54 protein-coding genes, 1 tRNA gene and 1 pseudogene (1 of these 56 running past the window's edge) are annotated in these 55,795 nt (G+C 75.3%); 26 read left to right on the top strand and 30 right to left on the bottom strand.

Going from position 1 to position 55,795, the window contains the following annotated elements; all coding sequences use genetic code 11:
• From arc to ABD254_RS16290, 3 genes are all read right to left on the bottom strand, one after another.
• A protein-coding gene (gene arc, locus ABD254_RS16300; RefSeq protein WP_344249640.1) for a proteasome ATPase crosses the window boundary here: on the bottom strand, positions 1-1,452 show its 5' portion. 216 nt of this gene lie to the left of the window's left edge; the window shows 1,452 of its 1,668 coding nt (coding positions 1-1,452); the start codon lies at positions 1,450-1,452; its stop codon lies beyond the left edge, outside the window.
• A gap of 160 nt (positions 1,453-1,612) precedes the next feature.
• Complete coding sequence (locus ABD254_RS16295; RefSeq protein ID WP_344249638.1) at positions 1,613-2,716, bottom strand: tRNA (adenine-N1)-methyltransferase; 1,104 nt, start codon at positions 2,714-2,716, stop codon at positions 1,613-1,615.
• Positions 2,717-2,755: 39 nt separating this feature from the next.
• Complete coding sequence (locus ABD254_RS16290) at positions 2,756-3,874, bottom strand: site-2 protease family protein (protein WP_344249636.1); 1,119 nt, start codon at positions 3,872-3,874, stop codon at positions 2,756-2,758.
• Positions 3,875-4,006: 132 nt separating this feature from the next.
• On the opposite strand from ABD254_RS16290, the gene ABD254_RS16285 reads away from it, so the two are divergent.
• A complete protein-coding gene (locus ABD254_RS16285) occupies positions 4,007-4,915 on the top strand; it encodes a RecB family exonuclease (RefSeq protein ID WP_344249635.1) in 909 nt (302 codons plus the stop codon).
• Positions 4,916-4,942: 27 nt separating this feature from the next.
• Here the strand turns inward: ABD254_RS16285 and ABD254_RS16280 are convergent, their stop codons facing one another.
• On the bottom strand, positions 4,943-5,659 hold the full coding sequence (locus tag ABD254_RS16280) for an HAD family hydrolase (protein WP_344250071.1): 717 nt from the start codon (positions 5,657-5,659) through the stop codon (positions 4,943-4,945).
• 121 nt (positions 5,660-5,780) lie between these two features.
• Here ABD254_RS16280 and ABD254_RS16275 point away from each other — a divergent pair, with 121 nt between their 5' ends.
• Complete coding sequence (locus ABD254_RS16275) at positions 5,781-6,650, top strand: PAC2 family protein (protein WP_344249634.1); 870 nt, start codon at positions 5,781-5,783, stop codon at positions 6,648-6,650.
• Here ABD254_RS16275 and mshC read toward each other — a convergent pair.
• Positions 6,647-7,927, bottom strand: a complete 1,281-nt coding sequence (gene mshC / locus ABD254_RS16270; protein WP_344249632.1) for a cysteine--1-D-myo-inosityl 2-amino-2-deoxy-alpha-D-glucopyranoside ligase — start codon at positions 7,925-7,927, stop codon at positions 6,647-6,649. The two genes, ABD254_RS16275 and mshC, sit on opposite strands and share 4 nt — an antisense overlap.
• A gap of 68 nt (positions 7,928-7,995) precedes the next feature.
• Positions 7,996-8,868: an undecaprenyl-diphosphate phosphatase gene (locus ABD254_RS16265; RefSeq protein WP_344249630.1), complete on the bottom strand. Its 873-nt coding sequence runs from the start codon at positions 8,866-8,868 to the stop codon at positions 7,996-7,998.
• Positions 8,869-8,939: 71 nt separating this feature from the next.
• Here ABD254_RS16265 and ABD254_RS16260 point away from each other — a divergent pair, with 71 nt between their 5' ends.
• Positions 8,940-9,914, top strand: coding sequence for an aldo/keto reductase (locus tag ABD254_RS16260; protein WP_344249629.1), 975 nt, complete (start codon positions 8,940-8,942; stop codon positions 9,912-9,914).
• 25 nt (positions 9,915-9,939) lie between these two features.
• Here ABD254_RS16260 and ABD254_RS16255 read toward each other — a convergent pair whose 3' ends face one another.
• Positions 9,940-10,275 (bottom strand): primosomal protein, encoded by a 336-nt coding sequence (locus ABD254_RS16255; protein ID WP_344249628.1) that lies wholly within the window; start codon positions 10,273-10,275, stop codon positions 9,940-9,942.
• A 71-nt stretch (positions 10,276-10,346) separates the two neighbouring features.
• Here ABD254_RS16255 and ABD254_RS16250 point away from each other — a divergent pair, with 71 nt between their 5' ends.
• Genes ABD254_RS16250 through ABD254_RS16240 form a run of 3 tightly spaced genes read left to right on the top strand, consistent with a single transcriptional unit; the run spans position 10,347 to position 12,046 of the window.
• Complete coding sequence (locus ABD254_RS16250; RefSeq protein ID WP_344249627.1) at positions 10,347-10,607, top strand: DUF5703 family protein; 261 nt, start codon at positions 10,347-10,349, stop codon at positions 10,605-10,607.
• 15 nt (positions 10,608-10,622) lie between these two features.
• Entirely contained in the window at positions 10,623-11,438 is an 816-nt protein-coding gene (locus ABD254_RS16245) for a fructosamine kinase family protein (RefSeq protein ID WP_425553847.1), read from the top strand.
• Positions 11,439-11,482: 44 nt separating this feature from the next.
• Positions 11,483-12,046, top strand: coding sequence for a dihydrofolate reductase family protein (locus tag ABD254_RS16240; RefSeq protein WP_344249624.1), 564 nt, complete (start codon positions 11,483-11,485; stop codon positions 12,044-12,046).
• A gap of 77 nt (positions 12,047-12,123) precedes the next feature.
• On the opposite strand, the gene ABD254_RS16235 is transcribed toward ABD254_RS16240, so the two are convergent.
• From ABD254_RS16235 to ABD254_RS16215, 5 genes are all read right to left on the bottom strand, one after another.
• Positions 12,124-13,494, bottom strand: coding sequence for a M20/M25/M40 family metallo-hydrolase (locus ABD254_RS16235; RefSeq protein ID WP_344249622.1), 1,371 nt, complete (start codon positions 13,492-13,494; stop codon positions 12,124-12,126).
• Positions 13,491-15,134, bottom strand: coding sequence for an ABC-F family ATP-binding cassette domain-containing protein (locus ABD254_RS16230; protein ID WP_344249620.1), 1,644 nt, complete (start codon positions 15,132-15,134; stop codon positions 13,491-13,493). Before ABD254_RS16230 ends, ABD254_RS16235 begins: the two co-directional genes overlap by 4 nt.
• A 325-nt stretch (positions 15,135-15,459) precedes the next feature.
• Entirely contained in the window at positions 15,460-16,083 is a 624-nt protein-coding gene (locus ABD254_RS16225; RefSeq protein WP_344249618.1) for a GNAT family N-acetyltransferase, read from the bottom strand.
• A gap of 32 nt (positions 16,084-16,115) precedes the next feature.
• The gene (locus ABD254_RS16220; RefSeq protein WP_344249616.1) at positions 16,116-17,273 is read right to left on the bottom strand and encodes an AI-2E family transporter; all 1,158 of its coding nucleotides are present in this window, start codon (positions 17,271-17,273) and stop codon (positions 16,116-16,118) included.
• 220 nt (positions 17,274-17,493) lie between these two features.
• Positions 17,494-17,578 (bottom strand) — tRNA-Leu (locus tag ABD254_RS16215).
• A 195-nt stretch (positions 17,579-17,773) separates the two neighbouring features.
• On the opposite strand from ABD254_RS16215, the gene ABD254_RS16210 reads away from it, so the two are divergent.
• From ABD254_RS16210 to ABD254_RS16200, 3 genes are all read left to right on the top strand, one after another.
• Positions 17,774-19,612 (top strand): glycoside hydrolase family 15 protein, encoded by a 1,839-nt coding sequence (locus ABD254_RS16210; RefSeq protein ID WP_344249614.1) that lies wholly within the window; start codon positions 17,774-17,776, stop codon positions 19,610-19,612.
• The gene (locus ABD254_RS16205) at positions 19,609-20,661 is read left to right on the top strand and encodes a glucose 1-dehydrogenase (protein WP_344249612.1); all 1,053 of its coding nucleotides are present in this window, start codon (positions 19,609-19,611) and stop codon (positions 20,659-20,661) included. Before ABD254_RS16210 ends, ABD254_RS16205 begins: the two co-directional genes overlap by 4 nt.
• A 181-nt stretch (positions 20,662-20,842) precedes the next feature.
• Entirely contained in the window at positions 20,843-21,658 is an 816-nt protein-coding gene (locus ABD254_RS16200) for a metal-dependent hydrolase (protein WP_344249610.1), read from the top strand.
• 19 nt (positions 21,659-21,677) lie between these two features.
• On the opposite strand, the gene ABD254_RS16195 is transcribed toward ABD254_RS16200, so the two are convergent.
• Positions 21,678-22,508 (bottom strand): MBL fold metallo-hydrolase, encoded by an 831-nt coding sequence (locus tag ABD254_RS16195; protein WP_344249608.1) that lies wholly within the window; start codon positions 22,506-22,508, stop codon positions 21,678-21,680.
• A 203-nt stretch (positions 22,509-22,711) separates the two neighbouring features.
• Between ABD254_RS16195 and ABD254_RS16190 the strand changes: the two genes are divergently transcribed.
• From ABD254_RS16190 to ABD254_RS16175, 4 genes are all read left to right on the top strand, one after another.
• The gene (locus tag ABD254_RS16190) at positions 22,712-23,620 is read left to right on the top strand and encodes a serine protein kinase RIO (protein WP_344249606.1); all 909 of its coding nucleotides are present in this window, start codon (positions 22,712-22,714) and stop codon (positions 23,618-23,620) included.
• 70 nt (positions 23,621-23,690) lie between these two features.
• A complete protein-coding gene (locus ABD254_RS16185; RefSeq protein ID WP_344249604.1) occupies positions 23,691-24,113 on the top strand; it encodes a hypothetical protein in 423 nt (140 codons plus the stop codon).
• Between the two features lie 77 nt (positions 24,114-24,190).
• Positions 24,191-24,835: an SRPBCC family protein gene (locus tag ABD254_RS16180; protein WP_344249602.1), complete on the top strand. Its 645-nt coding sequence runs from the start codon at positions 24,191-24,193 to the stop codon at positions 24,833-24,835.
• Entirely contained in the window at positions 24,836-25,297 is a 462-nt protein-coding gene (locus tag ABD254_RS16175) for an ArsR/SmtB family transcription factor (protein ID WP_344249601.1), read from the top strand. It begins immediately after the preceding gene.
• Between the two features lie 106 nt (positions 25,298-25,403).
• Here ABD254_RS16175 and ABD254_RS16170 read toward each other — a convergent pair whose 3' ends face one another.
• Together ABD254_RS16170 and ABD254_RS16165 are read right to left on the bottom strand one after the other, a co-directional pair.
• The gene (locus tag ABD254_RS16170; protein WP_344249600.1) at positions 25,404-26,147 is read right to left on the bottom strand and encodes a cytochrome b/b6 domain-containing protein; all 744 of its coding nucleotides are present in this window, start codon (positions 26,145-26,147) and stop codon (positions 25,404-25,406) included.
• Positions 26,128-26,577 carry a hypothetical protein gene (locus ABD254_RS16165; RefSeq protein ID WP_344249599.1) on the bottom strand — a complete coding sequence of 150 codons (450 nt, stop codon included), beginning with the start codon at positions 26,575-26,577 and terminating at the stop codon, positions 26,128-26,130. Before ABD254_RS16165 ends, ABD254_RS16170 begins: the two co-directional genes overlap by 20 nt.
• Positions 26,578-26,801: 224 nt before the next feature.
• On the opposite strand from ABD254_RS16165, the gene ABD254_RS16160 reads away from it, so the two are divergent.
• Together ABD254_RS16160 and ABD254_RS16155 are read left to right on the top strand one after the other, a co-directional pair.
• Positions 26,802-27,344: an RNA polymerase sigma factor gene (locus tag ABD254_RS16160; RefSeq protein ID WP_344249598.1), complete on the top strand. Its 543-nt coding sequence runs from the start codon at positions 26,802-26,804 to the stop codon at positions 27,342-27,344.
• On the top strand, positions 27,341-28,162 hold the full coding sequence (locus ABD254_RS16155; RefSeq protein WP_344249596.1) for a zf-HC2 domain-containing protein: 822 nt from the start codon (positions 27,341-27,343) through the stop codon (positions 28,160-28,162). The genes ABD254_RS16160 and ABD254_RS16155 overlap by 4 nt, the downstream gene beginning before the upstream one ends.
• A 114-nt stretch (positions 28,163-28,276) precedes the next feature.
• On the opposite strand, the gene ABD254_RS16150 is transcribed toward ABD254_RS16155, so the two are convergent.
• On the bottom strand, positions 28,277-29,407 hold the full coding sequence (locus ABD254_RS16150; protein WP_344249594.1) for a glycerophosphodiester phosphodiesterase family protein: 1,131 nt from the start codon (positions 29,405-29,407) through the stop codon (positions 28,277-28,279).
• 95 nt (positions 29,408-29,502) lie between these two features.
• On the opposite strand from ABD254_RS16150, the gene ABD254_RS16145 reads away from it, so the two are divergent.
• Complete coding sequence (locus ABD254_RS16145) at positions 29,503-30,111, top strand: GNAT family N-acetyltransferase (RefSeq protein WP_344249593.1); 609 nt, start codon at positions 29,503-29,505, stop codon at positions 30,109-30,111.
• A gap of 29 nt (positions 30,112-30,140) precedes the next feature.
• Here ABD254_RS16145 and ABD254_RS16140 read toward each other — a convergent pair whose 3' ends face one another.
• The 3 genes from ABD254_RS16140 to ABD254_RS16130 are packed head-to-tail and all read right to left on the bottom strand — an operon-like array spanning position 30,141 to position 36,432.
• Complete coding sequence (locus ABD254_RS16140) at positions 30,141-33,872, bottom strand: PHP domain-containing protein (protein ID WP_344249591.1); 3,732 nt, start codon at positions 33,870-33,872, stop codon at positions 30,141-30,143.
• A gap of 8 nt (positions 33,873-33,880) precedes the next feature.
• Positions 33,881-35,575, bottom strand: a complete 1,695-nt coding sequence (locus ABD254_RS16135; RefSeq protein ID WP_344249590.1) for a Y-family DNA polymerase — start codon at positions 35,573-35,575, stop codon at positions 33,881-33,883.
• Positions 35,572-36,432, bottom strand: a complete 861-nt coding sequence (locus ABD254_RS16130; RefSeq protein WP_344249589.1) for a hypothetical protein — start codon at positions 36,430-36,432, stop codon at positions 35,572-35,574. Before ABD254_RS16130 ends, ABD254_RS16135 begins: the two co-directional genes overlap by 4 nt.
• Before the next feature lie 421 nt (positions 36,433-36,853).
• On the opposite strand from ABD254_RS16130, the gene fabG reads away from it, so the two are divergent.
• The 3 genes from fabG to ABD254_RS16115 all read left to right on the top strand — a co-directional run bounded on the left by fabG (position 36,854) and on the right by ABD254_RS16115 (position 38,675).
• A complete protein-coding gene (gene fabG, locus ABD254_RS16125; RefSeq protein WP_344249588.1) occupies positions 36,854-37,618 on the top strand; it encodes a 3-oxoacyl-ACP reductase FabG in 765 nt (254 codons plus the stop codon).
• A gap of 26 nt (positions 37,619-37,644) precedes the next feature.
• The gene (locus ABD254_RS16120) at positions 37,645-38,130 is read left to right on the top strand and encodes a MaoC family dehydratase (protein WP_344249587.1); all 486 of its coding nucleotides are present in this window, start codon (positions 37,645-37,647) and stop codon (positions 38,128-38,130) included.
• Positions 38,131-38,192: 62 nt separating this feature from the next.
• A complete protein-coding gene (locus ABD254_RS16115) occupies positions 38,193-38,675 on the top strand; it encodes a pyridoxamine 5'-phosphate oxidase family protein (RefSeq protein ID WP_344249586.1) in 483 nt (160 codons plus the stop codon).
• 37 nt (positions 38,676-38,712) lie between these two features.
• Here ABD254_RS16115 and ABD254_RS16110 read toward each other — a convergent pair whose 3' ends face one another.
• Both ABD254_RS16110 and ABD254_RS16105 read right to left on the bottom strand, forming a co-directional pair.
• On the bottom strand, positions 38,713-39,936 hold the full coding sequence (locus ABD254_RS16110; protein WP_344249585.1) for an acetyl-CoA C-acetyltransferase: 1,224 nt from the start codon (positions 39,934-39,936) through the stop codon (positions 38,713-38,715).
• Between the two features lie 55 nt (positions 39,937-39,991).
• Positions 39,992-41,257, bottom strand: coding sequence for an acyl-CoA dehydrogenase family protein (locus ABD254_RS16105; RefSeq protein ID WP_344249584.1), 1,266 nt, complete (start codon positions 41,255-41,257; stop codon positions 39,992-39,994).
• Positions 41,258-41,356: 99 nt separating this feature from the next.
• Between ABD254_RS16105 and ABD254_RS16100 the strand changes: the two genes are divergently transcribed.
• The 5 genes from ABD254_RS16100 to ABD254_RS16080 all read left to right on the top strand — a co-directional run bounded on the left by ABD254_RS16100 (position 41,357) and on the right by ABD254_RS16080 (position 46,582).
• Positions 41,357-42,028: a QsdR family transcriptional regulator gene (locus ABD254_RS16100; RefSeq protein ID WP_344249583.1), complete on the top strand. Its 672-nt coding sequence runs from the start codon at positions 41,357-41,359 to the stop codon at positions 42,026-42,028.
• A 48-nt stretch (positions 42,029-42,076) separates the two neighbouring features.
• The gene (locus ABD254_RS16095; RefSeq protein ID WP_344249582.1) at positions 42,077-42,544 is read left to right on the top strand and encodes an acyl-CoA thioesterase; all 468 of its coding nucleotides are present in this window, start codon (positions 42,077-42,079) and stop codon (positions 42,542-42,544) included.
• A 115-nt stretch (positions 42,545-42,659) separates the two neighbouring features.
• On the top strand, positions 42,660-43,727 hold the full coding sequence (locus ABD254_RS16090) for a phosphotransferase family protein (protein ID WP_344249581.1): 1,068 nt from the start codon (positions 42,660-42,662) through the stop codon (positions 43,725-43,727).
• Between the two features lies 1 nt (position 43,728).
• On the top strand, positions 43,729-44,931 hold the full coding sequence (locus ABD254_RS16085; protein ID WP_344249580.1) for an acyl-CoA dehydrogenase family protein: 1,203 nt from the start codon (positions 43,729-43,731) through the stop codon (positions 44,929-44,931).
• Between the two features lie 61 nt (positions 44,932-44,992).
• On the top strand, positions 44,993-46,582 hold the full coding sequence (locus ABD254_RS16080; RefSeq protein ID WP_344249579.1) for an AMP-binding protein: 1,590 nt from the start codon (positions 44,993-44,995) through the stop codon (positions 46,580-46,582).
• 64 nt (positions 46,583-46,646) lie between these two features.
• Here the strand turns inward: ABD254_RS16080 and ABD254_RS16075 are convergent, their stop codons facing one another.
• From ABD254_RS16075 to ABD254_RS16035, 9 genes are all read right to left on the bottom strand, one after another.
• Complete coding sequence (locus tag ABD254_RS16075; protein WP_344249577.1) at positions 46,647-47,933, bottom strand: ABC transporter substrate-binding protein; 1,287 nt, start codon at positions 47,931-47,933, stop codon at positions 46,647-46,649.
• Between the two features lie 5 nt (positions 47,934-47,938).
• Positions 47,939-49,045, bottom strand: a complete 1,107-nt coding sequence (locus ABD254_RS16070; RefSeq protein WP_344249575.1) for a branched-chain amino acid ABC transporter permease — start codon at positions 49,043-49,045, stop codon at positions 47,939-47,941.
• The gene (locus ABD254_RS16065) at positions 49,042-49,920 is read right to left on the bottom strand and encodes an ABC transporter permease subunit (RefSeq protein ID WP_344249573.1); all 879 of its coding nucleotides are present in this window, start codon (positions 49,918-49,920) and stop codon (positions 49,042-49,044) included. The genes ABD254_RS16070 and ABD254_RS16065 overlap by 4 nt, the downstream gene beginning before the upstream one ends.
• A 9-nt stretch (positions 49,921-49,929) precedes the next feature.
• On the bottom strand, positions 49,930-50,742 hold the full coding sequence (locus ABD254_RS16060; protein ID WP_344249572.1) for an ABC transporter ATP-binding protein: 813 nt from the start codon (positions 50,740-50,742) through the stop codon (positions 49,930-49,932).
• Positions 50,739-51,542 carry an ABC transporter ATP-binding protein gene (locus ABD254_RS16055; protein WP_344249570.1) on the bottom strand — a complete coding sequence of 268 codons (804 nt, stop codon included), beginning with the start codon at positions 51,540-51,542 and terminating at the stop codon, positions 50,739-50,741. The genes ABD254_RS16060 and ABD254_RS16055 overlap by 4 nt, the downstream gene beginning before the upstream one ends.
• A gap of 170 nt (positions 51,543-51,712) precedes the next feature.
• Positions 51,713-52,450, bottom strand: a complete 738-nt coding sequence (locus ABD254_RS16050) for a glucose 1-dehydrogenase (protein WP_344249569.1) — start codon at positions 52,448-52,450, stop codon at positions 51,713-51,715.
• A complete protein-coding gene (locus ABD254_RS16045; RefSeq protein WP_344249568.1) occupies positions 52,447-53,502 on the bottom strand; it encodes an NADPH:quinone oxidoreductase family protein in 1,056 nt (351 codons plus the stop codon). The genes ABD254_RS16050 and ABD254_RS16045 overlap by 4 nt, the downstream gene beginning before the upstream one ends.
• Before the next feature lie 39 nt (positions 53,503-53,541).
• Positions 53,542-54,135, bottom strand: a complete 594-nt coding sequence (locus tag ABD254_RS16040; protein WP_344249567.1) for a TetR/AcrR family transcriptional regulator — start codon at positions 54,133-54,135, stop codon at positions 53,542-53,544.
• A 12-nt stretch (positions 54,136-54,147) separates the two neighbouring features.
• Complete coding sequence (locus tag ABD254_RS16035) at positions 54,148-54,891, bottom strand: SDR family oxidoreductase (protein ID WP_344249565.1); 744 nt, start codon at positions 54,889-54,891, stop codon at positions 54,148-54,150.
• Between the two features lie 129 nt (positions 54,892-55,020).
• Between ABD254_RS16035 and ABD254_RS16030 the strand changes: the two genes are divergently transcribed.
• Together ABD254_RS16030 and ABD254_RS16025 are read left to right on the top strand one after the other, a co-directional pair.
• A complete protein-coding gene (locus ABD254_RS16030; protein WP_344249564.1) occupies positions 55,021-55,551 on the top strand; it encodes a YbhB/YbcL family Raf kinase inhibitor-like protein in 531 nt (176 codons plus the stop codon).
• A pseudogene (locus tag ABD254_RS16025) lies at positions 55,548-55,795 on the top strand (YbaK/EbsC family protein); the annotation flags it as partial. The gene ABD254_RS16030 and the pseudogene ABD254_RS16025, both read left to right, overlap by 4 nt.

Raw genomic sequence — 55,795 nt, 5'->3', positions numbered from 1 at the left:
CTGCCCGGTGGCCAGGAAGTCCTTGATGGCGGACTTCTTCGCCCGGTCGACGACGTTCTGGATCATCGCGCCGGAGTTGAAGTCCTTGAAGTACAGGGTCTCCTTGTCCCCCGACGCGTACGTGACCTCGAGGAACTGGTTCTCCTCGTCCTCGGCGTACATGCGCTCCACGACGCTGCTGATCATGGCGGCCACGGCCTCGGAGCCGCTGCCGCCGTGCTCGGCGATGTCGTCGGGGTGGATCGGCAGCTCGGGCGTGAGGTACTTACCGAAGATCTCGGTGGCACCCTCGGCGTCGGGCCGCTCGATCTTGATCTTCACGTCCAGTCGTCCCGGCCGCAGGATCGCCGGGTCGATCATGTCCTCGCGGTTCGAGGCACCGATGACGATGACGTTGTCGAGGCGCTCGACGCCGTCGATCTCCGCCAGGAGCTGCGGCACGATCGTGGTCTCGACGTCCGAGGACAGGCCCGTGCCGCGAGTGCGGAACAGCGACTCCATCTCGTCGAAGAAGACGACGACCGGCATACCCTGGGACGCCTTCTCGCGGGCCCGGGCGAAGATCAGCCGGATGTGCCGCTCGGTCTCGCCGACGTACTTGTTGAGCAGCTCGGGGCCCTTGACGTTGAGGAAGAAGCTCTTCGCCCCCGGCTGGTCGCCGCGCGCCGCGGCGACCATGGTGGCCAGGGAGCTCGCCACCGCCTTGGCGATGAGCGTCTTGCCGCAGCCGGGCGGACCGTACAGCAGCACGCCCTTGGGCGGCCGCAGCCCGTGCTCGCGGAACAGGTCAGGATGGGAGAACGGCAGCTCGACGGCGTCGCGGATCTGCTCGATCTGGGGCCCGAGCCCGCCGATGTCCTCGTACGCGATGTCCGGGACCTCCTCGAGGACGAGCTCCTCGACCTCGGACTTGGGCACGACCTCGAAGACGAAGCCGCTGCGCACGTCCACGGTCAGCGCGTCGCCGACCCGCAGCGGCGCGCCGATCACCGAGCCGGCCAGCCGCACGACCCGCTCCTCGTCGGCGCGGCCCACCACGAGCACGCGCTCGTCGTCGAGCACCTCCTTGACGGTGACCAGCTCGCCGGTGCGCTCGAACCCGCCCGCCGACACGACGGTCATCGCCTCGTTGAGCTTGACCTCCTGGCCGGGGCGCAGGCCGACGACGTCGAGGCCCGGGCTGGCCTGCACGTGCATCTTGCGGCCCGCCGACGAGATGTCGACCGTGCCGTCGTCGTGCGCGCCGAGGAACGTCGCGTAGGTGCCCGGCGGCTTCGCGAGGTCGTCGATCTGGCTCTTCAGCTCGACGATCTGGTCCCGCGCGGCGCGCAGGGCCTCCGCGAGCCGCTCGTTCTTCGCGGAGAGGAGGGCGAGCTGCGCGTCGCGGCTCGGTGCGGCGGGCGTGGTGACGGGCTCCGGGCGGAACTCAGGGCGAACGGCGTCGTCGGTCATCGCATCCCCTCTCGTGCGTGCCGGGCGGCGGCCTCCCCTGGGCGGGAAGGTGCCCCCGAGATACAGCACCCTAGACACCAACACCGACATCGGTGCGGTTCATTTCGCGGAGCGGTCGCCTTTCACCACCTCGACACACGACGGTGACCTGCCCGCGACCTCAGAGGGCCGGGTCCGCGCCGTCCCGGCTCCCGTCGCGGACCGGGTCCGGGGCCTGCTCGGGGCCCGCGTCGTCACCCGTGGCGAGGGCGGGCGAGCCCTCGGCCTGGCCCACGTCGCGGCGGGCGCGGCGGATCTTCTTGTCCGAGACGGGCCGCTCGCCGATGTCGGACTCCGTCCACTCGGCCTCGGCGGCAGGGTAGGCGCCCTTGGCCGGGCGCCGGGTCCGCTCCGGCGGCGCGACGCCGTCCGCGAGGCGGCGCGCGGTCACGAGGAACCCGGTGTGCCCGATCATCCGGTGCTGGGGGCGCACGGCGAGGCCCTCGAGGTGCCAGCCCCGCACCATCGACTCCCACGCGGACGGCTCGGCGAACCGCCCGTCGGCGCGCAGGTCCTCCGCCGTGCGGGACAGCTGCGTGGCCGTGGCCACGTAGCAGATCAGGACGCCGCCGGGCGCGAGCGCCCCGGCGACGACGTCGATGTTCTCCCACGGGGCGAGCATGTCGAGCACGACCCGGTCGACGCTGCCGGGCTCGACCGCGTCGGGCAGCACGTCGGCGAGGTCGCCGACCGACAGGCGCCACGCAGGGTGCGGGCCGCCGAAGAACGTCTCGACGTTGCCGCGCGCGATGGCCGCGAAGTCCTCGCGTCGCTCGATGGAGTGCAGCTCGCCGGCGTCCCCGACGGCGCGCAGCAGCGACATGGTCAGGGCGCCGGACCCGACGCCGGCCTCGACGACCCGGGCGCCCGGGAAGATGTCGGCCATCTGCACGATCTGGCCGGCGTCCTTCGGGTAGACGACTGCGGCGCCGCGCGGCATCGACAGCACGTAGTCGCTCAGCAGCGGGCGCAGCGCGAGGTACTCGATGCCGGCGGTGTTGGTCACGACCCAGCCCTCGGGGCGGCCGATGAGGTCCTCGTGGCGGAAGTAGCCCTTGTGCGTGTGGAACGTGCCGCCGGGCTGCAGCGTGATGGTGTGCAGGCGTCCCTTGGGGTCGGTGAGCTGGACCTTGTCGCCCACCCGCAGCGGTCCGCGCCGCAGGTCGGCGCCGGTGGCGGGGGCGGTCTCGGGCGGCGTCGAGGGAGCGGGGTCGGCGGAAGTCACGACGGGCGAGTCTACCGGCGGACGAACGTCGCGGCCGCGCTACCGGCGGACGGCCGCGGCCACGCGGGCGACGTCGAGCACGCCGGTCACCCGCCCGGCCGTGATCACCGGCACGACCCGCGCCCCCGACGACGTGCCCGCGAGCCTGGACAGCAGGTCGGGTCCGCCGAGCCCGGCGTCCACCGCCGAACCCGGCGGGAACGGCACGACGACCGCCTCCACCGGCGTGGTGGCCGCACGGTCCGCGGGGACGCTCGCGGCGGCCGCCGGGTCGACCCAGCCGACCGGCTCCCCCGTCGGGCCGACGACGACCACCACCGCGCCGGGGTGCGCGGCCGCGGCGGCGGGGATGCCCGCGACCGCGGTCGTGGTGGGCACGGGAACGGCCGGCACGGCGAGGGTGCGGACGGTGATCCGGCCCAGCTCCGCGCGCCGGTGCGCACCCTTGATCGCGTCGCCTGCCCCGGACCACAGGAACGCGCCGATGAGCGCCGACCACATGACGGTCACCCACGAGGGCGACAGACCCTCCCGCAGCGGCCACAACAGCGCCCAGGCGACCACGCCGACCGCGACGACCCGGCCCACCCAGCCGGCGGCGACCGTGCCCCGGGTGCGCGACCCGGTGGCCCCCCACACGAGGGACTCGAGGATCTGCCCGCCGTCGAGGGGGAGGCCGGGCAGGAGGTTGAAGATCCCGACGAACGCGTTGGAGAACGCCCCCGCGAACAGCAGCATGGCGGGCACGGTCATCACGGGCTGCAGCTCGAAGGCGACCCACATCGCCCCGGCGAGCACCAGGTTCGTCACGGGCCCGACGACGGCGATCAGCGCGCCGTCGAGCGGGCGCCCGGCCGCGCCGGTGTAGGCCGTATGGCCGCCCCACAACGTCACGGCGAGCTCCGTCACCCGCTGCCCGCGGGCCCGCGCGACGAGGGCGTGCGCGACCTCGTGCAGGAACACCGAAGCGAAGAGCAGCAGCACGAACGCGAACGCCACCACGAGCACGCCCGTCGTGGCCATGCGCGGGGCGAACCGGCTGACGGTCGGTGCGAACACCAGGGTGAGGACGACGGCGCCGAGGAACCACGACGGCGTCACGATCACGGGCGCGCCCGCGACGCGGCCGACCACCCAGCCGGAGGAACGTGAGGTCACCGCCCCAGGCTAGCCGCGCCCGTGGCCGTCCCCGCGCGACCCGGGCGGGCCCTGCCCCCCCGGGGGCGGGCCGCGGTCGGCCCTGTGGATCGTCCCCGGGCGGCGTCGGGGGCCGGCCGTAGGGTGGCGCGCATGACGACGACCGCCGAGCCCGCGACCGACGCCGCCGGCCCTCCGGACGCCTCGGAGCAGCCGCAGCGTGCCCCGGCGCTGTCGCCGTCCCGGGCGAGCGACTTCCTGCGGTGCCCGCTGCTGTTCCGGTTCCGCGCCGTGGACCGCCTGCCCGAGCCGCCGTCGTCCGCGGCCAGCCGCGGCACGCTCGTGCACGCCGTCCTCGAGCGGCTGTACGACGCCCCGCTGGGCGAGCGCACCCCGGCCGCGGCCCTGGAGCTGCTGCCGGCCGAGTGGGAGCGCCTCGTCGAGACCGAGCCGCGGTACGCCGAGCTGTTCGCCCCGGGCGGGGACGCCGCCGCGGTCGGTCTCGACGCCTGGCTCGCGGGCGCCGGGCGCCTGCTCGGCACCTACTTCACGCTCGAGGACCCCAACCGGCTGGAGCCCGAGTCGCGCGAGCTGCGGGTGGAGACCCGGCTCGACGGCGGTCCGCTGCTGCGCGGGATCGTCGACCGTCTGGACGTCGCGCCGGACGGGGCGATCCGGGTCGTCGACTACAAGACCGGCCGGGCGCCGCGGCCGGGCTACGAGGCGTCCGCACTGTTCCAGATGCGCTTCTACGGCCTGGTGATCTGGCGCGAGCGCGGGGAGCTGCCACGGATGCTGCAGCTCGTCTACCTGGGCGACGGCCAGGTGCTGCGCGCCGAGCCGAGCGAGCGCGAGCTCGAGGTGACCGAGGCCAAGGTGCGCGCCCTGTGGGCCGCGATCATGGAGGCGGCGCGCACGGGCGACTGGCAGCCGCGCCCGTCGAAGCTGTGCGGATGGTGCGCGCACCAGGACCGGTGCCCCGCGTTCGGCGGCACACCGCCGACCATCCCCGAAGGCGCGCTGCGCGAACGCCTCGGGGTCGAGGCGACCAGCACCCGCTGAGACCGTCGTAGGGCCGGCGAGCCTCGTTCAGGCGGTGAGGTCGAGCACCTCGCCGGCGGCGATGCGCCCGAGCGTGGCGGGGTCGACGTCCGCGAGCGACGCGGCCCGGCTCAGGCCCTGCTGACGCGGCACCGGGACCACGGCCTCCACACCGAGCGTCGGCACGCCGGCGGCCAGGGCGGACGCGATGCCGGTGGGCGAGTCCTCGATCGCGACGCAGTCGGCGGGGTCGACGCCGAGCCGCTCGGCGGCGACGAGGTAGGGCTCGGGGTGGGGCTTGCCGCGCGACACCTGGTCGCCGGTGACCATGATCCGGAAGGCACCGGCGGGGCCACGGCCCACGACCTCCCGGGCGAGGGTGGCGTAGCTCATGGTCACGAGGGCGCACGGCACCTCGGCCTCGGCGAGGGCGGTGAGGAGCTCGACCGCACCGGGGCGCCACGGCACCCTCTCGCGCACCTGGTCGACGACCCGCCCCAGCAGCCGCTCGACGATGGCGTCGGGGTGCAGGTCGACGCCGCCCTGCTCCCGCAGGATCTGCGCCGAGACGGTCAGCGCGTTGCCCACGAGCTGCAGCGCCTGCTCGTGGCTCCAGGTCCCACCGTGCTCGGCGACCAGCTCGTGCTCGGCCGCGATCCAGTACGGCTCGGTGTCGACGAGCGTGCCGTCCATGTCCCACAGCACGGCGGCGGGCAGCCGGGCGGGCACGCCGGCCGTCGAGGGGTTGGTCGAAAGGTCGGTCATCAGGTCGGCTGGCACCCGTCCATGGTACGGACCGGGTGCCGAGGGCCCGACCGACCGGGCGACGACGCCGCCGCGGTGGCGTCGAGCCGTCGCCGCGCCGAGGCGTGTATAGGCTGGCCGAATGACGATCGAGCCGGAGCCCGGCGGGCGCCATGCCGCACGGCAGACCGTGATGGTGGCCGCGTTCGAGGGATGGAACGACGCCGGGAGCGCGGCCACGTCGGCACTCGAGCACCTGGGCGAGATCTGGGGCGCCACCGAGGTGCGGGAGCTCGACCCGGAGCTGTACCACGACTTCCAGGTGAACCGCCCGGTGATGGAGGTCGGCCCGGACGGCGAGCGCACGATCATCTGGCCGACGACGACCGTGTCCGTGGCCGAGCTGGACGACCGCACGGTCGTGCTCGTGCACGGGATCGAGCCGTCGTTCCGATGGAAGACCTACTGCGCCGAGCTCCTCGACCTCGCGGACGAGCTGGGGGTGCGCACCGTCGTCACGCTCGGCGCGCTGCTCGCCGACGTCCCGCACACCCGGCCCATCCCGATGACCGCGACCACGGAGAGCGTCGGCCTGCAGGCCGTGCTCGACGTCGAGCCCAGCACGTACGAGGGACCCACCGGGATCGTCGGGGTGCTCCAGCACGAGGCCGCCGCCCGCGGCTTCCAGGCGGTCTCGCTGTGGGCTGCCGTCCCGCACTACGTCGCCAACCCGCCGTCCCCCAAGGCGACGCTCGCGATCCTCACCCGGGTCGAGGAGCTGCTGGCCGAGCCCGTCCCGCTGGGCGACCTCCCGGAGGACGCCGAGGCGTGGCAGCACGGCGTCGACGAGCTCGCGAGCGAGGACGCGGAGATCTCGGAGTACGTCCAGCAGCTCGAGGAGGCCAAGGACACGGCCGACCTCCCGGAGGCGTCTGGCGAGGCCATCGCCAGGGAGTTCGAGCGCTACCTGCGCCGGCGCGACGTCGGCGGCGAGAAGGGCGACAAGGGCTAGAGGCGCACGCCCAGCAGGGCGTCGACGGCGCGGGCCAGGACGCCCGGCGCCCCCTCGGTGTCGTCGCTCGTGTCCCGGCCGACCTCGAGGGCCCGCTCGGCCCACGCGTCGACGGCGGCGAGCGCGGCCGGGGCGTCGAGGTCGTCGGCCAGCGCCGCGCGCACGGCCGCCAGCGTCGCGTCGACCGCGGGCCCGCCGTTGCCGGACACGGCGGCCCGCCACCGCCCGAGGCGCGCGACGCCTGCCTCGAGGTCCGCGTCGGTCCACTCCCACTCGGTGCGGTAGTGGTGCGCGAGCAGCGCGACCCGGATCGCCATCGGCTCGACCCCCGCGCGGCGCAATGCGGAGACGAAGACCAGGTTGCCGCGCGACTTGCTCATCTTCTCGCCCTGGTACGCGACCAGCCCGGCGTGCACGTGCACGCGGGCCCCGCCGCCGCCGAGCAGCCGGTCGTGCGACGTCGACATCTCGTGGTGCGGGAACAGCAGGTCCGCTCCCCCGCCCTGCACGTCGAACGGCAGGCCGAGGCCGTCGCGGGCGATCACGGCGCACTCCACGTGCCAGCCCGGGCGCCCGGTGCCGAGCGAGGCGCCGTCCCACGCCGGCTCGCCGCGGCGCTCCCGGCGCCACAGCAGCGGGTCGAGCGGAGCCTTCTTGCCCTCGCGCTGCGGGTCCCCGCCGCGCTCCGCGAAGAGCGCAGCCATGGTCGCCGCGTCGAGGCGCGCGACCTGCCCGAAGGCCGGGTCGGCGGTGAGATCGGCGTACACGTCCCCGAGACAGGGGTCGTCGCCGCCGGCGCCGGGCTCGACGGGCACACGGTAGGCGGCGCCGGTCTCCAGCAGCTGCTCGACGGCCGCGACGACGGCGGGCACGGACTCGACGGCCCCGGTCCACGTGGCGGGCGGGATCACGCCGAGGGCGGCCATGTCCTCGCGGAACAGGGCGGTCTGCTCGGCGGCGAGGTCCTGCCAGTCGACCCCGGTGGCCGTGGCCCGCTCGAGCAGCGGGTCGTCCACGTCCGTGACGTTGGAGACGTACGTGACGTCCTTGCCGGCGTCGCGCCACGCCCGGTGCAGCAGGTCGAACGCCACGTACGTGTTCGCGTGCCCGATGTGGGTGGCGTCGTACGGGGTGATGCCGCACACGTAGTAGCGGGCGCTGTCGCCAGCGGCCGCCTCCACGAGGTTGCCGGTGGTCGAGTCGTGCACCCGGACCGGGGCGGGGTCACCGGCGGGTCGAGGGAGCTCGGGGATCTGCGGGGCGGGCCAGGAACGCACGCGCCCAGGCTACCGGCCCCGAGCACCCACCCGGGTCGTCCCGCGGGGTCACCGGTCGGGGACCCCGGTCAGACGACGATGCCGCCGTTCGCCGTCAGCACCCCCGTGAGCAGCAGCACGACGACCACCGCGGCGAGGCCGAGCCGGTACCAGACGAACGGCATGAACGAGTGCGTGGTGATGAGCTTGAGGAAGCCGATGATCACGATGTACCCGACGACGAACGCCACGAGGGTGGCGATCAGGGTCGCGACCCCGCCGGGCGAGCCTGGGGCAGGGTCCTCGCCCAGGGACTTGCCCAGCTGGTAGAAGCCGGACGCGAGCACGGCGGGCACTGCGAGCAGGAACGAGTAGTCGGCCGCGGCCTTGCGGGTGAAGCCCATGAACAGGCCCGCCGTGATCGTGCCGCCCGAGCGCGACACCCCGGGGATGAGCGCGAGCGCCTGCGCGAGCCCGAAGCCGATCGCGCGCTTCGGGGTGAGCGCGTCGAGCGTCCGCGTGCGCCGCCCGACCTTGTCCGCCCAGCCGAGCAGCAGGCCGAAGACGACGAGCGTCGTCACGGTGATCCACAGGTTGCGCAGGTACGTCTCGATCGCGTCCTGGAACACCAGGCCGAGCACGCCGATCGGGATCGAGCCGAGGGCGATGTACCAGGCCATGCGGGCCTGCGCGTCGTGCGCGCCCATCCGGGCGCGCCAGTCGCGGCCGTGCGCGCCGACGAGCGACCGCCACCACGCCACGCAGATGTCCCGGATGGTGCGCCGGTAGTACAGCAGCACGGCGGCCTCGGTCCCGATCTGCGTGATGGCGGTGAACGCCGCGCCGGGGTCGGTGCCCCCCAGCAGCTCTCCCACGATGCGCAGGTGCGCGCTCGAGGAGATGGGGAGGAACTCGGTCAGGCCCTGCACCAGGCCAAGAAGGATGGCTTCCCACGCACTCACGGGCGGTCACCCTACCCGCCGGCGGCGCGTTCTCCTCCCGACGCACCGCAGCCCCGGTAGCCTGACCCGCCATGGAGCGTCGTGCGGTGGGCCGGTCGGGCCTGCGGGTGTCCGTGCTGGGGCTGGGGACCATGACCTGGGGGCGCGACACGGACGACCTCGACGCCGCCGAACAGCTGCGGGACTTCGTCGACGCCGGCGGCACCCTCGTGGACACCGCCGCGACGTACGGCGACGGGGACGCCGAGCGCGTCATCGGCTCCCTGCTGGGTGGCAAGGTCGGGCGCGACGAGGTGGTGCTGTGCACCAAGGGCGGCGTGCGCGGCGGCGCCGCGGGCGCGCGCGTCGACGCCTCGCGAGGCGGGCTGCTGGCCGACCTCGACGCGTCCCTGGAGCGGCTGGGCACCGACCACGTCGACCTCTTCCTCGTCGCCTGCCCCGACCCGGCGACGCCGCTCGAGGAGACGGTGTCCGCCCTGCGGCTGGCGGTGTCCTCCGGGCGCGCCCGCTACGTCGGCCTCGCCAACCACCCGGCCTGGGCGGCCGCCCGCGCGGCGACGCTGCTGCAGGGCGCCGCCTGCGACGGCGTCGGCCTCACGGGCCTCGAGCTGGAGTACTCGCTGCTGCAGCGCGGGGTGGAGCGCGACGTCGTGCCGGCCGCGTCGGCGCTCGGGCTCGGGCTGCTCGCCTGGTCCCCGCTCGGGCGCGGCGTGCTCACCGGCAAGTACCGCCGCTCTCTGCCCGCGGACTCCCGCGCCGCGTCGCCGCACCTCGCGGCGTTCGTGGACCCCTACCTCGACGACGCGTCGTCCGCGGTCGTGGAGGCGGTCGCGACCGCCGCGGACGGGCTCGGCCGCGCCCCGCTCGAGGTGTCCCTGGCGTGGCTGCTCGCCCGCGAGGCGCTCGCGAGCGCCGTGGTGGGAGCCCGCACCCCGGCGCAGCTGCGCGCGTCGTTGGCCGCCGTCGACCTCGAGCTGCCCGGCGAGGTGCACTCCGCGCTGGACGACGTCTCCGCCCCGGAGGTCGGGTACCCCGAGCGATGGTGATCCCGCGGACGGCGACCGGTCGACCTCAGCGGCTCCGGTCGAGCTCGTCGCGAAGGGCGGCCCGCTCGGCGTCGAGGACGTCGACCTCGAGGTCGTCGTCCGCCTCGTCGTCCTCCCCCTCGTCGGCGTCGTCGTCGCCGTCGTCGTCCCCGTCGTCCTCACCGTCGTCGAGGTAGAACGGCGTCACCTCGGCGTAGACCTTGGCGAGAGCGTCCTCGTAGACCTCGAAGGCATCGGCAAGGACCTCGTAGGCGTCGTCGACCGCGGGGTCGTCCTCGCCGCGGCGGGTCGACACCGCGTGGTAGTGGGCCTCCAACGCGGCGACGAAGCGGTCCAGCGCGGCACGCGGGTCTGCGGTCATGCTCTGACCGTAGCGCCCCCGGGGGCACAATGGGCACACGAAATTGCCTGACGAGGCCGGGAGGACGAGGGATGACGGCACGCTCGACGACGCGGACCGGCTCGGGTTCCGCAGCCGGGTCCGCGACAGGATCGGCATGGCGCAAGCACGGCCAGTACGAGTACCGCGTGGTGACGATCGACCGGGCGACCAGCGTCCCCGACGCCCGCAAGATGCTCACCGACGAGGCGGAGTACGGCCGCTGGGAGCTCGCCCGGACGAGGCTGTACGTCGGGGGCGAGCGCAAGGTGTGGCTGCGCCGCAAGATCATCAAGGTGTCCCCCACGTTCTGAGTCGTGTCCGAGCCGATGCCGGACGTCTTCCGCAAGTCGCGCCGTGATGCGCCCGACGGCTTCTTCGCCGTCGAGGCGGCCGGGCTGCGCTGGCTCGACGTGCCCGGCGGGCCGCGGGTCGCGCGCGTCGTCGACGTCGGTCCCGCTCACCTGGACCTGGAACGGGTCCGGGGGGCGGGGCCGACACTAGCCGCGGCGCGCACGCTCGGCCGCCGCCTCGCCGTCCTGCACGACGCGGGGGCGCCCGCGTTCGGGACCCTGCCGCCGGGAGCCGCCGACCGCCCGGCCGGATTCTTCGGGCCGGTGAGCGACCCGCTGCCGATGCCGGGCGGGTCGTGGGGCGACTGGCCGTCGTTCTACGCCGAGGCGCGGCTGCGCCCCGTCCTCGGGCAGGGCCGCGAGCGCGGCACGCTCACCGCGGACGACGCCGACGCCGTCGAGCGCGTGTGCGCGCTCCTCCCGCGGCTCGCCGGCCCGGCGGCCGACGACGCGCCCGCCCGGGCGCACGGCGACCTGTGGTCGGGCAACGTGCTCTGGTCGCCCCGTTCGGGGGACGACGGCGATGACGAGGAGGGCGCGGAGGCCGTCCTGATCGACCCGGCCGCGCACGGCGGGCACCGCGAGGGCGACCTCGCGATGCTGGCGCTCTTCGGCGCCCCCCACCTCGACGAGATCCTGGCGGGCTACGAGGAGGTGCACCCCCTCGCCGCAGGCCGGCGCGAGCGGACCGGGCTGCACCAGCTCTACCCGCTCGCCGTGCACGCGGTGCTGTTCGGCGGCGGGTACGTCGACGCCACGCGCCGGCTGCTCGCCTCGCTCGCCCGCCGGTGACCCCGACGCCGATGAGTTCCCGGCCGTACGCGGGTCGTCCCTGCATGCGCACCGTCTACGCCTTCCTCATGACCTCTCTCGACGGGTACCACGCCGACGCCGACGGCAGCGTCGACTGGTTCGTCTCCGACCCCGAGTTCGACGCCTACACGCGCGCCCAGGGCGAGCGCATCGACACCATCGTGATGGGACGCCGCACGTTCGAGCTGATGGCGTCGTTCTGGCCCACCTCCGACGGGATCGCCGAGGACCCGGTCGTGGCCGGGTTCATGAACGACCTGCCGAAGGTCGTCGCGTCCCGGAGCCTCACGGAGCACGCGTGGGGGCCCACGACGTTCGTGGCCGACGACCTCGCCGGGCACCTTGCCGGCCTCAAGCAGGACCCCGGCAAGGAGATCGCCGTCTTCGGCAGCTCGACGCTCCTCGCGGACCTGCTGCCCACGGGCGTCGTCGACGAGCTGCGCATCGCCGTCGCCCCGGTGGTCCTGGGCTCCGGCCTGCCGCTGTTCGCCGGCGCCGCCGGCCCCGTCGCGCTGGAACGCACCGACGTCCGCGCCGTCGGCGACCGCGTCACCCTGCTCACCTACCGGCCGACGGCCGCGGGCTGACCGGCCGACGGCCGCGGGCTGACCGGGCGACGGCCGACGTGCCGCCGCCGGTCCCCGCAGGCCAGCAGGTCAATAGGTCAGCAGGTGCTCAGCAGCCGGTCCAGCACCCGGGTGCCGAACCGCAGCGCATCGGTGGGCACGCGCTCGTCGACGCCGTGGAACATGCCCGCGAAGTCGAGGTCGGCGGGCAGCCGCAGCGGGGCGAAGCCGTAGCCGGTGATGCCCAGCTTCGACAGCGACTTGTTGTCCGTGCCGCCGGACAGCGTGTACGGCAGGACGGCGGCGCCCGGGTCCTCCGCGACGAGCGCGGCCACCATCGCGTCCACGAGGTCGCCGGAGAAGGGCACCTCGAGCGCGACGTCCTGATGGATGGGCTCGACCCGCACGCCGGGCCCGGCGAGCTCGTGCAGCGTGGCCAGGCCCTCCGCCTCGTGACCCGGCAGCAGCCGCACGTCGACGGCCGCCTGCGCCCGCCCCGGGATGACGTTCGCCTTGTACCCGGCGTCGAGCTGGGTGGGGTTGGACGTGTGCCGCACGGTGGCGCCGACGAACCGCGCGGCCGGGCCGAGCGCAGCGACGAGCGCGTCCACCTGCTCCCGGTCCACCTCGCCGGGCCGGTCGCCCTCGCCCGGGTCGAGGTCGAGCGGCAGCCCCGTGAGGTCCGCCACGCCCCGCAGCAGGCGCTCGACCGTGGGCGTGAGCGTGTACGGCCAGCGGTGCTGCCCGATGCGCGCCACGGCGGCCGCGAGCTCGGTGACCGCGTTGTCGTGGTTGACCTGCGAGCCGTGCCCGGCGCGCCCGTCGGCGACCAGCCGCAGCCACGCCAGCCCCTTCTCCGCCGTCTGGAGCAGGTAGGCGCGGCGCCCGCCGACCTCCACGGAGAAGCCGCCGACCTCGCTGATCGCCTCGGTGGCGCCCTCGAAGAGCTCGGGCCGGTTCCGCACCGCCCACTGGGCGCCCTTGACGCCGCCCGCCTCCTCGTCGGCGAAGAAGGCCACGATCACGTCGCGCGCGGGGCGTCGACCCTCGCGGACCATCTGCCGCACGACGGACAGGATCATCGCGTCCATGTCCTTCATGTCGACGGCACCCCGGCCCCACAGCAGGCCCTCGGTCTCCTCGCCGGCGAACGGGTCGACGGACCAGTCCTCGGCCGCCGCGGGCACGACGTCCGTGTGCCCGTGCAGCACCAGCGCCGGGCGGGACGGGTCGGCGCCCGCCAGGCGCGTCACGACGGACGTGCGCCGGCCGAAGGGCTCGAAGAGCTCGACGTCGAGCCCCACCTCGGTGAGCAGACCGGCGACGTGCTCGGCGGCCAGCCGCTCCCCCGGCCCGTCGTCCGTGCCGTAGTTCGACGTGTCGATGCGCAGCAGGTCCCGGCAGATGCCGACGACCTCCTCCTCGGCTGCGGGCACGGACGGGGTCGGGGCGATCGGCTGCGACGTCACCCGCCCACCGTACCGACCCGCGCCGCCGTCTCGCGCTCGTGGTGCAGCGTGCCGTCGGCGCGCAGCTCCAGGCGCGCGCCGAGGCCCAACCGGTCGAGGAACGCCGCGTCGTGGCTCACCACGAGCAGGCCGCCGCGGTACGCCGAGAGCGCCTGCACCAGCTGGTCGGTGCTCGCGAGGTCGAGGTTGTTGGTCGGCTCGTCGAGCACGAGCAGCTGCGCCGGCGGGTCGGCGAGCAGCAGCCGGGCGAGGCTGACGCGGAAGCGTTCCCCGCCGGACAGGGTGCGCACCGGCCGGTCGACCTGGTCGCCGCGCACCAGGAACCGCGCGAGCCGGTTCCGCAGCACTCCCGGGGCGACGTGCGGCGCGGCGGCCCGGACCGCGTCGAGCACGCTCGCGTCGTCGTCGAGCCCGTCGAGCCGCTGCGTCAGGTAGCCGACCCGGTCGGTCAGCGCCCGCGCCTGCGCCCCCGAGCCGTACGCGCGCTCGCCGTGGCCCGTGACCAGCTGGGCGAGCAGCGTCGTCTTCCCGACCCCGTTGGGGCCGGTGAGCGCGACCCGTTCGGGACCGGCGAGGACGATCTCGCGGCCGTCCGTGCCCTGCAGGGCCGCGAGCCGGCGGCTCGCGGGCACGTCCGGGTCGGGCAGGTCGACGACGATCACGGCGTCGTCGCGAACCGCCCGCTCCGCCGCCTCGACCGCCGCCTTGGCCGCTGCCTCCTTGCCTGCCGCCAGGCCGCGACGCGCGCCCTGCGCCTTCTCGGCGGCGTTGCGGCGGTCGTTCACGACGGCCTTGACGTACTTGCGGTTCGCGGTGTCCTTGCGGCCCTGCCGCTCGGAGTGGGCGATGCGCTCCTCGGCCTCGATGCGTTGCCGCTTCTCGCGCCGCAGCATCTGCTCCGCGTCGCGCAGGGACGCCCGCGCCGCGTCCTGCTGCACCGCGAGCCACTCCTCGTACTGCGAGTAGGTGCCGCCGAAGGTGGTCAGCGACCCGGTGCGCAGCTCGGCGACGTCGTCCACGAGCTCGAGCAGCGCGCGGTCGTGCGAGACGACGACGAGCGTGCCGCGCCAGGTGCGCACGAGCTCGTGCAGGAGCTCGCGCGCCCCGCCGTCGAGGTTGTTCGTCGGTTCGTCCAGGAGCGCGACGTCGGCCCCGCGCAGGCGGATCCCGGTGACGGCGGCGAGCACCGTCTCGCCGCCGGAGAGCGTGCCGACCCGGCGGTCCAGGACACCGTCGTCGTCCGGCAGCCCGGCGACGGCCAGCTCGGCGACGGCACGTTCCTCGACGTCCCAGGCGTCGCCGACGACGTCGAACAGCTCGGGCCGCACGTCGCCGTCGGTGATGGCCCGCACCGCGTCGACGACGTCACGCACGCCGAGCAGGTCGGCGACCGTGGCGCCGGTGTCGAGGGTCAGGCGCTGGGGCAGGTAGTCGGCCGTCCCGGACACGCTGACGGAGCCCGACGTCGGGCGCAGGAGGCCGGCGACGAGCCGGAGCAGGGTCGACTTTCCCGTGCCGTTGAGGCCGACCAATCCGGTGCGGCCGCGCGAGAAGGCGCCGGACACGCCGGCGATCGGGGTGGCCCCGTCGGGCCAGGAGAAGGTGAGGTCGTTGAGGACGACGGAGGGGGTGATGGGCACGAGGGCTCCCGGGGGCGCTGCGGCGTGCGCCGACTCCCGTGGCCACCGAGGCGTGCACCGGTCCGGGTGCGGGTGGGCAGGCGTCAGCGCGTGGTCGTGGGACCGTGCGCCGAGTCCGTCACCGTGCGTCCTTCCGTCCGCCCCCTCTCACACGCGGCCAGCCCGCAGGGACGCCGTCGAGGGTCGCACGCGGCCCGGCCCGCACGCAACCGGGTTCCCCGCCACCGGGTGCCCGGACCTATGGTGACCGCGTGCCGCACGAGCCGATGACCGACGACGAGTTCACCCGCTGGCTCGCCGACGCCCTGCTCCGGACCGCCCCGGGTCACCCCGGGCTGGCCGCGCTCCGCTGAGCCGCGGGGCCGTCGGCAGGCCACGGCTCGTTCGGCTCGCGCGGGTCCTCGGGCACGAGGGAGGCCACCCAGGAGTCCTGCAGCACGCCGCGCTGCTGGCCGAACCGGCGCAGCGTTCCCTCGTGCCGGAACCCGAGCTTCCAGGCCACGCGGCGCGACGCCCAGTTGCCCACGTTCGCGCGCCACCGGACCACGGCGAGCTCGAGGCCCTCCGGGTCGAGGGCCCAGTCCACGACGATCCGTGCCGCCTCCGTGATCAGGCCGCGGCCGCGGGCGTCGGCGGCGCACCAGAAGCCGAGCTCGCCGGACAGCTCCGTCCCGGCCGCGCCCTCGCGCGTCATGCCGACCATCGCCAGCACCGGGCCGTCAACGTCACCCGGCTCGCGCACGGCCCAGGTGAACGCCGTCTCGGCCCGCCAGCCGTCCGTCACGAAACGCTCGACGAACCCCTCGGCGTCGGTCCGCGTGTACGGGGAGGGCACGGTCGTCCACCGGGCGATCGTGGGGTCTGCGCAGACCTCGGCGATGCGGTCGACGTCGGACGCCGTGGGGACGGACAGGCGGACGCGGTCGGTGGCGAGGACGAACGGCTCCATGCGCGCATCCTGGCACGCGACCGCGGTCCCGCTCACGCTGTTTGTCCGGCCGCGTCCTTGCCCTCGCCGTCGTCACCGGACGAGTCGCCGGGGCCGTCCTCGACGTCGGGCGCCGCGCCGTGCGGGTCGACGAGGCCGGGCTGCGGCCGGTCGCCGCGCAGCGTGGAGAAGACCGTCCACGCCACCGCCATGAGCGGGACGGCGATGATCGCGCCGAGGATGCCCGCCAGCACGGTCCCGGCGGTGACGCCGATGCCGATGACGACCGGGTGCAGGGCGACCTGCTTGCCCATGATCAAGGGCTGCAGCACGTGGCCCTCCAGCTGGCCGATGAGGGCGATGCCGATGGTCACGATGAGTGCCGTGACGATGCCCTCCGCGGCGAGGGCGACCACGGCCGCGATGATCATCGCGAGCGGCGCGCCGATCAGCGGGATGAACGCCCCGATGAACACCAGCACGGCCAGGGGCGCCGCGAGCGGCACCCCGAGGATGCTCAGCAGGATGAACGAGAGGGCGCCGTCGGCGAACGCGATGATCACCGTGCCGCGGGCGTAGCCGGAGAAGCTGTACCAGCCGGCGCCGGCCGCGTCGTCCCACCGCATGCGGTGCTGGGCGGGGAGCTGGTCGAGGAACCAGCGCCACATCTTCGCGCCCGAGGCCACGAAGAAGACGGTGCAGAACAGCGCCAGGGCGAAGATCGCGAAGCCCTCGGCCACGGAGCCGGCACCCTGGGCAGCCTGGCTGACCAGCGAGTCGGAGTTCTCGGTGACCCACTGCCGGCCCTGGTCGATCCACTGGTTGATCTGGTCGAGGGTCACGGTCAGCCCGAAGGGGCCGCTCTCCAGGTAGTCGACGATCTGCTGCAGACCGGTGTCGAACTGCCCGGCGAGCTGCTGCCACTGCCCGGCGACCGAGGCCACGACGTAGGTGATCATCCCGCCGATCACCAAGAAGGCGCTGAGGATCGCCAGCGCGGTCGCGAGGGGCCTCGGCATCACCTTGCCGTAGAAGTCGGCGACAGGGCTGAGCACCGAGGCGAACACCAGCCCCAGGAACACGGCGACGAAGACGAGCTGGACCTGCGCCGTCGCCCAGAACACGAGCGCCACGGCGGCGGTGAGCGCGATCAGTCGCCACGACCATCCCGCCGACGTCCGCAACCAGGCGGGCACGTTCTCGGTGGACATCGAAGACACGCGGGCCCCTCTCTGCTGCCGTGAGGCCCAGTGTGCCGCAGGAGCGGGATCCGGACCCGGCGCACCGCGCCGGGGAGCGGCGAAGGGGCCGTCCAGCAATCACGGAAGAGGGCGGAGGGCATGGAGCGCGCGACAGGAACGACGCTCCCCGGGAACGACGAAGGCCCCCCGTTGTGGACCGGGGGGCCTTCGTCGTCGCTGTCTCAACGAGTGTCCGGAGGGGGACTTGAACCCCCACGCCCGATAAAGGGCACTAGCACCTCAAGCTAGCGCGTCTGCCATTCCGCCACCCGGACGAGTGGACCTTCCCGGCGCCTGGCGCCGTTCCGGTGCGGGGAAAAACATAGCACGGCCAGGGCGGGCTCCCGCAAACCGCTCCCCCGGTCCGAGCGCTCGGAGAAGGCGACCTCCGGCCCGCCCCCGGCGGCTGCCCCGCGGCGGTCGCCCGCCCGCGGTCGCGTGCCCGGGGCGGCCGCCCTAGCGTGACGGACGTGGCTGCGCGCATCGAGGACTACGGGCTGATCGGTGACCTCCAGACCGCAGCCCTCGTCGGCCGGGACGGCTCGATCGACTGGTTGTGCCTGCCCTACTTCGACTCCCCCGCATGCTTCGCAGCCCTGCTCGGCGATCCGGACCACGGCTCGTGGCAGGTCGCGCCGGCCGCCGGCGGGACCTGCACGTCCCGGCGCTACCGCGGCGACAGCCTCGTCCTGGAGACCGACTGGGAGACGCCCGACGGGCACGTGCGTGTGATCGACCTCATGCCGCCGCGGGGTGAGGCGCCGGACCTGGTGCGCATCGTCGAGGGCGTCTCCGGGCGCGTGCCGATGGTCTGCGACCTCCGGCTGCGCTTCGACTACGGCACGGTCGCCCCCTGGGTGACCCGGGCCGAGCAGTGGGTGAGCGCCGTCGCCGGCCCCGACGCCGTGACCCTGGCCACGCCCGTGGACGTGACCGTCGACGGCGGGACGGGGGGCGGGGGCGAGGGCCACCCGGCCGGCGCGCTGCGCGCCCGGTTCGAGGTCGCCGCCGGGGACCGCGTGCCGTTCGTGCTGACCCACCACCCGTCGTACCGGCAGACGCCCGAGCCCGCCGACGCCGAGCACGCGCTCGCCGCCACCGAGGAGTACTGGGCCGCATGGGCCGCCGGCACGCGCTACGGCGGGTCGTGGAGGGACGCCGTGCGTCGCTCGTTGGTGACGCTCAAGGCGCTGACGTTCGCACCCACGGGGGGCATCGCCGCCGCGGCGACGACGTCCCTGCCCGAGGAGATCGGGGGCGCCCGCAACTGGGACTACCGCTTCTGCTGGCTGCGCGACGCCGCGTTCACCCTGGTCGCCCTGCTGGGCACCGGGCACGTCGACGAGGCGCGGGCGTGGCGCGAGTGGCTGCTGCGCGCCGTCGCGGGCGACCCGGCGGACCTGCAGATCATGTACGGCCTCGACGGCCGCCGCCGGATCCCCGAGAGCACCCTCGACTGGCTGCCCGGCTACGAGCGCTCGGCCCCCGTGCGCGTCGGCAACGGCGCCGCGGACCAGCTGCAGCTCGACGTGTGGGGCGAGGTGCTCGTCTGCCTCGACGTGGCCCGCACCGCCGGGCTCGCCGTCGAGGACGACGCCTGGCGCCTCCAGGTCGCGCTGCTGGACTTCCTCGAGGGGCACTGGCAGGACCTGGACAACGGGTTGTGGGAGGTCCGCGGTCCGCGGCGGGCCTTCGTGCACTCGCGGGTCATGGCGTGGGCGGGGGTGGACCGCAGCGTGCGGGCCGTCGAACGGCTCGGGCTCGACGGACCGCTCGACCGGTGGCGCGCCCTGCGCGACGAGATCCGCACCGACGTGCTCACCCATGGCTACGACGCCGAGCGCAACACGTTCACGCAGTTCTACGGCTCCGACGGCCTGGACGCGTCCCTGCTGCTCGTCCCGCGCGTCGGGTTCCTGCCGTGGGACGACCCGCGGGTGGTCGGCACGGTCGACGCGGTGCAGCGCGAGCTCTCGGAGAACGGCCTGCTGCTGCGGTACCACACGCACGCGGACGACCGCGTCGACGGCCTGCCGGGGCGCGAGGGGACGTTCCTGGTGTGCAGCTTCTGGCTGGCCCACGCCCTTCACGGCATCGGCCGGCACGACGAGGCGGTGGACCTGTTCGAGCGCCTCCTCGAGCTGCGCAACGACCTCGGGCTGCTCAGCGAGGAGTACGACGTCGCCGCCGGCCGCCAGCTCGGCAACACCCCGCAGGCCTTCAGCCACGTGGGCCTGGTCAACACGGCACGCGTCCTGAGCGGAGGGGCCGTGACGGACGCCTTCGCCCGCGGCGAGGAGGAACCATGAGAGCGCTGACGATCGACCCCTCCCGCCCGGGGACGCTGGGCGTGACCGACGTGCCGGACCCGGAGCCCGCCGAGGACGAGCTGCTCGTCGACGGGCTCGCCGTCGGCATCTGCGGCACGGACCGCGAGATCGCGGCCGGCGAGTACGGCACCCCGCCTCCGGGCCGCGACCGGCTGGTGCTCGGCCACGAGTCGCTCGGACGGGTCCGCGAGGCGCCGCCCGGCTCGGGCTTCGACACCGGCGACCTGGTGGTCGGCGTCGTGCGTCGGCCCGACCCCGTGCCGTGCGGGGCGTGCGCGCACGGCGAGTTCGACATGTGCCGCAACGGCCGCTACACGGAGCACGGCATCAAGGAGGTCGACGGGTTCGCGAGCGAGCGCTGGACGATCGAGGCCGACCGGGCGGTGCGCCTCGACCCCGTGCTGTCCGAGGCGGGCGTGCTGCTCGAACCCACGTCCGTCGTGGCGAAGGCGTGGGACCAGGTCGACAAGGTCGGCGGCCGGGCATGGTTCGAGCCGCGCACCGTCCTCGTGACCGGCGCCGGGCCGATCGGGCTGCTCGCCGCGCTGCTGGGGGTGCAGCGCGGCCTCGACGTGCACGTCCTCGACCGCGCCACCGGCGGGCCCAAGCCCGACCTCGTGCGGGACCTCGGGGCGACGTACCACTCCGAGGACGTCCGGACGGTCTCCGACGCCGTCCAGCCCGGCGTCGTCATCGAGGCCACGGGCGCGAGCCAGGTCGTGCTCGACGTCCTGTCGGCGACCAAGGCCTACGGCGTGACGGTGCTCACCGGCGTGACGTCGGCCGGGCGGCACCTGGCGTTCGACGTCGGGGCGGTCAACCGGGAGATCGTCCTCGAGAACGACGTGATCATCGGGTCGGTCAACGCCAACCTCGGCCACTACCGCGCGGCCGCCGACGCGCTCGCGCGCGCCGACCTGGCGTGGCTCGGGCGGCTCGTCTCCCGACGGGTGCCGCTCGAGCGCGCCCCCGAGGCGTTCGAGCCGCACGACGGCGACGTCAAGGTGGTCGTCGACCTGGCCCGGTAGACGACCGGCCAGCGGCCCGAGGGCCCGGCTGGCGACGGGCGGACGACGGGTGTCACCCCGAGCGTGTAGCGTCCTCCCCGACCCGGACCAAACGGACCATGCCGACGAGCGCGGCGGCGGTGTGAAACTCCACGGCTCGGGCGAATCGGACGGGTCGTCGAGCACGGGAGAAGCACGCGTCATGATGGGTGGGCACCACGCCGCGTCGGGAGCGGCCGCCTGGGTCGCGGTGACCTCCACGGCACCGATCGCGTTCGGCTGGTACCCGGTCTCCGACGTCGGCGTGATGACCGGGGCGCTCGTCTGCGCCGGTGCCGCCCTGCTGCCGGACGCCGACCACCACAACGGCACCATCGCCCACTCGCTGCCGCCCGTCTCCGAGGGCGTCACCAAGCTGGTCGCCACGATCTCGGGCGGGCACCGCAACGCGACGCACTCGATCGTCGGCATCGCCGCGTTCACGGCCATCGCGTGGCTGGTGGGCAAGCTGTCGTTCCACACCGAGCGGTTCGGCGACGTGCTCGTGGGGCCCGGGATCATGGCGGTGCTGCTCGTCGCGTTCGCCCTGCGGGCGCTGCGGCTCACCGGGCAGCGACGCTGGTGGACCTGGAGCCTGTCGCTCTCCCTCGCGGCCTTCGTCGCCGTGTTCGCCCCCGAGGAGTGGTACTGGATGCCGTTCTGCGTGGGCCTGGGGTGTGCCGTGCACGTGCTCGGCGACCTCCTCACCACCCGCGGGGTGCCCCTGTTGTGGCCGATCAGGTTCCGGTCGCCACGGTGGGTGAGGCGCCACCGCTGGCTCCCGTTCGACGACATGTGGAGCCCGCGGGGCAACCTGTCGATGCCCTTGCTCGGGGACGCCGGGTCGTGGCGCGAGTGGCTCGTCATGACGCCGGTCAGCGCGTACGCCGTGCTGGGCGTCGTCTGGGCGGTGCTCGACCAGATGGGCTTCGACACCGCCGCCGCCTGGGAGTCCGCCGTCGGGCTCGTCGCCCCCTGACCTGCCCGGCGGGCGTCGCTCACCGGTCGGCGCGACCGCCGGCAAGCGCGCGCTCGAGCCGCGCGTGCTCGGCCGCCATCCCTGGCCGGGCCAGGCGGGGGTCGTCGACGGCGCGCCCGGCGAGGACTGCGTCGAGGTAGCGGCGGTCGGCGTCGAGCCGTGCCGTCGGCCGGTCCGTCGGCGTCCCGTGGCCGGGCACCAGCACGTCTGCCCGCCCGACGAACGGCGCGAGCCGGTCGAGCCCGGCGAGATACGCACCGACGTCGGCGGTCCCGGTGATCTCGTCGCACGGGAGCGGCAGCTCGACGTCGCTCAGCATGTCGCCAGCGACCAGCACCCGGGCCACTGGCAGCCAGAGCGCCCCGTGGCCCGGCGCGTGCCCGTCGTGCTCCACGACCTCGGCCGCGGGCAGGAGGTCGTCCGGGTCGGGAAGCCGCGACGACCGCATCGCCGTCACGCGCCCGACGAGGTCGAGGACCTGCGGCGGACACTCGGGGCCGCCGAACCGGCGCCCGTCGGCGCGCACCTCGGCCAGGAGCCGCGAACGCTCCCGCCCCGCGGTGGCCGCCGTCGTGGCCGTCGCCCACCGCGGGACGTGGGTCCCGAGCCGCGGGTGCCACAGCAGGTGGTCGTGGTGGGCGTGGGTCGCGAACCCGGCGGCGACCCGCACGCCGCGGGCGGCCGCCTCGTCGGCGATCGCGACGAGCTCGTCCGCCGCCCAGGCGGGGTCGACCAGCAGCGCCGCCACCCCGCCCGAGCCGCCCCGCCGCCCGAGGGCGAGCACCGTCGTGGTGCTCTCTCGACGGCTGGTGGTCACGAGCACGCCGTCGGCGACCGGCACGAACCCCATCCGGGCACCCTACGAAAAGACCTGGACCCGCGCGCCGGCATGCGGCACTGTTTCGTCGGCGGCACGCGGTCGGCGCGTGCGCACGGAAGGAGGGCAGACCGATGGACGACGTCGTCACGTGCGCCCCCCCGGTGATCCGGCGGGCGACCACCACCCGAACCTGAGGGGCCCTACGGGCTCCTCGCCTCTCGAGGAGATCTCCCGTGCCACAGCACCACCCTCGCCCTGCCTCCGACCTCACCGCTCCCCGCACCGACCGACCTGCCGGTCACCCGGCCCTCGAGCTCACCCTCGTCCCCGCCGAGCCCGTCGTCGAGCCCGGACCGGACCAGCGCTGGTCCACCTGGACCTCCGTGGCGAAGGGCCAGCGCGGCCCCCACCCCCGCCCCGGCTGGGTGGTGACCGCCGACGCCGCCCTCGACACCGAGCTGGGCGTGCTCAAGACCGGCAAGGAGGCGGACGTCTTCCTCGTCGAGCGGGCCGTACCGGGCGACCCCGACCGGCGGAGCCTGCTCGCCGCCAAGCGCTACCGCGGCCGCGACCACCGCCAGTTCCACCGCGACGGCCAGTACACCGACGGGCGGCGCGTGCGCCGCACCCGCGACCAGCGGGCGATCGAGGACCGCAAGTCGACCTGGGGCCGAGCGGTCGCGGCCACCCAGTGGGCGGACGCCGAGTTCGGCGCCCTCACGACGCTCTGGGACGCGGGCGCCCCCGTCCCCTACCCCGTGCAGATCGACGGCACGGAGCTGCTCATGGAGTTCGTCGGCCGCGAGGTCCCCGGCGGCGGGGCCGAGGCGGCGCCGCGGCTCGCCCGTACCCGCCCCGAGCCCGCGCTGCTCGCCGACTGGTTCGACCAGCTCCGGCGCGGCATGGGCGTCATCGCGCGCCTCGGCTGGGCGCACGGCGACCTGTCGCCGTACAACATCCTGGCCGACGGCGAGCGCCTGGTGATCATCGACCTGCCCCAGGTCGTGGACCTCGTGGCGAACCCGTTCGGCGCCGACCTGCTGCACCGCGACTGCCGCAACGTCTGCGCCTGGTTCGCCGCCCGCGGGCTCGAGACCGACCCGGACGAGCTCTTCGCGGACGTCTACGCGCAGGCCTGGTGACGGCGCGGCGCGGCGGTCGTGACTCACGGGCCGCCGTGCCGGCGGGCCCCGGCGCGCCTACCGTGGGCGCATGACCGGTCAGCCCGACGAGAGGCCCGACGGCGACGCGGGGTACGACGGCGACGCGCTGCTCGCCTGGTTCGCCGACTTCCGGACCGTGCTCGACGCGGGCGACCTCGAGGGCATCTCCGACCGCTTCGACCTGCCGGCACTGCTCGTCGAGCAGGAGCGGACGACCCTGCTGCAGGACCCGGAGCAGGTGCGCGACCTCGACCGCGGCCGTCCGGTCGCCACCCGCGCGCAGGACGCCGTCGCCGCCGTGCCCGAGGTCACCGCCATCGACGAGGTCGGCTGGGCGCTGCTGTGGGTCGAGACCCGCTGGTCGTACCGCGACGAGTACGCGTCCGAGGCGGCGAGCGAGCGCTGCCGCTACCTGCTGCGCCGCGGGCGGGGCACGTTCGAGGTCTGCGCGCTCGCGCCCCTCCCCTCATGAGGCAGGACGCCCCTTCCCTCGCGGGCGTTCCGGTGCTCTAATATAAGTATCCGCTTATAGATCATAGGGAGGTCCCCATGTCGATCACCATCGACCCCGTCGCCACCGCCGGCCTCGTGACACGCGAGATCCGGAGCGCGGAGCGCGACGGGGTGCCCACGAAGATCGCCGTCGCCCGTCGTTCGTACTCGGCCGACCGGGCCGACGTCTGGGACGCCCTCACGTCCCCCGAGCGGCTCCCCCGCTGGTTCCTGCCGGTCAGCGGCGACCTGACGGTCGGCGGCCGGTACCAGCTCGAGGGCAACGCCGGCGGCGTCGTCGAGCGCTGCGAGCCCCCGACGGGCTTCGCCGTCACCTGGGAGTTCGGGGGCAGCACGTCCTGGCTGGCCGTCTCGCTCGCCGAAGGCCCCGACGGCACCGAGCTCGAGCTCGTGCACGAGGCCTCCGTCCCGGAGGAGCTGTGGGCCCAGTTCGGCCCCGGCGCCACCGGCGTCGGCTGGGACCTCACGCTCATGGGGCTGGGGTTGCACCTGGCCAGCGGGGCGACGTTCGACCCCCAGGCCTCGGAGGAGTGGTCCGTCGGCCCCGAGGGCGTCGAGTTCGCCCGGCGCGCGAGCACGGGGTGGGCAGACGCCGCGATCGCCGACGGCGACGACCCCGCCGCCGCCCGCGCGGCCGCCGAGCGCGCCCTCGCCTTCTACGCCACGCCCCCCGAGGCCTGAGTGGACGCACCCGTGGACGGCGCGCCCGCCCGCGTCTTCGAGGCGCTGGGCGACCCGGCCCGCCGCCGCGTGCTCGAGCTGCTCCAGGCGGGCGGCGAGCAGCCGGCCGGTGCCGTCGTGGCCGCGCTGCAGGCGCAGGCCGTCCTCTCGCAGCCCGCGGTGTCGCAGCACCTGCGCGTGCTGCGGGAGGCGGGCCTCGTCCGCGTCCGCCCGGACGGGACGAGGCGGATCTACGCCGTCGACCAGGACGGCGTCGACGCCGCCCGCGCGTGGCTGGACCGCTTCGCGGACGTCTTCGCCCAGCCGCTCGACGCGCTGGCCACCGAGCTCGCGCGCGGCCGCCGGTCCGCCCGCGCCGCCGAGCGGGCGGCGGCCGGCTCCGAGCGGGCGGCCACCGGCTCCGATGCGGCCGGGCCGGAGCCGGCTCGGCCTCGGCCTCGGGGGGTGCGCGACGCCGGATGACGGCGCATGCTCGGCGCGAGCACCGCCGGTCGCCACGCCAGTCGTGCCACGGCCAGTCGTGCCACGGCCAGTCGTGCCACGCCGGCCGGCATCACGCCGGCCGGCGTCATCGGTCGCGACGCCGGCCCGTCTCCCGCTCGGTCCAGCCCGGCCAGACGCGCTGCGCGTCGGCCACCCGGACCCGGCCGCCCAGGTGCATCGCCCGCCACACGCCGCGGTAGCCGGGCAGCACCCCGGCGGCGATGATGACGTGCCCCACGACGACGGGCGTCAGCGCGTACGTGGACCAGCGGTGCACGCGGGAGAACCAGACGAACGTGGGCCCGCCGCTCACCAGGGCCAGCCCGATGCCCGACGCGACGAGCGCGAGCAGGGTCGCGACGAGCACGAGGTTCGCCACCCGCTGACCCGGGTCGAACCGGCCGTCGTGCCTGCCGAAGCGACCCGTGAGCACCGCGGCCGGCCACCGCCGGAACCATGCTCCGTCGCCGCGCCGGAACCGCACGGACTCGCGCCAGAAGGCGCGCCAGCCCCGGGTCCCGACCGTCAGGCCGACGACGGCGCCGCCCAGCGTCAGCGCCGCGAGGACCCAGCCCGTCACCGTGTGCAGGTCCGCGTCCGAGACGCCGGTCGCTCGCGCGAGGACGCTGGGGCTGCCCTCGCGCCCGAGCAGCAGCCACCAGCCGGTAGCACCCAGCACGAGGACCGTCACGTAGACGCCCGCGTGGAACCAGCGAGCCGGACGCGGGTTGCGTACGACCGTGTCGACCCGGCCAGGCTCGACCCGGCCCGGGCCGACGCGCACCGGCTCGGCGCCGCCGTCCGCTGGCTCAGTACCCGCCGACCCCACCGTCGTCCTCCGTCCCGTCCGTGCCGCCCGGCCCGACTGTCACGGAGATCTCCGTCTCGACCCCGGCGGGCGAGTGGTCGGCGTTGCGCAGCGACGCGTTGACCACGTGCTCGCCGTCCGCGAGATCGGCGATCTCCACGCTGTCGCCCTCGACCACCAGGTACTCCTGGTCGTCGTCGTCGAAGAAGACGTGGACGTGGTGGGCGCCCGTCTCGGTCGGGCCGAGCTCCTCGCTGGACGCCAGCTCGACCGTGAACGGCGCCTCGACGGACGCGCCGTCCTCCGGGGCGGTGATCTCGAGCGTCATGCCGCCCTCGCCCGTGGCGGCGCCGCCGCCCGCCTGGCCGCCGTCGTCGCCCCCGCAGCCGGCCGCGAGCGCGGCGACCAGCGCACCGGCTGCGACGAGCCCGGTTCCTCGTAGTCTGGACATGGTTCCTCCTCGTCGGACGGTCGCGTGCCGGTGCACCTACCGCCTCAGGAGTCCCTACGAGCCCGGACCGCCGGACGGATCTCTCGCGGCCGGCGTCGACGACGAGGTCGGGTGCTTCTCGTTCGAGGGCCCGTCGCCGAGCCCCCACCGGGGGGAGCCCCAGAACGAGATCCACAGGGGCGAGATCCATGCGGGGTCCCTGCCCCGTAGACAAGGACATGGCGGTGTCGGACGAGGCGCTCCTCGCCGGGATGGCCGCGGACGACCCGGACGCGGCGGCCGTCTTCGTGCGCCGGCACCAGGCGCGGGTCTACGGGCTCGCCCTCCTGCTGGTCGGTGTCCCGGCCGTCGCGGAGGAGGTCGCCCAGGAGGCCTTCGTCCGGGCCTGGCGGCACGCCGACGCGTTCGACGCCCGGCGCGGCCGCGCGACGACGTGGCTCCTCGCGATCGCCCGCAACGCGGCCATCGACGTGCTGCGGGTGCGCCGGGACGTCCCCGTCGACCCGGTGGTCATGGCCGAGACGATCGTCGACCCGGACCGCCTCGCCGACCGGGTGGCCGACGGCGCCACCCTCGACGGCGCGCTCGCGCGCGTGCCCCCCGAGCAGGCGACGGCGGTCGTGCTGTCGGCGGTGTTCGGCCTGACGGGCGCCGAGGTCGCGCGGCGGACCGGCGTCCCCCTGGGCACGGCCAAGACCCGCATCCGGCTCGGGCTGCAGCACCTGCGGGACGAGCTCACGAGACGGCGGGAGGTGGACGCGCCGTGACCCCCACGACCAGCTGCGACGAGGTGCGCGACGCCCTCACCGACGTGGCGACGGGCGTCGCCGACGGCGCCGCCCGCGCCACGGTGATGGCGCACCTCGCCTCCTGCGAACGCTGCCGTGCCGAGCTCGCCTCGCTCGCCGAGACCGCCGACGAGCTGCTGCTCCTCGCCCCCGAGCGCGACCCGTCCGCGGACTTCGAGGGGCGGGTGCTCGCCCGGCTCGGCGCGGCGCGCGGCGGGTCCCTGGCGCCGCCGACGTCGTCTCGGGCGGCCCGGCCGGCGTCCGTGCGCCGGCACCGGGCCCGCCGCACGCTCGTCGCAGCGGCGGCGGGCGTCGCGCTGCTGGCGGCCGGGGGCGCCGGCATCTGGTGGGCCACGGCCCCCGACCGGCAGCTCGCCGCGTCGTACCGGGAGACGCTCGACGTCGCGGACGGCCGCTACTTCGCCGCGGCGGACCTCACGACCGGGCGCGAGGACGAGCAGGCGGACCCCGCCTCGGGCGGCGGCTCGGTCGGCACGGTCTTCCTCTACGACGGGGAACCCTCGTGGGTGTTCGTGCTGGTCCGCGACGCCGGCGACGTGGCGGGTTACGACGTCGTCGTCACCGTCCGGCCCGGCGAGGACGGCGACACGGGCGAGGCGGGCGGGGACCGCCCTGCCCGCGACATCCCGCTCGGGACCTGCACGGTGGCGGCGGACGCCTGCTCCGTCGGCGGCGCGCTCGACGACGCCCGGGTGCACGACGTCGTGTCCGTCCGACTGGTCGACCCGGCCGGCGCGACCTGGGCGACCGCCGACCGCGACCCGGACGGGTCGTAGGGCCGCCGGGTCGCCGAGCGGTCCCGCCGTCGACCGTCGTCCAGCCGCCGGCCCTCCAGTCGCCGGCCCTCCAGTCGCCGGCCCTCCAGTCGCCGGTCGTCCATCAGCCCGTCGTCAGTGCTCGTGCTGGTGCCGGGGCTCGCGGTACGGCTTCGGGAGCCGCAGCCCGCGCTCGGCCATGACCTGGCGCAGCAGGTCCGGGCGGTCGGTGATGAGGCCGTCCACGCCGGCGTCCATGAGGGACTCGATGGTGGCCCGGTCGTCGATGGTCCACGGGACGACCCGCATGCCCGCGTCGTGCGCGGCGTCCACGAGCGCGGGCGTGGTGAAGGGGACGTAGCCGGGGTCGCCGACGCCGGCGCCCTGCGGGTCGCCGTGCACGGGCGAGACCGCGTCGGCGCCGAACGAGGCGGCCGCGGCGACGAACCGGTCCTGGAGGGAGCCGGAGAAGTCGTCGATGTCGAGACCGCCGAGCCACGGCGAGGCGCCCTCCTGGCCTGCCTGGAGAAACTGCTGGCCGTTGGTCAGCGCGACGATCGGCAGGCGCGGCTCGACCTCGCGCATCCGCATCAGCGCGCCCCAGTCGAAGCTCTGGATCGTCACCTGGTCGCACAGCCGCGCGTCCCGGACCTCCCCGGCGACGACCTGCACGAACTGCTCGCGAGGTGCCGTCTGCTCGGGAGCGCCGGCCTCGACCTTGGTCTCGACGTTCAGCCTGACCTTCCGCGCCCGGTACTCGTTCACCAGCTCGAAGACCTCGGACAGCAGCGGCATGGGCTCGCCGGGGTGCAGCTCCTGTCCGGGGAACTGCGGCTGCCGCAGCGAACCGCAGTCGATGGTCCGGACCTGGGCGAGCGTGAGGTCCTTGATGTACGCGGTCCCCGGGACGTAGGGGAAGTCCGGGTCGCCGGGGAACGCCGGGGCGGTGTCGACGCACTTGGCCGAGTTCGGGTCCCGGTCGTGCGTCACGACGGCGTGGCCGTCGGCGGTGATCTGCACGTCGAGCTCGAGCGTGGAGACGCCCAGCTCGAGGGCGTTCGCGAACGCCGGCAGCGTGTTCTCGACCGTGAGCGCGACCCCGCCCCGGTGCGCCTGGAGGTCGAAGGTGCGCGGTCCGGGGTGCCGGTGCGCCTGATCGTGCCCGGACCCGTGGCCTCCACCGCCGCCGGCGACGGCGGGCGCGGTGCCCGCACCCACGAGGACGGCGGCGAGCATCGCGGCGACGGCGGCGTGACGTGTGCGCATGCTCCGATGCTCGCGGCGCGAGGTGACCCTCGCGCGGCGGCGTGGCGACGGGCAGGTGAACAGGCGTGTCGGTCCCCCGCCGTACGGTCGACGGCATGCGGATCGTTCCCGCCACCGCCGACCGGTTCGAGGACGTCGCGACGCTGCTCAACCCGCGCGGTCGCGAGGAGGCGTGCTGGTGCCTGCACTGGCGCCTGCCGCCTCGGGGCGTGGCGCGCGAGGAGCACCTGCGCGAGCTCGCGTCGGGCGACCCGGTGCCGGGCCTCCTGGCCTACCTCGGCCCGGAGGACGGCGCCGCGCACGGTGCCGCCGGGGCCGACGAGGTCGTCGGCTGGCTCGGCCTGGCCCCGCGGTCCGCGAGCCGCACGTTGCAGCGGTCGAGGGTCCTGCCGGTCGGCGACCCGGAGTCGTGGGCCACGACCTGGGTGGTGATGTGCTTCACCGTCCGGGCGGGCTACCGGCGCCGGGGCGTGGCCCGTGCGCTTCTGCGCGGCGGTGTGGGCTACGCCCGGGCCCACGGCGCGCGGGCGATCGAGGGCTACCCGGTGGAGCCCGAGCCCGGCCGGCGGGTTCCGGTCAGCGCCGCGTTCGTGGGCACGGTCGGGCTGTTCGAGGAGGCCGGCTTCGTGCGGACCTCCCCGACCTCGGCGACGAGCGGGCGGCTGCAGCGCTGGGCGATGCGGCACCAGCTCGAGCCCGGGTGAACCGTCCCTGATCGTGGGCGCGCGGCCCGTCACCGGAAGTCCCGCGACCGGGTCGCCACCGGCAGCCGCAGCGACGCGAGGTGCTCCGCGAGGAGGTTGACCGCGCCGTCGGCACGCTCCACCCGGCCCCGCACCACCATCGCCGGGGCGGCGCGGGCCACCACGGCGAACCGCCGCCACAGGCCCGCCGTGCAGATGACGTTGAGCAGCCCGGTCTCGTCCTCCAAGGACAGGAACGTCACGCCGCCGGCGGTGCCGGGCCGCTGCCGATGGGTGACCACCCCGCCCACCGCGACCCGCCGACCGGGCTCGGCGGAGGCGACCTGCGCCACCGTGAGCACTCCCGCACGTACCAGCCCGTCGCGCACGTGCTCGAGCGGGGAGGTCGAGCCCGGCGTGATCCCGGTCGCCCAGGCGTCGGCGACGTCGACCTCGAGCGACGTCATGCCTGGCAGCGTCGGCGCCTCCACTCCGACGCTCACGCCCGGCAGCGTGCCCGGGCCCTCCTGACCGAGCGCGCCCGCGGCCCACAGCGCCTCGCGGCGCCCCGTGCCGAGGCCCTCCGTCGCGCCCGCCGTCGCAAGCGCCTCGAGCTGGGCGGTGGAGAGCGCGACGCGGCGCGCCAGGTCGCGCAGGTCCCGGAACGGGCCGTTGGTCTCGCGCTCGGCGACCAGCTGCTCGGCCAGGTCGTCCCCGATGCTCCGCACCCCGCCGAGCCCCAGCCGCACCGCGAGCGCCCGGTCGGGCTCCGGCCCGAACGCCCCGCCGGTCGAGCTTGTCGAGACCTGGGTTTCGACAGGCTCGACCGGCGAGGTCTCGACAGGCTCACCCGGCGAGGTCTCGACGGGCTCGACCGGCGGAGCGTCGACGGGTTCGACCGGCGGGGTGCGCTCGACGCCCGCGAGCGCCCGGGAGGCGTTGACGTCCGGGCGCAGCACCTGCACCCCGTGCCGCCGCGCGTCCGCGGCCAGCGACTGCGGCGAGTAGAACCCCATGGGCTGGGCGGCCAGCAGGCCCGCGTAGAACGCCGCCGGGTGGTGCACCTTGAGCCACGAGCTCGCGTACACGAGGTAGGCGAACGAGTAGGCGTGCGACTCGGGGAAGCCGAAGTCGGCGAACGCCTTGAGCTTGTCGTAGATCTCCTCGCGCACGCCCGCGTCGTCGACCCCCTTCTTCCGCATCCCCTCCAGGAGCCGGCCGCGCAGCTCCTCCATCCGCTCGACCGACCGCTTGGAGCCCATCGCCCGGCGCAGCTGGTCGGACTCCTTGGGGGTGAAGCCCGCGACGTCGATCGCCATCTGCATGAGCTGCTCCTGGAACAGCGGCACGCCCTTGGTCTTGCCGAGGGAGCTCTCCAGCAGCGGGTGCAGGAAGGTCACGGGCTCCCGGCCGCGCGCCCGCTCGATGTACGGGTGCACGGACCCGCCCTGGATGGGCCCCGGCCGGATGAGCGCGACCTCGATGACGATGTCGTAGAACCGTCGTGGTCGCAGGCGCGGCAGCGTCGCCATCTGGGCGCGCGACTCCACCTGGAACACCCCGACGGTGTCGGCGGCGCACAGCAGGTCGTAGACCTCCGGGTCGTCGTCGGGCAGGCCGTGCAGCGTGAGCCGCTCCCCCGTCTGCGCCTCGATCGAGTCGAACGCGTACCGGATGGCGGTGAGCATGCCGAGGCCGAGCAGGTCGAACTTCACCAGCCCCGCGTCGGCGCAGTCCTCCTTGTCCCACTGCAGCACCGTGCGCCCCTCCATGCGGGCCCACTCCACGGGGCAGACCTCGATCACCGGCCGGTCGCACATGACCATCCCGCCGGAGTGGATGCCCAGGTGCCGGGGCAGGCGCAGCATGCGGTCGGCCAGGTCGAGCACCGGGCCGGGGATCTGCCCCTCCTCCTCGGCCGACGGCGGCCGCTGCGCGGGCACGACGTCGTGGGCGTCGTCGGCGCGGCGGACCTCGCCCTCGTCCGTCGCCAGCGGGTCGACGACGCGCCGGTCGTCCCGCTGGTGTCCCAGCGTCGGCGACCAGTCCCGTCGACCGCGCCCCGGCAGGTGCCCCTGGTGCGGGCGGTCGGCGCGCCGCTGGTGGCCCGGCCCGGGGAGCGACTCCGCCGGACCCCACAGGGCGGCCACGCGCGCGTCCTTGGCGGCGGTCCGGTTCGGCGGCGTGCCCGCCGCGCCCCCGCCGGGCGAGCCCGCCGCAGCCCGCGCGGCCCGCACCGCGGCGTCGGCCGCCGGGCTGGACGGGTCCGGCCCGCGCAGCGACCCCCAGCGCTCGATGGACTTGCTCCACGCGTCCTGCTGCCCGACGTCGTACCCGAGCGCCCGGGCTGCGTCGCGCACGGCCGAGCGCGGCCGGTAGGAGATGACGTTCGCGACCTGCGCCGCGTGCGTGCGGCCGAACGTCGCGTAGACGTGCTGGATGACCTCCTCGCGGCGCCCGGACTCGATGTCGATGTCGATGTCCGGCGGGCCGTCGCGCTCGGGTGCGAGGAAGCGCTCGAACAGCAGCCGGTGCTTCACCGCGTCGACGGCGGTGATGCCCAGCGCGTAGCAGACCGCCGAGTTGGCGGCGCTCCCCCGCCCCTGGCACAGGATGCCCTCCTGGCGGCAGAACTCCACGAGGTCGTAGACGACGAGGAAGTACCCGGGGAACCCCAGGTCCTGGATGACCGTCAGCTCGTGGTCGACCTGCGCCCACGCGCGGGCGCGCTCCGACGTGCCCGCGCCGGCGTCGTCCCCGTCCCCGTGGCCCGTCTCCGGCCGGGGGCCGTAGCGGTCGGTGGCCCCGCGGCGCACCAGCTCGCGCAGCCAGGTGGCCTCGTCGTGCCCGTCGGGCACGGGATAGGGCGGCAGGTTCGGCGCCACCAGGCGCAGGTCGAAGGCGCACTCCGCCGCGAGCGCCGCCGCCGCGGCGACGGCCTGCGGGTGCCGCGCGTGCAGCGCCCACATCTCGGCGGCCGAGCGCAGGTGCGCGGTCGGGGCGCCGGGCAGCCAGCCGTCCAGGCCGTCCAGCGAGGACCGCGCGCGGACCGCGGCGAGCGCGCCCGCCAGGTCGGCGTCGCGCGGGCGGGCGTAGTGCGCGTTCGTCGTGGCGACGAGCGGCAGGCCGGCGTCGTGGGCCAGGGCGGCGAGCGCGTCGTGCAGCTCGGCGTCCCGCGGGTCGCCGGTCGCGGTGACCTCGACGGCCACGTTGTCGCGGCCGAACGTGCCGACCAGCAGGTCGAGCTCGCGCCGGGCCGCCGCGACGCCCCCGCCCGGCCCGGGGGCGGTGAGCGCGCGCCGGACGGCGCCCTTGCGGCACCCGGAGAGCACCAGCCACTCGCCGCCCGCCTCGGCGCCGAGCCGCTCGAGGTCGTACCGGGCCTTGCCCTTGACCCCGGCGTCCAGGTGGGCGGTCGCGATCGCGCGGGACAGGTTCCGGTAGCCCTGGTCGCCGCGGGCCAGCACCAGCAGGTGGGTGGCCCGCGGGTCGGGGACGCCGGTGGGCGGGTCGAGCACCGGCCGGCTCCCGGCCGCGCCCGGGGCGGCGCCGGGCTCCACCGGGGCGGGCAGGTGCAGCTCGGCGCCGAAGACGGTGGGCAGCCCCACCTTCCGGGCCGACTCCGCGAAGCGCACCACCCCGTACAGCCCGTCGTGGTCGGTCAGCGCCAGCGCGTCGAGCCCCAGCCGGGCGCCCTCGGCCGCCAGCTCCTCCGGGTGCGACGCGCCGTCGAGGAAACTGAACGCCGAGTGGGCGTGCAGCTCGGCGTACCCGCTAGTCATGGAGCACCTCAGTCATAGAACGCCTCGACCTGCCACGCGCCGCCGGACTGCGCCAGCAGCAGCGCCCGGCCGTCGTCGAGCACCGCCTGCAGATAGACGCGGCGGGCTCCCCCGCCCGCGGACCACCACCGCTCGGCGAGCGGCCACGGGCCGGCCCAGCCCGTCACCCCCGCCACCGTGGCCGCATCCCGGACGACGGCCGGCTCGCCGCTCATCGCGAGCCGGGCGTCCACGACGACGTCGCGCCCGGCGGCGTCGAGCACCCGGGCGGGCACCGGCTCGTCCGGCAGCCCGGCGGGCGCGGGGCTGGGCAGGGCGCCCGGCCAGGGCAGGCCGGGGTCCCGGCCCGCGCCGCCCTCCGTGCCGAAGGGAACGAGCCGCACCCGGTCGCGGGGCCCGCGGCCACCCTGCAGCTCCACCGAGAGCACGGCGTGCCCTCCGAGCAGGCCCTGCACCCGACCGAGCGCGCGCCGGGCGCGCGCGTCCTCGCCCGCGTCGGCGCCCCACAGGCCCGGCTGGTGCGTGGTCGCCGGGACGACGTCCTCCGCCGCCAGGGCGAGGTACACGATCGGGGCGACGACGGGGTCTGCCGCCGTGCCCGGTCCTGACCCTCTGCCCGATCCTGGCCGCCGCGCGGACGCGGCGGTCAGCCACCCCTCGAGCTGCCACCGGACGCGGTCCGTGATCCGTGCCGCGCTCATCCCGCCGGCGGCGCCGTCGTCCGTGCGCCACACGCGCTCCAGCACCGCGCCGCCGTCGTCGAGGTCCCCGCCGAGGTCGTCCCCGCCGAGGTCCCCGCCGGCGGCGGTGCGTGCGGTGATGCGCAGCCGCCCGCAGGCCAGGCCCCGCGCGGCGAGCAGGTCGTACAGCTCGGTGGCGAGGCGGCGCGCGGCGAAGGTCGCGACGTCGACACGCAGCGCGGGCGGGTCGAGCTCCTCCGCGACGGCGAGGTCCGCCTCGACGCGGCGCCGGGCGGGCGGGCGCAGGTCCTCGCCGCGGGCCAGGCGCTGCGCCCAGGCGCCCTGGTCGCCGAACCGGGCCTGCACGCTCGGGCCGGGCAGCCGGGCCAGGTCGCCGAGGGTACGCAGGCCGAGCCGCCACCACAGCCCCGCCGCCTCCCGCACGGCGGCCACCCCGCCGGGGTCGCAGGTGGCGTGCACCAGCTCGCCGACGGGCCGGTCGGCGAGGAACGCCGGGGACCCGCCCGCGGGCACCACCGCGTCCTCGCGGGCCGCGAGCACGGCGGCGAGCAGGCCGTCGGCCACGCCCACCTGGCTCTCGTACCCGGTCCGCTCCGCGACGGCTCCCACCAGGGCGCGGGCCAGCGCGAGCTCGGACCCGTGGTAGCGCGCGGCCCCGTCGGCCGGCAGCAGGAGCAGCCCCGGGCGCGCGACCTCGAGCCCCGCCACGACGGTCTCGGCGGCGAGCGCCACCGGCTCGAACTCCCGCGCGTCGCGGGCGTCGTCGGCGGGCAGCAGCACCACCTCGGGACACCGTTCCTGCGCCTGACGGCGCCGCATCCCCCGCCGCACCCCCTGCGCGCGGGCGACGGCGGAGACGGCGACGACGCTGTGCCCCGCACCCGTCCCGCCGCCGGAGCGGGCGCCGAGCACCGCGGCGGGGACGTGCGCGTCCAGGCCGGCGACGGCCAGCGCCGCCACCACCGGCCAGTCGGGGACCCACAGCACGGCGGTCCGCATCATGCCATCCGCAGCCGGGTGCCCGGCTGCCCCGCCCGCTCGTCGACAGGCTCGTCGTCGACGTCCCCGCGGGCACGCCCGTCCGCGCCCTCGAGGGCGCTCCCGGCGGCGGGGACGCCGCCCACGACGGCCTCGACCCGCAGCGGGACGTCGACCTCGATCTCGACCGGCCGGGCCGCGGCCCCGCGCCCGGTGCGCAGCACGCTCAGGGTCCGCCGGCGCAGCCACCCCGCCCCGTGATCGACGCCGGACCAGGTGCCGCCCCGCGCGTCGAGGGTGACGTGCGCCCCCGGCCACGCCGCCTGCGCCACCAGCACGGCGCCCCGCTCCCGCGTGCGCGCGGCCAGCCGGCGCCGGTCGCCGTCCGTCAGCGCGGCCCCCGGCCCGACGACCACGACGTCCATGCCGTCGAGCAGGGCGGCGAGGACGGCGGGCGCGTCCGGGCCGGGGTCGGGCACGAGCACGGTCCGCCCGAGCGCGATCCCCGCGTCCGCGGCCGCCAGCATCCCGACCGCCGGCGCGCCGACGAACGCGACCCATGCCCCCGACCGCGACGCGGAGGCCAGCAGGGCGAGCAGGAGCGTCGTCGACCCGTGCACGGCGAGCAGCGCACCGGCGGCCAGCCCTCCCCCGGGCAGGAGCGCGGCCAGCGCCGGGTGCACCGGGAGCACCCGGCCGCCGCCCGTCTCCGTCGTCCGGGCCGGCCGGCCGGTGCGCTGCTCCGCCGCCCGGAGCGCCGCCCGGGCGGCTGCGACACGGTCGAGGGAACGGTCAGCGGCCGGGTCGGCCGGCGCGGGGAGCGCCGGTGCGGGGAGCGCCGGTGCGGGGAGCGCGGTACGTGAAGGAGCGACGACCGTCACGCAACCTCCTCCCCGGGCCGCGCAGCACGCCACGACCCGCACCCTGACCGGCACCACACGCAGGGACGCGCGGCGCAGCAGTCGCCTGTCATTCGAACATTCGTTCGAACAGGTCCAGTAGACGCCGGGGCAGGACGGCCTGTCAACCGCGCAGGTCGCGCCCCCAAGAACGGTGTCTCGTGTACGCTGCATCTCGCATACCGCGCAGTCGGTATGTCGATGCCTGTCGAGATCGGCGCCGCCACGGTCCAGACTGAGGGGCGCCAGCAACGACGACGAGGAGGTCGTGCCCGTGCAGATCGTCGGCGTCCCGCCGCGCACCGTCGCACCCTCGTCCCCCCGCCCAACAGCGCCCGCGCATCCCACGCCGACCCCGCACCGGGACCCCGCACCCGGACCCGCACCGAGGAGAGGAACCCGCATGACCGACCAGCCACAGCCGCGCACCGCGATCGTCACCGGAGGAGCACGCGGCATCGGCGCCGCGACCGCCCGCCGCCTGGCCGCCGACGGGCACGCCGTCGCCGTCCTCGACCTGCTCGAGGACCAGGCCGCCGAGACCGCCGCGGCCATCGTCTCGGACGGCGGCCGCGCCGTCGGGCTCGGCGCGGACGTCTCCGACGCCGAGGCCGTCGAGGCCGCCGTCGCCCGCGTGACCGAGGAGCTGGGCGCGCCCACGATCCTGGTCAACAACGCCGGGATCCTGCGCGACAACCTGCTGTTCAAGATGTCCGAGGACGACTGGGACGCCGTGCTGCGCGTGCACCTGCGCGGCGCGTTCCTCATGAGCCGGGCCGTGCAGGCGCACATGGTCGCCGCGACGTGGGGCCGCATCGTCAACCTGTCCAGCACGTCGGCGCTCGGCAACCGCGGCCAGGCGAACTACGCCGCCGCGAAGGCCGGGATGCAGGGGTTCACCAAGACCCTCGCGATCGAGCTGGGCAAGTTCGGCGTCACGGCCAACGCCGTCGCGCCGGGCGTCATCGCCACCGACATGATCGCCGCCACCGCCGAGCGCATCAGCATGCCCCTGGAGGACTACCTCGCCGCGGCCGCGAAGGACGTGCCGGTGGGCCGGGTCGGACGGCCGGAGGACATCGCCGCCGCCGTCGCGTTCTTCTGCTCCGAGGAGGCGTCGTTCGTCTCCGGCCAGGTGCTCTACGTGGCGGGCGGGCCGAAGGCATGAGCACCGAAGGCATGAGCACCGAAGGCATGAGCACCGTGACCAGCACACCGAGCGCGCCCATCCACGTCCCCTCGGTCGCCGCGCTCGCCGACGCCGTCGGGCAGCGGGCCACCGGCGAGTGGTTCACGATCGAGCAGGCCCGCATCGACGCGTTCGCCGACGCCACCGAGGACCACCAGTGGATCCACCTCGACGCCGAGCGGGCGGCGTCGGGCCCGTTCGGCACGACGATCGCGCACGGGTTCCTCACGCTGTCGCTGCTCCCCCGGCTGGCGTCGTCGCTGGTCGAGGTGGGGGGCGTCGCGATGGCGATGAACTACGGCCTGGACCGGGTGCGCTTCCTGAACCCCGTGACAGCCGGCTCCCGCGTGCGCGCGACGACGGAGCTCACCGGCGCGGAGACCGTCGCCCAGGGGGTGCGCCTGTCCTCGACCGTGACGATCGAGATCGAGGGCGTCGACAAGCCGGCGCTCGTCGCGCAGACCCTGGCGCTCTACGTCCCCGAGGCGTGAGCTTCCGGACCGAGCGCGGGCCGTCCTGCCCGACCGGAGCGCGGTCGGGCAGGATGGCGCCCATGACGAACCCGCAGGCCACGACGTCCCCTCGCACCCGCGACCAGCGCCGCGCCGACACGCTGGCGATGCTGAGCACCCCTGTGCGTGACGTGTGGGTGGCCACCGCCTCCGTGGCCGACGACGGCACCGCCGTGCCCTACCTGGTGCCGCTGTCGATGGCGTGGATCGACGACCGGGTCGTGCTCGCGCTGGAAGCGACGTCGCGCACGGGCCGCAACCTGCTCGCCACCGGCACCGGACGGCTCTCGCTCGGCGGCACGCGCGACGTCGTCATGATCGACGCCGACCTCGAGCGCTCCGTCCGGGTCGCGGAGGCACCGCCGGAGATCGCCGAGGGGTACGCCGCGCAGGCGGACTGGGACCCGCGGCCCGGCGGCGCCGACGACGTCTACCTCGTGCTGCGCCCGCGCCGCATCCAGGCCTGGCGCGAGGTGGACGAGCTGCCCGGCCGCCTGCTCATGTGCGACGGCGAGTGGCTCTGATCCGGGGCCTTCCCGCTCACCGGGCCGGGGCCGGCGCTCAGACGCGCTCCAGCACCATCGCCATCCCCTGCCCGCCGCCGACGCACATGGCCTCCAGGCCGTAGCGGCGATCGGTGGCCTCCAGGCCGTTGATGAGCGTCGAGGTGAGGCGGGCGCCGGTCATGCCGAACGGGTGACCGACGGCAATGGCGCCGCCGTGCACGTTGAGCCGCTCGGGGTCGACGCCGAGCTCGCGGGCCGAGGGGATCACCTGGGCGGCGAACGCCTCGTTGATCTCCACGAGCCCCATGTCCTCGATGCCCAGCCCGGCGCGGGACAGGGCCTGGCGGCTCGCCTCGACGGGGCCGAGGCCCATGATCTCGGGCGACAGGCCGGTCACCCCGGTGGAGACGACGCGGGCGAGCGGCGTCAGACCGAGCTCGTCCACGACCCGGCCGGAGACCACGACGACGGCGGCCGCGCCGTCGTTGAGCGGACACGCGTTGCCGGCGGTCACGGTGCCGTCGGGCCGGAACACGGGCTCGAGGGTCGCGAGCCTCTCGACGGTGGTGCCCGGCCGCGGCCCGTCGTCGGCCGTGACGAGGGTGCCGTCGTCGAGCCGCACGGGCGTGATGTCCCGCTCCCAGAAACCGTCCGCGATCGCCTTGGCCGCACGCTGCTGGCTGCGGGCGGCGAACTCGTCCTGCTCGGCGCGCGAGATCCCGTGCAGCGCGGCGACGTTCTCCGCCGTCTGCCCCATCGCGACGTACGGGTCGGGCAGCAGCCCGTCGGCCCTCGGGTCGTGCCAGGCGGGGGCGCCGCCCCCGGCGCGCTCGGCGGTCCGCTCGACGGCGGCGGCGAACCGCGGGTTGAGAAGGTCGACGCCGGGGATGTCGTCGCTGGAGCCGACGGCCATGCCGCTGACGGACTCCGCGCCGGCGGAAACGAACACGTCGCCCTCCCCCGCCTTGATCGCGTGGAACGCCATCCGGGTGGTCTGCAGGCTGGACGAGCAGTAGCGCGTCACCGTGGTGCCGGGCACGGTGTCCCAGCCCGCCAGCACGGCCACGACGCGGGCCATGTTCATGCCCTGCCGGCCGCCGGGCAGGCCGCAGCCCAGCATCAGGTCGTCGATGCGGGCCGGGTCGAGCCCGGGCACCTTCTCGACGGCGGCCAGCACCATCCGGGCGGCGAGGTCGTCGGCGCGCACGCCGGCCAGGGACCCCTTGTACGCGCGGCCGATCGGCGACCGCGCGGTGGCGACGATGTACGCCTCGGTCATGGTTCTCCTTCGCTGTTCTGGGTCGTCGGGCCGGTCTCGGTGGTCAGGGCACGGTTCAGACGAACGCGGCGTGACCGGTGATCTCGCGCCCGACGATGAGGTTGTTCATGTCGCGGGTGCCCTCGAACGTGTACACGGCCTCGGCGTCGGCGAAGTAGCGCGCGACGCCGGCGTCGAGCGTGATGCCGTTGCCGCCGCACACCTCGCGGCACAGCGCGACGGTCTCGCGCATCCGGGTGGTGACGAACGACTTGGCCATCGCCGCGTGCGCGTCGCGCTGGGTGCCGGCGTCCTGCAGCTGCGACACGCGCACGCAGACGGCGAGGCTCGCGGTGACGTTGGCGAGCGCGGTCGCGAGCTTGTCCTGGACGAGCTGGTAGCTGGCGATCGGGTTGCCGAACTGCTCGCGCTCCTTCGTGTACGCGACGGCGGCCTCGTAGGCGCCGATCATGGTGCCGAGCGACTGCCACGCCACGCCGTCGCGGGTCACGCGCAGCACCTTGGCGACGTCCTTGAAGCTGTCGATCCCCTGCAGCCGGTCGGCCTCGGCGACCTCGACGCCGTCGAGCACGATGTCCGCGTTCTGGACGATCCGCAGCGACTGCTTGCGCTCGATCTTGGTGGCCGTGAACCCCGGCGCCCCCTTGCGGACGAGGAAGCCCTTGACCTGGTCGTCGGCGGTGTCCTTGGCCCAGATCACGACGACGTCGGCGAACGTGGCGTTGCCGATCCAGCGCTTGGCGCCGTTCAGCACCCAGGTGTCGCCGTGGCGGGTCGCGGTGGTGCGCAGCCCCTTGGCGGTGTCGGAGCCGGACAGCGGCTCGGTCAGCCCGAAGGCGCCGATGAGGTCGCCGCGCGCCATCGGCGGGAGCCACTGTGCACGCTGTTCTGGCGAGCCACCCAGGCCTATCGAGCTCATCGCCAGGCCGCTGGAGACGCCGATGAACGTGCAGAACGAGGAGTCCACGCGGGCCAGCTCCATGCCGACCCAGCCGCGGAACACCGCGGAGGTCTCGAACCCGGCCGTCTCGGACCAGGCCGCGCCGACGGTGCCGAGCTCGGCGAACGGCTTGAACAGGTGCACCGGGCACTCGGCCCGCTCCCAGTAGTCGTCGGCGAGGGGGCGCACCTCGCGCTCCATGAACTCGCGGACCGCCAGCGCCGCCCGCTGCTCGCGCGGGGTGAGCACGTCCTGGAAGCCGTAGAAGTCGGCGTCCAGGCGGGGCGGGGCCGCGAGGTCGGGCGCCGCGGCGGGAGTCGGGGCCGGGGCCGGCGCGGTGGGAGTCGGGGCCGCGGTCGCGGCCGGGGAGGTGAACGTCATCGTTGCTCCGATCGTCGTCGAACTCCGTCAGTGTGCACCACGGTGCATCATTTTCCAAGATGTTGCACAACGGTCGTCGCGCCGCACTAGGCTGCGGCCATGCCGGACACCGCCGACCGCACCGACACGACGACCGCGCCGAGCGCCGTGAGCCCGATCGCGAGCGTCGGGCTCGACGCCGCCCCCACGGCCCTGTCCGCCCGCCTCGCGCCCGGCGCCCACGCCGACGCGCGCCGGGCGTTCGACCTCGCCCGCGAGGCGTTCGTCGCCGGGAACCGGATCGACATGGGCCCGCTGGCGGCGAGCCTGGGCGTCGACCGGACGTCGGTGTTCCGCTGGGTCGGCAACCGCGACGCGCTCCTGACCGAGGTGCTCTGGTCGCTCGCCGTCCCGACGCTGGTCCAGGCGGACCGCGCCGCCGAGCACGCGAGGGGCGCGGAGCGCGTCGCCGCCCTGCTCACCCACTTCGCCACCGACCTCATCGCGGCCGGCTACTTCCGCGACTTCCTGCGCCGCGAGCCGGCCCGCGCCCTGCGCCTGCTGACCACCAAGGCCGGCCCGATCCAGCGGCGCTACACCGCTACGGCCGAGTGGCTCGTGCGCACGCACCTCGGCGACGACCCGTTCGGCGGCGCCATCGACCCGCCGACGCTCGCCTACCTGCTCGTGCGCGTCTCGGAGTCGTTCACCTACGCCGACCTCATCGCCGGCGAGGAGCCGAGCCCCGACGGCGCCCGCACCGCGTTCCGCCACCTGCTGCGCGTCGCCTGACGCGCCAGCCAGCCCGAGCCGGCCCGGCGCCGAGCCGAAGGAGACCCGATGCCCCGCGTCCGCCACCCGTTCCCGCTGCGCTGGAACGACAACGACCAGTACGGCCACGTCAACAGCACCGTCTACTACGAGGCGATGGACACGGCCGTCAACGCCTGGATGATCGCTCGCGGCGGGCTCGACCCCGCGGGCGACGTCATCGGGCTGTGCGTCGCGTCGTCGTGCGAGTTCCGCGCGTCCGCGTCGTACCCCGAGGGGCTCGAGGTCGCGATCGGCGTCGGGAAGGTCGGGCGGACCAGCCTCACCTGGGACCTGCACATCCTGCGGGCCCCCGACGGCGGAAGCGCAGCGGGCGACGACGTGGACGACGGCAGGGACGACGGCGCCGCGCCGATCGCCGTCGGCCGGTTCACGCACGTGTTCGTCGACGCCACGACGCGGCGCCCGGTGCCGGTGCCTGAGCAGCTCCGCGCCGCCGTCGCGCAGCTGGTCGTCGTACCGCAGCACTCCGACTGAACCGCGCGAGCGGCGACCGGCACGGAGCTCGGGAGACGGCGTGCTCGCCACCATACCGACCGCGCGGTATGCTCGCCGGGTCCCGACGACGAAGACGACGGAAAGCAGGTCGACGATGACCGACGTGCCCGGCCTGGACTGCGCCGGCCTGACCCGCTGGCTGGCGGGCGCCCACCCCGACCTCGCGGACGGCGAGCTGTCCGCGAGCGTGATCGCGGGCGGCCGGAGCAACCTCACCTACCGGGTCGACGGCGCCCGCCTCCCCCTCGTGCTGCGCCGCCCGCCGCTGGGTCACGTGCTGTCCAGCGCCCACGACATGGGCCGTGAGCACCGGGTGATCTCCTCGCTCGCGGGCAGCGCCGTCCCCGTCCCACGGACGATCGACCTCGTCGACGACACCGCGGCCCGCGACGTGACCGGCACCGCCTTCTTCGTCATGGAACGAGTGGACGGCACCGTGCTCGCCCGGCCCGGGCAGAACGCCGCCTACGCCCCCGCGGGGTTGCACGCCCTCGGCCTCGAGCTCGCCGGCACGCTCGCCGACCTGCACGCCGTCGACCCGGCCGCGGTCGGGCTCGCCGACTTCGGCCGCCCCGCCGGGTACCTCGAGCGCCAGCTCACCACGTGGAGGCGCCAGTACGACGCCTCCCGCTCGCGCGAGATCCCGGCCCTCGACGCCCTGCAGGACGCGCTCGCCACCCGGCTCCCCGCCGGGAACGACAGGAGCGCCGTCGTGCACGGCGACTACCGCCTCGACAACGCCATCGTCGCCGGACCGCCCCACGCCCCGCACGTCGCCGCCGTCCTCGACTGGGAGATGGCCACCCTCGGCGACCCGCTGGTCGACCTCGGCATGCTCGGCCTGTACTGGGACATCAACGCCGTCACCGACGGGCACGGCGCGACGAGCGCGGTCGTCCCCGGCGCCGGCTACCCCGAGTTCGACGAGCTCGCCGACGCCTACGCCGCCCGGTCGGGCGCCGTCCTGCCGGACCTCGGCTGGTACCGCGCCTTCGCCGCCTACAAGCTCGCCGTGATCCTCGAGGGGATCCATGTCCGCTACCGCGCGGGCGAGACCGTCGGCGACGGCTTCGAGGTCATCGGCGAGCTCGTCGAGCCGCTCGCAGCCGACGGCCTGACCCGCGCCACCGCGACCAGGTCCACGACCGGGACGGTGGCCTGACATGGACTTCGCCCCCGACCGACGCAGTGCCCAGCTCACCGACCAGGTCAGGACGTTCCTGCACGAGCGGGTGCTGCCCGCCGAGCCCGTCCTCGACGCCCAGCTCGCCGCCACGCCGGACCAGTGGTCGTTCCGGCCCGTCGTCCACGAGCTCCGCGCCGCTGCCCGCGCCGAGGGTCTGTGGAACCTCTTCCTGCCCGGGGAGCACGGCGCCGGCCTGACCAACCTCCAGTACGCGCCGCTGGCCGAGCTCACGGGCTGGAGCCCGCGCCTCGCGCCGGTCGCGCTCAACTGCGCGGCCCCGGACACCGGCAACATGGAGCTGCTCGCGCACTTCGGCACGCCCGAGCAGCGCGAGCGCTGGCTCGACCCGCTGCTCGACGCACGCATCCGCTCCGCGTTCTGCATGACCGAGCCCGACGTCGCCTCGTCGGACGCCACGCAGATCGGCACCCGGATCCGCCGCGACGGCGACGACCTGGTGATCTCCGGCCGCAAGTGGTGGTCCACGGGCGCGATGAGCCCCGACGCCGCGCTGCTCGTCGTCATGGGCAAGACCGACCCCGACGCGCCGCGGCACCGCCAGCAGTCCATGGTGCTCGTCGGTCGCGACACCCCGGGCGTCACGGTGGTGCGGCCGCTGTCGGTCTTCGGCTACGACGACCGCGACCACGGCGGGCACGCCGAGATCGTGTTCGACGACGTCCGCGTCCCGGCGTCGGCTCTGCTGGGCGGCGAGGGCGACGGTTTCGCCATCGCCCAGGCCCGCCTCGGCCCGGGGCGCATCCACCACTGCATGCGCGCCCTCGGCACGGCCGAGCGCGCCCTGGCGCTCGCCGGCGAGCGCGCCCGCACCCGCGTGGCGTTCGGCCGCCCGCTCGCCGAGCAGGGCGTGGTCCGCGAGTGGGTCGCGAACGCGCGGATCGAGGTCGAGGCGCTGCGGCTGCTCGTGCTCAAGACCGCCTGGCTCATGGACACCGTCGGCAACAGGCAGGCGATGACCGAGATCCAGGCGATCAAGATCGCCGTCCCGCGCGCGGTGCAGGCCATCCTCGACCGGGTCATGCAGCTCTTCGGCGCCGCCGGGCTGTCGGGCGACCAGCCGCTGGCCGAGATGTTCGCCGGGGCGCGGGCGCTGCGGCTCGCCGACGGCCCGGACGAGGTGCACCTGAGCGCTCTCGGCAGGGCCGAGCTCCGCCCCTGAACCGGCCGGCTCAGGGGCACCCGACACGAGTCCACGATGGACGACGACGAGAGGACCGGACATGACGCACACCCCCGACGAGGCCGTCGACGGCCCCGGCTTCGGGACCCTGTCCCTGGCCAGCATCCTGGCCGAGACGGCGACGCGCTCCCCCGAGCGCCCCGCCCTGCACTTCATGGGCGCCACCACCCGGTACGGCGAGCTGTGGGACCAGGCCCGCGCCTACGCCGGCGCGATGGCGGCCCGCGGCATCGGCCGCGGCGACCGGGTCGCGATCGTCGTGCCCAACGTCCCCGACTTCCCCCGGGCGTTCTACGCGGCGCAGGCGCTCGGCGCCGTCGTCGTGCCCGTGCACCTGCTGTTCAAGGCGCGCGAGATCGAGTTCGTGCTGCGCGACAGCGGCGCGGATCTCGTCGTGGTCGCGGCCCCGCTGCTCGGCGAGGCGCTGCCCGCGGCCCGGGCGGCCGGCGTCCCGCTGGTCACGGTCCTGGCCCCGCCGGTGGACGCCGGCGGGCCCGACCTGCCCCGGCTGGAGGACGAGGCCGCCGCCGCCGAGCCCCTGGCGCGGCACGTGGCGGTGCACCCGACCGACGCGGCGACGATCCTGTACACCAGCGGCACCACGGGCACGCCCAAGGGCGCCGTGGGCTCGCACCTGGCCGCCGTCGAACAGGTGCACTGCTCCCTCATCGACTCCTTCGACCTCAAGCCGGACGACGTCGTGTTCGGCGGGCTGCCGCTGTTCCACGCCTTCGGGCAGATGGCCGTCATGAACATCGCGTTCCGGGTCGGCGCGTCGATCATCCTGCTGCCCCAGTTCGACCCGGACGCGGCGCTCGGGCTGCTCGAGGCGCACGGCGCCACGGTGTTCACCGCGGTGCCGACGATGTTCGTCGGCATGATCGAGGCCGCCGGGCGCAGCGCGGCCCGCCCGCCCCTGCGGTACGCCGTCTCCGGCGGCGCGGCCCTGCCGACGGCGGTGCTCGAGGCCTTCTCGGAGGCCTACGGCGCCGAGGTGCACGAGGGCTACGGGCTCACCGAGACGTCACCCTCGGTGTCGTTCAACGTCGTCGGGGAGCCGATCCGCCCGGGCACCGTGGGCCGGTCGATGTGGGGCGTCGACGTCGCCGTCGCCGACCCGCTCGAGGAGCGTCGCGTCGAGCTGCTGGCCGAGCCCGGCGCGCTCGGCGAGATCGTGGTGCGCGGCCACAACCTCATGAAGGGCTACCTGGGCCGGCCGGACGCGTCGGCCGGCGTCGTCAGCGACGGCTGGTTCCGCACCGGCGACCTCGGCACCGTCGACGCCGAGGGGATCATCACGATCGTCGACCGCAAGAAGGACATGATCATCCGCAACGGCTACAACGTGTACCCGACGGAGGTGGAGTCCGTGCTGGTCGACCACCCCGACGTCGCGATGGCCGCCGTGTTCGGGCTCGACGACGCCGTGCACGGCCAGGAGATCCACGCCGCCGTGGTCGCCCGGGACGGTCGTACCGTCGACGGCGACGCGCTGCGGGAGTACGTGCGCGAGCGGGTCGCGGCGTTCAAGTACCCGCGCGTCGTGCACGTCGTGGACCGGCTGCCGGTCGGGCCGAGCGGCAAGATCCTCAAGCGGTCGCTGCAGGACCGGTTCGCCCCCGTCCCCTGATCACCTCCCACCGCCGGTCGAGCCTGTCGAGACCCGGGTCTCGACAGGCTCGACCGGCGGTTCGTCACGGGGTGGGGATGCCGTCGTTCTCCAGCGGCACGGGCTCGGCGTCTGCCGCGGAGACCGTCTCGCCGTCGACCCGGTACGTGGCGCCCACGAAGTCCTGCACGCCCTTCGTGACGACGGCGATGCCGACGCCGTCGTAGGCGGCGTGGTCGTCGGCGCCGAAGGTCAGCGGCAGGATGCCGTTGCCGACCAGCTCGCCGGACTCCACCGCCTCGACCAGGGACTCGCGCGTCGGGTCCTCGCCCGCCTGGGCGAGCGCCTCCGCGAACAGGTAGCCGACGCTCATGCCGTAGACCGTGTTGCCGTCGAACGGGGCGCCGTCGTTGTACTCGTCGTTGATCTGCTGGAACAGCTCGTACCAGTCCCCGCCCGGGCTGTTGGGCAGGTAGTTGGCGCTCACGAAGCCCTCCAGCAGCTGCGAGCCGACGTCCTCGCCCAGGAACCCGACGAGCGTCGGGTAGTCGCCGCCCGACGACGAGGAGTACCACTGCGGGAACCAGCCCATCTGCGCGGCGGTGCCGAGCGCCATCGCCGTGAAGCCGTTGATGGTGGCCAGCAGGTTGATCTCGCAGCCGGCCTCCTTCATCGCGCCGATCTGGGCGGTGACGTCCTCGTTGGACGTCGAGTACGTCTGGTACGTCGCCACGCCTTCCGCCCCGAGGGCAAGCTCGACGCCCTCGAGGAAGGTCTCGCCGAAGTCGTCGTCCTGGCCGAGCACGCAGACGACGGCGCCGGGGTTCTCGTCGGCGGCGTACTGCGCCAGGGCCGCGCCCTCGACGACGTAGTCCGCGTTGAACCCGAAGGTGCTCGGGTACTCCTCGGGCTGGTTCCAGGTGGTACTGCCGGAGGCGACGAACAGGTCGGGCACGCCGTTCTGGTCGAGGTAGTCCAGCACCGACGAGTGGGTGGGCGTGCCAAGGCCGCCCAGGATGGCGAAGACCTCGTCCTCCTGGACGAGCTCGCGCACCACGGTCTGCGTGTTCGCCGGGTTGTAGCCGTCGTCCTTGACGACGTACTCGATGGTCCGCCCGTGGATACCGCCGTTCGCGTTGACGTACTCGAAGTACGCCGACGTCGCGGCCGAGATCGACGAGAACCCGGCGGCCGCCGGGCCGGTCAGGGGCTGGTGCGACCCGACCTTCACGGTCTCGTCGTCGATGCCGGGGCTCGCGGCGGCAGGGCTGCTGCACGCGGCGGCGGTGAGGCCGACGCCGACGGCGCAGGCCGCGGCGGAGGCGCGCGTCGCGCGGGAGCGCGCGGCGGGGGTGGGGGTGTGATTCCGCATCGGAGTCACCTCTCTGTGATCGGTCGCGGGTCGGGTCGGGGTTCGGAGGGAGGCAGGCCGGACGGCACGCCGCCCGCAGGGGGCGTGCGGGACAGGCGGCGGCCGGCACGACCGCGCAGTCCGGCGGTGGCCGTGGCGAGACCGCCCGGCCACGCGACGGTCACGGCGATGAGCAGCGCGCCGAAGACGGCGACGGCGAGGTTCCCGGACAACCGCTGCTCGAGGTCGGCGGGCAGGCCCGACGCGAGGGTGTCGACGAACCAGGGCAGCAGGACGACGAGCGCGGCACCGACCGCCGCTCCCCCGACGCTCCCGAGCCCGCCGACCACGACGGCGACCAGGAGCAGCAGGGAGAACGCGAGCGAGTAGCGGCCGGGGCCGACGTTCTGCGTCACGACGGCCAGGACCGCCCCGCCGAGGCCCGCCGCCACCGAGCTGACGACGAAGGCCCCGACCTTGACGCGGGCCGGCGACACCCCGGCGAGCCGCGCCGCGACCTCGTCCCCGTGCACCGCGCGCATGCGCAGCCCGGCGCGGCCGGAGCGCAGCACGACGAGCGGGGTGACGGCGACGGCCGCCACGACGATCGCGATCCAGGCGTGCCACTGCTCGACGACCATGACGCCCGCCAGCAGGCCCGGCACGCCCTCGAACGGCACGCCGAGGCCCTGGTCCTTGCCCAGACCCGGGACCTGGGTCGCCAGGGCTGGCAGCGCGATGACCAGCGCCAGCGTGAGCCCGGCGAGGTACGGGCCGCGCAGCCGGGCGCCGGCGAGGCCGAGCAGTCCCCCGACCGCCCCCGAGATGACCACCGCACCGAGAAGTCCGAGGGCGAACCGGGCCGCGCCGGGGAGCCCGGCCTCAGCCGCCGGACCCGCCACGAGGGCGTACCCGTAGCCGCCGGCGGCCATGAGCACGGCGTGCCCCAGCGAGAGCTGCCCGGTGAGGCCGACGAGCAACGTCAGCCCCGCCGTCGCGCAGAACGTGGCCGCGATCACGGCGAGCTGGTAGTTGCGGAACGGGTCGAGGGCGAACGTGGCGGCGAGGGCCAGGGCGGTGAGGCCCGCGGCGCGCAGGACGATCGAGCGGGTTCTGGTGTCGATGCCGGTCATGCCGTCCGGGCCTCCTTCGCCGCGAAGATGCCGCCCGGGCGGACGAGCAGGACGGTGGTGAGCAGGGCGAGCACCGCCAGCGGCGCCAGGCCCGCCGACGCGTACCCGGTGACGAGGCTGACGAGGACGCCGACGACGACGCCCCCGAGCAGCGCCCCGGCGGGCGAGTCGAGGCCGCCGAGCACCGCGACGGTGAACGCGTGCACGAACAGCACGTCCCCGGAGTGCGCGTTCAGACCGAGCTCGGTGGGCACCAGCAGCAGCACCGCGAGCGCCGCCACCGCGGACGAGAGCATCCAGCCGATCGTCACCATGCGCGGGACGCGGACGCCCAGCAGGCGCGAGACCTCCGGGGCGACCGCCGAGGCCCGCAGCTGCAGGCCGAGCGTGGACCGGTTGAACAGGAGCCCGAGCCCGACGACCACCACCAGCGCCACGACGAGCACGAACAGGTCGTAGCGGGAGAGCACCGGCACGCCGCCGACGTACAGCGGCGACTCGGAGAGCACTGGCGTCATCGGGCGGTGCTTCGCGCCGAACAGGATGCCCAACAGGGACTGCAGCACCATGACCAGCCCGATCGCCACGATCATCCCGGGCATCGGCGTGCGCCCGGCGACGTGCCGCATGAGGCCGCGCTCGACGGCGACCCCGAGGAGCGCCCCGGTGACGAGCGCGGCCAGCAGCGCGAGGAGGTACGAGCCGGTGGCCGCCTCGATGGCGAACGCGACGTACACCGCCATGACCGCCATCGCGGCCTGCGCGAAGTTCACGATCCGGGCGGCGCGCCAGATGATGACGAGGGACAGGGCGAAGAGCGCGATCACGAGGCCGCGCGCGACGCCGGTGGAGACGAGCAGGACGAGCCGGTCCATCGGTACCTCTCAGAATCCCAGGTAGGCGTGTCGCAGGGCAGGGTCGGCGGCGAGGTGGGCGGCGGGCGCGTCCGCGACGACCTCGCCCAGGCTCAGGACGACGCCCCGGTCCGCGATCGACAGCGCGCTGGTGACGTTCTGCTCGGCGAGCAGCACGGTGAGCCCGGTCCGCTGCGCCGCGTCGCGCAGCACACCCATGAGCTGCGCGACGACCCGCGGCGCGAGCCCGAGCGAGGGCTCGTCGAGCAGCAGCACGCGTGGGGCGGCGACCAGCGCGCGGGCGAGGGCGAGCATCTGCCGCTCGCCGCCGGAGAGCTGGTGGCCGAGGCTCGTGCGGCGCCGCGCCAGCGGCTCGAAGAGCTCGTAGCCGCGCGCGACGGCGGCGCGCCGCTCCGCCCGCCCCGGATGGCGCCACAGGGCGCCCAGCTGCAGGTTCTCCTCGACCGTCAGCTCGGACACGACGCTGCGCCCCTCGGGCACCTGCGCCAGCCCGCGCCGCACGCGGTCCTCCACGCTCGCGGTCGCCAGGTCGTCGCCGTCGAGCAGCACCCGCCCGGCCCGCGGGGCCACGAGCCCGGAGAGCGTGCGCAGCAGCGTGGTCTTGCCCGCGCCGTTGGCGCCGAGCAGCGCGACGACCTCGCCGGGGCGCACGGCGAGCGAGAGCCCGTCGATCACCGGGGCCCCGGTGTAGCCGACCGTGAGCCCCTCGACCTCGAGCGCGGGCGCCGTCGCCGGTCCCGGGGCGGACGACGGCGCGGTGCCAGGTGCCGGCACGAACGCGGACCCGGCGCCGGCGGACGTGCGTCCGGTCGCGGCCCTCACGCCGCCACCAGCCCGAGGTAGGCGGCCTCGACGGCGGGGTCGGCGCGCACCTGGTCGGGGGTGCCGCTCGCGACGACGCGGCCGAAGTCGAGCACGACGACCCGGTCCGCCACGTCCATGACGAAGTCCACGTGGTGCTCCACGAGCAGCACGGAGCAGCCGCCGGCGACGACGTCGCGGACGGTGCCCGCGAGCGCGGCGATGTCCTCGGCGCCCAGCCCGCCGGCGGGCTCGTCGAGGAGCAGCAACCGCGGGCGGGTGACGAGCGCGCGGGCCAGCGCGACCCGCTTGCGGTCGGGATAGGGCAGCGCCTCGACCGGCGTGCCCGCGACGTCCAGCAGGCCGAGCCGCTCCAGCACCGCGTCCGCCGCGGCCCTCGGCTCGCTCGGCGCCGCGCCCCCGCGGGCGCCCCGCCGCGGGCCCACGCGCGCGGCGGTGGCCGGGACCAGGACGTTCTCGAGCACCGTCATCCCGTCGAACAGGCCGAGCCCCTGCAGGGTGCGGGCGACGCCCCGGCCGAGCAGGCCCGTGGCCGAGGCTGGGGCGCCGGCCCCGCCGATCCGGACGCTGCCGGACGTCGGGCGGACCAGCCCGCACACGGCGTTGAAGACGGTGGTCTTGCCCGCCCCGTTCGGCCCGATGAGGGCGACGGTCTCGGCGTCGCCCACGGTGAGGTCGACGCCGTCGAGGGCCGTCAGGCCGCCGAAGGAGACGGTGAGGCCGGCCACCTCGAGCCGAGGGGCGGGCGCGGGGACGGCGCCGGGATCCGGGCGGGGCGACGGGCGGGTCGGGCGGGACATCGGCACCTCTTCGTGTCGGGTGCGTCACACCCTAGCCGAAAAACCGACTGGCCGGTATGCACATTGCGACATTCTTAAGAACGTTGCAGTCTCGTGATCGGCGCGGTGCCGCCGCCCGGTCGCCAGCCCGGTCACCAGCCCGGTACGCCGGCGTGTGGGACGTTCGAACCTCAGCGGTGCCCGACGCCGGCGGTCATGCCGCCGTCGACGACGATCTCGGCGCCCGTCATGTACGCCGAGTCGTCGCTCGCGAGGAAGACCACCGCGCCGACGAGGTCGTCCGGCCTGCCACCCCGCCCGAGGGGGATCGGCAGGCGGGAGGGGTCGATCCGCGTCGTCATCGCGGTGTCGACCCAGCCCGGATGCACGGAGTTCGCGCGGATGCCGGCCCGGCCCAGCTCGACCGCGATGGACTTCGTCAGCCCGCGCACGCCGAACTTCGCGGCGACGTACCCGTGCAGCCCCTCGCTGCCGCGCAGCCCCTCGACCGACGAGATGTTGACGATCGACCCGCCCCCGGCGTCGCGCATGACCGGCACCACCGCCTGGCACCCGAGGAACGTCCCGGTGAGGTTCACCGCGATCACCGCGTCCCACTTGGCCCGCGTGTAGTGCTCGAGCGGGCCGGCGTTGGCGATGCCCGCGTTGTTGACGAGGACGTCCACCCCGCCCCATGCCTGGACCGTGGCGGCCACGACGCGCGCCCAGGCCGCGTCGTCCGTGACGTCCAGCGGCTCGAACCGGGCGCGCTCGCCGAGCTCGGAAGCCAGCACCCTGCCCTCGTCCTCGAGCAGGTCGGCGACGACGACGCGCGCACCGGCTCCGTGCAGACCGCGCACGTACGCCGCCCCGAGGCCGCGGGCGCCGCCCGTCACGATCACGACACGGTCGTCCAACCGGCGGGTCACGCGTCGACTCCGTCGGCGACGCGGATCACGAGACGGCCGGTCGTCGTGCCGCCCGCGAGCCGCTGCACGGCGCCGGGTGCATCCTCGAAGCCCACGACCTCGGCCACCACGGGCCGCACGGCGCCGGCGTCCGCGAGCCGCGACAGCTCGGCGTGCGCGGCGTCCACCAGGCCGGGCCGCCGCTGCTGGTACAGCGCCCAGTGCAAGCCGAGCACCGAGTAGTTCTTCACCAGGGCGTGGTTGGCACGCACCGGCGGGACGTCGCCGCTCGCGAAGCCCACGACGACGATCCGGCCCTCGAACGCGATGCACCGCGTCGACTGCTCGAACGACGAGCCGCCGACGGGGTCGAAGACCACGTCGGCCCCGGTACCCGCGGTCAGCTCCTTGACCCGCGCGGCGAGGTTGCCGCCGTCGGCGTCGCGCACGATCACCTGCTCGGCGCCCGCGGCGCGGGCGACGCCGGCCTTGGCCTCGCTGCCCACGACGCCGATCACGCGGGCGCCCGCGGCGGCGCCGAGCTGGCACGCGGCCGTCCCGACCCCGCCCGCGGCGGCGTGCACCAGCAGGGTCTCGCCCGCCCGCAGCCTGGCCCGCCGGTGCAGCCCGAACCACGCCGTCTGGTAGGCGATGGTCAGGGCCGCGGACTGCGCGTCGTCCAGCGCCTCCGGGGCGGGGCGGACCGCGGCGGCCGGCAGCACCGCGTGCTCGGACAGCACGCCGATGGCCGAGCCGACGACCCGCACCCCGGGCTCGATCCCGCGCTCGCCCGCCGGCACGCCCGGCCCGAGCGCGACGACGTCGCCGCAGAGCTCGATGCCCGGGACGAACGGCGGCTCAGGGCGCACCTGGTACTCGCCTCGCGCGAGCAGGACGTCGGGGAAGTTCACGGCGACCGCGCGCACCCGCACACCCACCTCGCCCGGCCCCGGCTGCAGCACCGGGACGCGGTCGAGGCGCAGCACGTCCACGGGCTCGCCGGTGCGGGTCACCCGCCAGGCGCGCATGGTCGTGGGTCCGGTCGCCGTCGCGGGGCTGGGCAGCGTCGTCATCGTCGCTCTCGGTCGCTCTCGTCGGGTGGGCGGTCGGCGTCAGTCGGTGCCGGCGGTGGCGGTGCGGATGCCGCGCAGGAACAGCTCGGTGAGCTGCTGGGCCACCTCGGTCTTGGTCTCGGGCCCCTCGGGCGAGTACCAGTGCGACAGGTAGTGCACGTCGCTGAAGAAGTGCGCGACGAGCACCGAGCGCGGCACGTCGCTGCGGAACACGCCCTCGTCCTGCCCGCGCCGCAGCAGCGCGGCGAACTCGTCGTGGTACTCGCGCCGCCGTTGCGTGACCTCCTTGAGCCGCGGCTCGGCGAGCATGTGCATGCTGCGGAAGAAGACGGTGCCCTCGGGCAGGAAGTCGATCGACGTCTCGACGACGTCGACGCACACCGCCCGCACGACGTCCTCCGCCGCCCCGCCGGCGGCGACGATCTCGTCCAGGTGCGCCTTCTGCAGCGCCAGCATGCGGTCGTAGATGGCGAACAGCAGGTCGTCCTTGGACTGGAAGTAGTGGTACATGGCGCCCTTGGTGACGCCCGCTGCCTCGACGATCTGCTGCACGCTGGTCGTGGCGTACCCCTGGGTGGCGAACAGGTCCAGGGCGGCCGCGGTGACCCGGTCGGCGACGTGGGTGCTCTTCATGGTGCCCATGATTCACCCCACCGGACCGATGCTCGCGCCGCCGTCGATCCGGAGCGTCTGCCCCGTCACCCAGGCCGCGTCGTCCGAGAGCAGGAACGCGACCGGGCCCGCCACGTCGTCCGGCGCCCCGAGGCGCCCGAGCGGGTACCGCGCGACCACCTCCGCCTCCCTGCCCTCGTAGAGCGCGCGCGACAGGTGCGTCTTCACGACGGCGGGCGCCACCGCGTTGACGCGCAGCCGCGGCGCGAGCTCCACGGCGAGCTGCTCGGTGAGGTTGACGAGCGCGGCCTTCGACACCCCGTACAGGGCGATGTTCGGGCTCGCGGCCGTGCCGGCGATCGACGCGGTGTTGACGATCGACCGGGCCAGCCCGGCCGCGACGGCGTCGCGCGTCCACTCGAGCGCGGCGACCACGTTGACGTCGAGGATCTTGCGCACCAGGCCGGGGTCGACGTCCAGCGCGGGCCCCCACGCGGGGTTGATGCCGGCGTTGTTGACCAGGTGGTCGAGCCGGCCGTGCCGCTCGGCGACGTGCTCGAGGACCGCGGCGCGGTGCCCGGGGTCGTCGACCTTGCCGGCGACGGCGGACGCGCGGTCCGGGCCGAGGTCGGCGACCGCCTCGTCGAGCGCCCCGGCCTTGCGGCCCGTCAGGACGACGGACGCCCCCTCGTCGACGAGCCGCCGGGCCACGGCCAGCCCGATCCCCCGGCTGCTGCCCGTGATCAGGGCGACCCTGCCCTCGAACCTGTGCACCATCGACCCTCCGTGTCCGTCCGCGGTCCGTGCGTGCGACCGGCCGCACATGACATACCGGCCGGTCGGTTCGCACCGTATCACGGCGCGGCGCCTTGGCGGCCTCCGGGGCGCGTCGGGCACCATGGCCGCATGGACTTCGACCGCCCGCTCCCGCCGGACCCGTACTCGCTGCTCCCGGTCCCCGCGACCTTCTCGCTCACCAGCCCCGACATCGCCGAGGGCGCCCCGATCGCCCGCGACCACGCCGTCGACGGCGGCAACTCCTCCCCCGCGCTCACGTGGTCCGGGTTCCCCGACGAGACCCGGTCGTTCGTCGTGAGCTGTTTCGACCCGGACGCGCCGACGCCGTCCGGCTACTGGCACTGGCACCTGCTCGACGTCCCCGCCGAGGTCACCTCGCTGGCGCGCGACGCGGGCCGGGCCGACGGCACGGGCCTGCCCGCCGGCGCGTTCCAGCTGCTGAGCGACGGCGGCCAGGTCGGCTTCGAGGGCGCGGGCCCGCCGCCCGGCGACCACGCCCACCGGTACGTCTTCGCGGTGCACGCCCTCGACGTGGCGTCCCTGGGCCTCAGCACCGAGAACACCAACGTGCACGCCGCGTTCAACGTCTTCTTCCACACGCTCGCGCGCGCCACGCTCACGGCGACGTACCAGCGGTGAGCGGGACGGCGGCGCCCGGGCTGCCCGCCCTCGGCGACCTGCCCTGGGCGCCCGCGCTGGAGCACCCCGACCTGCTCGCCGCGCCGGTGGCCGCGGCACTGCGGGCGTGGGCCGCCGGCGACGAGCGGGTGGCCGGCCAGGTCGCGGTGGCCGAGATCGACCCCGACCACGCCGACACCGCGACGCTCAACGAGGTGCACGGCCTGCCGCCGGAGTGGTCGGCGAACTGCGTCGTGGTGGCCGG

The organism is Isoptericola hypogeus (assembly GCF_039531145.1).
GTDB classification, from domain to species: domain Bacteria; phylum Actinomycetota; class Actinomycetes; order Actinomycetales; family Cellulomonadaceae; genus Isoptericola; species Isoptericola hypogeus.
Note: the sequence above shows the minus strand (reverse complement) of the source record. Positions and strands in the feature narration are given on the sequence as shown.

Coding starts and splice junctions, on each gene's coding strand:
- ABD254_RS16285 (WP_344249635.1), top strand. CDS start 4,007: ATGACGACGACCGCCGAGCCCGCGACCGACGCCGCCGGCCCTCCGGAC.
- ABD254_RS16280 (WP_344250071.1), bottom strand. CDS start 5,659: ATGACCGACCTTTCGACCAACCCCTCGACGGCCGGCGTGCCCGCCCGG.
- ABD254_RS16275 (WP_344249634.1), top strand. CDS start 5,781: ATGACGATCGAGCCGGAGCCCGGCGGGCGCCATGCCGCACGGCAGACC.
- ABD254_RS16260 (WP_344249629.1), top strand. CDS start 8,940: ATGGAGCGTCGTGCGGTGGGCCGGTCGGGCCTGCGGGTGTCCGTGCTG.
- ABD254_RS16255 (WP_344249628.1), bottom strand. CDS start 10,275: ATGACCGCAGACCCGCGTGCCGCGCTGGACCGCTTCGTCGCCGCGTTG.
- ABD254_RS16250 (WP_344249627.1), top strand. CDS start 10,347: ATGACGGCACGCTCGACGACGCGGACCGGCTCGGGTTCCGCAGCCGGG.
- ABD254_RS16245 (WP_425553847.1), top strand. CDS start 10,623: ATGCCGGACGTCTTCCGCAAGTCGCGCCGTGATGCGCCCGACGGCTTC.
- ABD254_RS16240 (WP_344249624.1), top strand. CDS start 11,483: ATGCGCACCGTCTACGCCTTCCTCATGACCTCTCTCGACGGGTACCAC.
- ABD254_RS16225 (WP_344249618.1), bottom strand. CDS start 16,083: ATGGAGCCGTTCGTCCTCGCCACCGACCGCGTCCGCCTGTCCGTCCCC.
- ABD254_RS16220 (WP_344249616.1), bottom strand. CDS start 17,273: ATGTCCACCGAGAACGTGCCCGCCTGGTTGCGGACGTCGGCGGGATGG.
- ABD254_RS16205 (WP_344249612.1), top strand. CDS start 19,609: ATGAGAGCGCTGACGATCGACCCCTCCCGCCCGGGGACGCTGGGCGTG.
- ABD254_RS16200 (WP_344249610.1), top strand. CDS start 20,843: ATGATGGGTGGGCACCACGCCGCGTCGGGAGCGGCCGCCTGGGTCGCG.
- ABD254_RS16195 (WP_344249608.1), bottom strand. CDS start 22,508: ATGGGGTTCGTGCCGGTCGCCGACGGCGTGCTCGTGACCACCAGCCGT.
- ABD254_RS16185 (WP_344249604.1), top strand. CDS start 23,691: ATGACCGGTCAGCCCGACGAGAGGCCCGACGGCGACGCGGGGTACGAC.
- ABD254_RS16180 (WP_344249602.1), top strand. CDS start 24,191: ATGTCGATCACCATCGACCCCGTCGCCACCGCCGGCCTCGTGACACGC.
- ABD254_RS16165 (WP_344249599.1), bottom strand. CDS start 26,577: ATGTCCAGACTACGAGGAACCGGGCTCGTCGCAGCCGGTGCGCTGGTC.
- ABD254_RS16150 (WP_344249594.1), bottom strand. CDS start 29,407: ATGCGCACACGTCACGCCGCCGTCGCCGCGATGCTCGCCGCCGTCCTC.
- ABD254_RS16145 (WP_344249593.1), top strand. CDS start 29,503: ATGCGGATCGTTCCCGCCACCGCCGACCGGTTCGAGGACGTCGCGACG.
- ABD254_RS16140 (WP_344249591.1), bottom strand. CDS start 33,872: ATGACTAGCGGGTACGCCGAGCTGCACGCCCACTCGGCGTTCAGTTTC.
- ABD254_RS16135 (WP_344249590.1), bottom strand. CDS start 35,575: ATGATGCGGACCGCCGTGCTGTGGGTCCCCGACTGGCCGGTGGTGGCG.
- fabG (WP_344249588.1), top strand. CDS start 36,854: ATGACCGACCAGCCACAGCCGCGCACCGCGATCGTCACCGGAGGAGCA.
- ABD254_RS16120 (WP_344249587.1), top strand. CDS start 37,645: ATGAGCACCGTGACCAGCACACCGAGCGCGCCCATCCACGTCCCCTCG.
- ABD254_RS16115 (WP_344249586.1), top strand. CDS start 38,193: ATGACGAACCCGCAGGCCACGACGTCCCCTCGCACCCGCGACCAGCGC.
- ABD254_RS16110 (WP_344249585.1), bottom strand. CDS start 39,936: ATGACCGAGGCGTACATCGTCGCCACCGCGCGGTCGCCGATCGGCCGC.
- ABD254_RS16105 (WP_344249584.1), bottom strand. CDS start 41,257: ATGACGTTCACCTCCCCGGCCGCGACCGCGGCCCCGACTCCCACCGCG.
- ABD254_RS16100 (WP_344249583.1), top strand. CDS start 41,357: ATGCCGGACACCGCCGACCGCACCGACACGACGACCGCGCCGAGCGCC.
- ABD254_RS16095 (WP_344249582.1), top strand. CDS start 42,077: ATGCCCCGCGTCCGCCACCCGTTCCCGCTGCGCTGGAACGACAACGAC.
- ABD254_RS16090 (WP_344249581.1), top strand. CDS start 42,660: ATGACCGACGTGCCCGGCCTGGACTGCGCCGGCCTGACCCGCTGGCTG.
- ABD254_RS16085 (WP_344249580.1), top strand. CDS start 43,729: ATGGACTTCGCCCCCGACCGACGCAGTGCCCAGCTCACCGACCAGGTC.
- ABD254_RS16080 (WP_344249579.1), top strand. CDS start 44,993: ATGACGCACACCCCCGACGAGGCCGTCGACGGCCCCGGCTTCGGGACC.
- ABD254_RS16075 (WP_344249577.1), bottom strand. CDS start 47,933: ATGCGGAATCACACCCCCACCCCCGCCGCGCGCTCCCGCGCGACGCGC.
- ABD254_RS16070 (WP_344249575.1), bottom strand. CDS start 49,045: ATGACCGGCATCGACACCAGAACCCGCTCGATCGTCCTGCGCGCCGCG.
- ABD254_RS16065 (WP_344249573.1), bottom strand. CDS start 49,920: ATGGACCGGCTCGTCCTGCTCGTCTCCACCGGCGTCGCGCGCGGCCTC.
- ABD254_RS16055 (WP_344249570.1), bottom strand. CDS start 51,542: ATGTCCCGCCCGACCCGCCCGTCGCCCCGCCCGGATCCCGGCGCCGTC.
- ABD254_RS16045 (WP_344249568.1), bottom strand. CDS start 53,502: ATGACGACGCTGCCCAGCCCCGCGACGGCGACCGGACCCACGACCATG.
- ABD254_RS16040 (WP_344249567.1), bottom strand. CDS start 54,135: ATGAAGAGCACCCACGTCGCCGACCGGGTCACCGCGGCCGCCCTGGAC.
- ABD254_RS16035 (WP_344249565.1), bottom strand. CDS start 54,891: ATGGTGCACAGGTTCGAGGGCAGGGTCGCCCTGATCACGGGCAGCAGC.
- ABD254_RS16030 (WP_344249564.1), top strand. CDS start 55,021: ATGGACTTCGACCGCCCGCTCCCGCCGGACCCGTACTCGCTGCTCCCG.